At 58.0% G+C, this 57,671-nt stretch carries 45 protein-coding genes and 2 pseudogenes (2 of these 47 running past the window's edge); 17 read left to right on the top strand and 30 right to left on the bottom strand.

The annotated features are described in order from the left end of the window. The 9 genes and pseudogenes from hybE to YUA_RS0124290 form a co-directional block, all read right to left on the bottom strand. On the bottom strand, positions 1-222 hold the 5' portion of the coding sequence (gene hybE, locus YUA_RS0124330; protein WP_027533024.1) for a [NiFe]-hydrogenase assembly chaperone HybE. It extends 294 nt beyond the left edge of the window; only the first 222 of its 516 coding nucleotides appear in the window; its start codon is at positions 220-222; its stop codon lies off the left edge, out of view. After that, the gene (locus tag YUA_RS0124325) at positions 219-428 is read right to left on the bottom strand and encodes a rubredoxin (RefSeq protein ID WP_027533023.1); all 210 of its coding nucleotides are present in this window, start codon (positions 426-428) and stop codon (positions 219-221) included. Before YUA_RS0124325 ends, hybE begins: the two co-directional genes overlap by 4 nt. Continuing rightward, positions 425-1,288 (bottom strand): hydrogenase expression/formation protein, encoded by an 864-nt coding sequence (locus YUA_RS0124320; RefSeq protein WP_027533022.1) that lies wholly within the window; start codon positions 1,286-1,288, stop codon positions 425-427. The genes YUA_RS0124325 and YUA_RS0124320 overlap by 4 nt, the downstream gene beginning before the upstream one ends. Then, positions 1,285-1,730: pseudogene (locus YUA_RS0124315) on the bottom strand (hydrogenase accessory protein). The gene YUA_RS0124320 and the pseudogene YUA_RS0124315 overlap by 4 nt, the downstream one beginning before the upstream one ends. Before the next feature lie 277 nt (positions 1,731-2,007). Then, positions 2,008-2,295: pseudogene (locus YUA_RS44945) on the bottom strand (HypC/HybG/HupF family hydrogenase formation chaperone); the annotation flags it as partial. A gap of 26 nt (positions 2,296-2,321) precedes the next feature. Further along, positions 2,322-2,903 (bottom strand): HyaD/HybD family hydrogenase maturation endopeptidase, encoded by a 582-nt coding sequence (locus tag YUA_RS0124305; protein ID WP_027533020.1) that lies wholly within the window; start codon positions 2,901-2,903, stop codon positions 2,322-2,324. A gap of 17 nt (positions 2,904-2,920) precedes the next feature. Then, positions 2,921-3,664, bottom strand: a complete 744-nt coding sequence (cybH, locus tag YUA_RS0124300) for a Ni/Fe-hydrogenase, b-type cytochrome subunit (protein ID WP_027533019.1) — start codon at positions 3,662-3,664, stop codon at positions 2,921-2,923. 6 nt (positions 3,665-3,670) lie between these two features. After that, a complete protein-coding gene (locus YUA_RS0124295; RefSeq protein WP_027533018.1) occupies positions 3,671-5,461 on the bottom strand; it encodes a nickel-dependent hydrogenase large subunit in 1,791 nt (596 codons plus the stop codon). Between the two features lie 21 nt (positions 5,462-5,482). After that, the gene (locus YUA_RS0124290) at positions 5,483-6,574 is read right to left on the bottom strand and encodes a hydrogenase small subunit (protein ID WP_027533017.1); all 1,092 of its coding nucleotides are present in this window, start codon (positions 6,572-6,574) and stop codon (positions 5,483-5,485) included. 424 nt (positions 6,575-6,998) lie between these two features. Here YUA_RS0124290 and YUA_RS52690 point away from each other — a divergent pair, with 424 nt between their 5' ends. The 3 genes from YUA_RS52690 to YUA_RS0124270 all read left to right on the top strand — a co-directional run bounded on the left by YUA_RS52690 (position 6,999) and on the right by YUA_RS0124270 (position 8,934). Beyond that, the gene (locus YUA_RS52690) at positions 6,999-7,100 is read left to right on the top strand and encodes a hypothetical protein (protein ID WP_371259908.1); all 102 of its coding nucleotides are present in this window, start codon (positions 6,999-7,001) and stop codon (positions 7,098-7,100) included. A 272-nt stretch (positions 7,101-7,372) separates the two neighbouring features. Beyond that, positions 7,373-7,627 (top strand): helix-turn-helix domain-containing protein, encoded by a 255-nt coding sequence (locus YUA_RS0124275; protein ID WP_027533015.1) that lies wholly within the window; start codon positions 7,373-7,375, stop codon positions 7,625-7,627. Continuing rightward, a complete protein-coding gene (locus YUA_RS0124270; RefSeq protein ID WP_027533014.1) occupies positions 7,627-8,934 on the top strand; it encodes a type II toxin-antitoxin system HipA family toxin in 1,308 nt (435 codons plus the stop codon). Before YUA_RS0124275 ends, YUA_RS0124270 begins: the two co-directional genes overlap by 1 nt. 321 nt (positions 8,935-9,255) lie before the next feature. Here YUA_RS0124270 and YUA_RS50175 read toward each other — a convergent pair whose 3' ends face one another. The 5 genes from YUA_RS50175 to YUA_RS0124245 all read right to left on the bottom strand — a co-directional run bounded on the left by YUA_RS50175 (position 9,256) and on the right by YUA_RS0124245 (position 13,967). Continuing rightward, positions 9,256-10,437, bottom strand: coding sequence for an SGNH/GDSL hydrolase family protein (locus YUA_RS50175; protein ID WP_027533013.1), 1,182 nt, complete (start codon positions 10,435-10,437; stop codon positions 9,256-9,258). Between the two features lie 26 nt (positions 10,438-10,463). After that, positions 10,464-11,471 carry a GDSL-type esterase/lipase family protein gene (locus YUA_RS0124260; protein ID WP_027533012.1) on the bottom strand — a complete coding sequence of 336 codons (1,008 nt, stop codon included), beginning with the start codon at positions 11,469-11,471 and terminating at the stop codon, positions 10,464-10,466. Positions 11,472-11,566: 95 nt separating this feature from the next. Further along, complete coding sequence (locus tag YUA_RS0124255) at positions 11,567-13,402, bottom strand: carbamoyltransferase (protein WP_027533011.1); 1,836 nt, start codon at positions 13,400-13,402, stop codon at positions 11,567-11,569. Positions 13,403-13,405: 3 nt separating this feature from the next. Then, complete coding sequence (locus YUA_RS51185) at positions 13,406-13,558, bottom strand: DUF5989 family protein (RefSeq protein ID WP_197965731.1); 153 nt, start codon at positions 13,556-13,558, stop codon at positions 13,406-13,408. 7 nt (positions 13,559-13,565) lie between these two features. After that, the gene (locus tag YUA_RS0124245; protein WP_027533010.1) at positions 13,566-13,967 is read right to left on the bottom strand and encodes an SxtJ family membrane protein; all 402 of its coding nucleotides are present in this window, start codon (positions 13,965-13,967) and stop codon (positions 13,566-13,568) included. 887 nt (positions 13,968-14,854) lie between these two features. Here YUA_RS0124245 and YUA_RS0124240 point away from each other — a divergent pair. From YUA_RS0124240 to YUA_RS44940, 4 genes are all read left to right on the top strand, one after another. Further along, positions 14,855-15,283, top strand: coding sequence for a hypothetical protein (locus YUA_RS0124240; RefSeq protein WP_156947216.1), 429 nt, complete (start codon positions 14,855-14,857; stop codon positions 15,281-15,283). A gap of 103 nt (positions 15,284-15,386) precedes the next feature. Further along, positions 15,387-16,739 (top strand): coproporphyrinogen-III oxidase family protein, encoded by a 1,353-nt coding sequence (locus YUA_RS0124235; protein WP_027533008.1) that lies wholly within the window; start codon positions 15,387-15,389, stop codon positions 16,737-16,739. 17 nt (positions 16,740-16,756) lie between these two features. Further along, positions 16,757-17,701 carry a methyltransferase domain-containing protein gene (locus YUA_RS0124230; RefSeq protein WP_198029500.1) on the top strand — a complete coding sequence of 315 codons (945 nt, stop codon included), beginning with the start codon at positions 16,757-16,759 and terminating at the stop codon, positions 17,699-17,701. 375 nt (positions 17,702-18,076) lie between these two features. Beyond that, the gene (locus YUA_RS44940) at positions 18,077-19,789 is read left to right on the top strand and encodes an outer membrane beta-barrel protein (protein ID WP_035971746.1); all 1,713 of its coding nucleotides are present in this window, start codon (positions 18,077-18,079) and stop codon (positions 19,787-19,789) included. A 787-nt stretch (positions 19,790-20,576) separates the two neighbouring features. Here the strand turns inward: YUA_RS44940 and YUA_RS0124215 are convergent. Together YUA_RS0124215 and YUA_RS44935 are read right to left on the bottom strand one after the other, a co-directional pair. Further along, positions 20,577-21,977, bottom strand: a complete 1,401-nt coding sequence (locus tag YUA_RS0124215; protein ID WP_027533006.1) for an MATE family efflux transporter — start codon at positions 21,975-21,977, stop codon at positions 20,577-20,579. Then, positions 21,970-28,401 (bottom strand): non-ribosomal peptide synthetase, encoded by a 6,432-nt coding sequence (locus tag YUA_RS44935; RefSeq protein ID WP_245285248.1) that lies wholly within the window; start codon positions 28,399-28,401, stop codon positions 21,970-21,972. Before YUA_RS44935 ends, YUA_RS0124215 begins: the two co-directional genes overlap by 8 nt. 518 nt (positions 28,402-28,919) lie before the next feature. Here YUA_RS44935 and speD point away from each other — a divergent pair. After that, positions 28,920-29,312 (top strand): adenosylmethionine decarboxylase, encoded by a 393-nt coding sequence (gene speD, locus YUA_RS0124205; protein ID WP_027533005.1) that lies wholly within the window; start codon positions 28,920-28,922, stop codon positions 29,310-29,312. Positions 29,313-29,493: 181 nt separating this feature from the next. On the opposite strand, the gene YUA_RS0124200 is transcribed toward speD, so the two are convergent. Beyond that, positions 29,494-32,589, bottom strand: a complete 3,096-nt coding sequence (locus tag YUA_RS0124200) for a MexW/MexI family multidrug efflux RND transporter permease subunit (RefSeq protein WP_027533004.1) — start codon at positions 32,587-32,589, stop codon at positions 29,494-29,496. A gap of 466 nt (positions 32,590-33,055) precedes the next feature. After that, positions 33,056-34,882: a glutamine--fructose-6-phosphate transaminase (isomerizing) gene (gene glmS, locus YUA_RS0124190; protein ID WP_027533002.1), complete on the bottom strand. Its 1,827-nt coding sequence runs from the start codon at positions 34,880-34,882 to the stop codon at positions 33,056-33,058. A gap of 395 nt (positions 34,883-35,277) precedes the next feature. Between glmS and YUA_RS50170 the strand changes: the two genes are divergently transcribed. Continuing rightward, positions 35,278-35,571 (top strand): hypothetical protein, encoded by a 294-nt coding sequence (locus YUA_RS50170; RefSeq protein ID WP_156947215.1) that lies wholly within the window; start codon positions 35,278-35,280, stop codon positions 35,569-35,571. A gap of 117 nt (positions 35,572-35,688) precedes the next feature. Here YUA_RS50170 and YUA_RS48620 read toward each other — a convergent pair whose 3' ends face one another. Continuing rightward, positions 35,689-36,144 carry an SDR family NAD(P)-dependent oxidoreductase gene (locus YUA_RS48620; RefSeq protein WP_084292828.1) on the bottom strand — a complete coding sequence of 152 codons (456 nt, stop codon included), beginning with the start codon at positions 36,142-36,144 and terminating at the stop codon, positions 35,689-35,691. A gap of 16 nt (positions 36,145-36,160) precedes the next feature. Further along, on the bottom strand, positions 36,161-36,886 hold the full coding sequence (locus YUA_RS44930; protein WP_051383363.1) for a TetR/AcrR family transcriptional regulator: 726 nt from the start codon (positions 36,884-36,886) through the stop codon (positions 36,161-36,163). A gap of 406 nt (positions 36,887-37,292) precedes the next feature. Between YUA_RS44930 and YUA_RS44925 the strand changes: the two genes are divergently transcribed. Both YUA_RS44925 and YUA_RS0124165 read left to right on the top strand, forming a co-directional pair. After that, entirely contained in the window at positions 37,293-38,480 is a 1,188-nt protein-coding gene (locus YUA_RS44925) for a diaminopropionate ammonia-lyase (RefSeq protein ID WP_035971744.1), read from the top strand. Positions 38,481-39,070: 590 nt separating this feature from the next. Beyond that, on the top strand, positions 39,071-39,979 hold the full coding sequence (locus tag YUA_RS0124165; RefSeq protein ID WP_027532999.1) for a LysR family transcriptional regulator: 909 nt from the start codon (positions 39,071-39,073) through the stop codon (positions 39,977-39,979). A gap of 245 nt (positions 39,980-40,224) precedes the next feature. Here the strand turns inward: YUA_RS0124165 and YUA_RS0124160 are convergent, their stop codons facing one another. From YUA_RS0124160 to YUA_RS44920, 4 genes are all read right to left on the bottom strand, one after another. After that, complete coding sequence (locus YUA_RS0124160) at positions 40,225-40,749, bottom strand: hypothetical protein (protein WP_027532998.1); 525 nt, start codon at positions 40,747-40,749, stop codon at positions 40,225-40,227. 259 nt (positions 40,750-41,008) lie between these two features. After that, positions 41,009-41,260: a hypothetical protein gene (locus tag YUA_RS50165; RefSeq protein WP_156947214.1), complete on the bottom strand. Its 252-nt coding sequence runs from the start codon at positions 41,258-41,260 to the stop codon at positions 41,009-41,011. Positions 41,261-42,022: 762 nt separating this feature from the next. Continuing rightward, positions 42,023-42,460, bottom strand: coding sequence for a GNAT family N-acetyltransferase (locus tag YUA_RS48615; RefSeq protein WP_256375383.1), 438 nt, complete (start codon positions 42,458-42,460; stop codon positions 42,023-42,025). Positions 42,461-43,392: 932 nt separating this feature from the next. Further along, positions 43,393-45,489 carry a prolyl oligopeptidase family protein gene (locus tag YUA_RS44920; RefSeq protein WP_051383362.1) on the bottom strand — a complete coding sequence of 699 codons (2,097 nt, stop codon included), beginning with the start codon at positions 45,487-45,489 and terminating at the stop codon, positions 43,393-43,395. 1,067 nt (positions 45,490-46,556) lie between these two features. Between YUA_RS44920 and YUA_RS0124145 the strand changes: the two genes are divergently transcribed. Both YUA_RS0124145 and YUA_RS0124140 read left to right on the top strand, forming a co-directional pair. Beyond that, positions 46,557-47,972: a pitrilysin family protein gene (locus tag YUA_RS0124145; protein ID WP_027532997.1), complete on the top strand. Its 1,416-nt coding sequence runs from the start codon at positions 46,557-46,559 to the stop codon at positions 47,970-47,972. Next, entirely contained in the window at positions 47,972-49,339 is a 1,368-nt protein-coding gene (locus tag YUA_RS0124140; protein WP_035971813.1) for a pitrilysin family protein, read from the top strand. Before YUA_RS0124145 ends, YUA_RS0124140 begins: the two co-directional genes overlap by 1 nt. A gap of 398 nt (positions 49,340-49,737) precedes the next feature. Here YUA_RS0124140 and YUA_RS0124130 read toward each other — a convergent pair whose 3' ends face one another. Further along, entirely contained in the window at positions 49,738-49,944 is a 207-nt protein-coding gene (locus YUA_RS0124130) for a cold-shock protein (protein ID WP_027532995.1), read from the bottom strand. 611 nt (positions 49,945-50,555) lie between these two features. On the opposite strand from YUA_RS0124130, the gene YUA_RS44915 reads away from it, so the two are divergent. The 3 genes from YUA_RS44915 (at position 50,556) to YUA_RS51180 (ending at position 53,411) form a co-directional block, all read left to right on the top strand. Then, the gene (locus YUA_RS44915) at positions 50,556-51,812 is read left to right on the top strand and encodes a polysaccharide lyase family 1 protein (protein WP_051383361.1); all 1,257 of its coding nucleotides are present in this window, start codon (positions 50,556-50,558) and stop codon (positions 51,810-51,812) included. A 583-nt stretch (positions 51,813-52,395) separates the two neighbouring features. After that, complete coding sequence (locus YUA_RS48610; protein ID WP_084292825.1) at positions 52,396-52,614, top strand: hypothetical protein; 219 nt, start codon at positions 52,396-52,398, stop codon at positions 52,612-52,614. Further along, positions 52,611-53,411 carry a hypothetical protein gene (locus YUA_RS51180; RefSeq protein WP_198029499.1) on the top strand — a complete coding sequence of 267 codons (801 nt, stop codon included), beginning with the start codon at positions 52,611-52,613 and terminating at the stop codon, positions 53,409-53,411. Before YUA_RS48610 ends, YUA_RS51180 begins: the two co-directional genes overlap by 4 nt. A 705-nt stretch (positions 53,412-54,116) precedes the next feature. Here the strand turns inward: YUA_RS51180 and YUA_RS50160 are convergent. The 3 genes from YUA_RS50160 to YUA_RS0124095 all read right to left on the bottom strand — a co-directional run bounded on the left by YUA_RS50160 (position 54,117) and on the right by YUA_RS0124095 (position 55,959). Beyond that, positions 54,117-54,509, bottom strand: a complete 393-nt coding sequence (locus tag YUA_RS50160) for a hypothetical protein (protein ID WP_027532992.1) — start codon at positions 54,507-54,509, stop codon at positions 54,117-54,119. 17 nt (positions 54,510-54,526) lie between these two features. After that, positions 54,527-54,718 carry a hypothetical protein gene (locus YUA_RS0124105; protein ID WP_245285246.1) on the bottom strand — a complete coding sequence of 64 codons (192 nt, stop codon included), beginning with the start codon at positions 54,716-54,718 and terminating at the stop codon, positions 54,527-54,529. A gap of 938 nt (positions 54,719-55,656) precedes the next feature. Beyond that, positions 55,657-55,959 (bottom strand): HU family DNA-binding protein, encoded by a 303-nt coding sequence (locus tag YUA_RS0124095; protein WP_027532990.1) that lies wholly within the window; start codon positions 55,957-55,959, stop codon positions 55,657-55,659. 35 nt (positions 55,960-55,994) lie between these two features. Between YUA_RS0124095 and YUA_RS50155 the strand changes: the two genes are divergently transcribed. After that, positions 55,995-56,264: a hypothetical protein gene (locus YUA_RS50155; protein WP_156947212.1), complete on the top strand. Its 270-nt coding sequence runs from the start codon at positions 55,995-55,997 to the stop codon at positions 56,262-56,264. 145 nt (positions 56,265-56,409) lie between these two features. On the opposite strand, the gene YUA_RS0124085 is transcribed toward YUA_RS50155, so the two are convergent. Beyond that, positions 56,410-56,592 (bottom strand): hypothetical protein, encoded by a 183-nt coding sequence (locus YUA_RS0124085; protein WP_027532989.1) that lies wholly within the window; start codon positions 56,590-56,592, stop codon positions 56,410-56,412. A gap of 319 nt (positions 56,593-56,911) precedes the next feature. Further along, positions 56,912-57,671, bottom strand: the final stretch of a protein-coding gene (locus YUA_RS0124080) for a Fic family protein (protein ID WP_027532988.1). It continues 782 nt past the right edge of the window; the window shows 760 of its 1,542 coding nt (coding positions 783-1,542); its start codon lies off the right edge, out of view — the gene reads right to left on this strand; its stop codon occupies positions 56,912-56,914.

The following is a 57,671-nucleotide window of genomic DNA, read 5'->3' as shown; positions in this document are numbered from 1 at the left end:
GCCGGCCGGCATCACCAAGTTCATGAACCATGGCGTGACCATGATACCGATCATTGTGCCGTTGAATACGCGGAAGCCGACTGCCTCGACGTCGAGGGCGTCGTGGTAGATCGGCAGGTCGCGCATCGCGCGCTCGCCGATGTCTCGGTAGACGTGAGCCAGCCGCTGCCCCCAAGCTGCCGCGTCGGCGTCAGTGGCAGGCGCGTGCGCATGAGATTTCATGACGCGATGGCCATGAATTTGGACTTCGGCGCGTCACAGTTCGGGCAGCGCCAATCGTCAGGAAGCAGCGCGAAGGGCGTGCCGGATGCGATCTGCGCGACATCGTCGCCATCGGCGGGATCGTACACCGTCCAGCAGACGCCGCATTCAAGTCGCGTGCCTTCGGTGACATCCTGGCGAACGCCAGAATTCTCGAATGCGCTCATTTGAAATAGGCCTCGATGATTTCCTGGAGGCGCTCAGCGGAGTCTTCGAAGTCCTCGTCAGCCGCGATTGCCACGGTCGGCACACCGCCAACCTCCAGCGTGTCAAGGATGATGGCATCCATCGCGTTGAAGAACTGCACCGACCAGACGTTGCGGATACCCGTCGAGAGCACCCGGCAAGTGCCGTAGCCGCGCGAAACGAGCTGGATCGGCCCATTCCTGATGGTGTCCTGGAGGAAGCTCATGTCGACGGGGCTCATCGGCAGCAGCGTGAAATTGATAATTTGCGAGCGAATGCTTGGCCGCCAGGCCAGCGCGCGCTCGCGGATTTCCGCGAGCACCGGCAGCGCGTTCATTGCGCCTTCCGGCGCCTGCCCGATCTCGAAATCCGCAGTGGTAAGATCAGCAGCGGCGCGCTTGACGATTTCCGGGATTGCGCCGACCTCGAGGTACTCATGATTGGCGTCGGTCTCGAGCCGCACGTGCCAGATTCCGCTCAGCACTGATTCCTGGATCTGCGCCAGTGATCCGTCCGGCAGCGCGACGAAACCGGCAACCTCACCTTCGCCGAGCACGTCCGCAATCAGCTTGCGCTCGAGATCGTCGAGATTGCCGAGCCGGAACAATCGTGTCGGCGCGTCGGTCTTCTGGCTTGCGATGGCCGCTACCACTTTCGACAACAGATCGATTGCATTCGGACAGCGCTTGGCCAGCTCCGCGCTGTCGAGCGTGGCAAGCTTCGCCAACGCGCCCGCGGCCGTCAGGCTGCCGCTCGATGCATTCAGGCATTCCTGGCCGATCGGAAGCACGTTGATCGGCTGTTCGGCGCCTCCAGGCGCGGTCCAGAAACCCGCATTCATGGTTCGACACCCTGTGAGCGATGCTGGGGAATGATGAGTGTCACGACAACGCGCTCGCGCCGCGCGGACGGTCGATCAGCTTGGCGATGCGGTCGACATAGACCGACCAGTCCTGGATCTTGGCGATCAATCCGAGCGTTTCGCCCTTGGCGATAAAGATCAGCGTCGGCTGCACCCGCACGCCAAAGCGCTGGCCGAGCTCGCTCTCGGCCCGGCCCGCGATCACGGCCCCCCGCAGCCGCCCCCGAAAGGCGTCAATCAGTTCCGGCAACACGACCGCGACGTCGATCGCCTCCATAAAACGCGCGGTATCGCCCGTCGACAACAGCACGGCCACCGCACCGGCCTCATTGGCCGCGCCAAGGAACCGATCGACACTCGCGGCATCGACCTCGGGCAGGCCGCGCCGCGTCAGATCATGCTTTCCCTGCTGGAATTCCATCAGCCCCCTGGCAGCCTATTTCTCTGACGTGAGAGGTTAGCAAGGCACGTGTCAGGATCAGTTATCGCCTTTCCTGACTGATCTCATTGATATAGATCATTCGTTTTCGCGTTCGCGAAGAGGGATGGTCTCGAATGATGACTGTCTTTCCGCATCCAACGGAAAAGCTCGTCATCTGGAAGCTTGTCTTTCAGCCGCCGCGGACCAATCCGAGCTGCTCGATATGCGGGTTACATCGAGGATCGGATTTGGAAGGTCGGCCACTGGCCTGGTCGAGCCGGAGATGCTCGGGCAGTTGCGGCTCTCGCTCGATGAGATCGGCGAAGAAACGGTCGCAATCCTCGCCACCGAGCACCGCGGTCAGCCCCTCGATCGCATCAGCGATCAGTCGCGCCTCTGCCTCATCGAGCAGACGGATCGCGATGTTGATATGGACGAGCACCTTGGTGCCGACCGGCGGGTTGGAGAGCAAAAGCATCGAGACACGCCGCCGCTCGCCGCGAAACTCGCATAGCGCCGAAATCCCGTCGGTCTCAACAATCGTCATCGGCAGGCCAAGGCACATCCCGCGTCTCCGGTCGCGCACGCCGGTCAGACCGGCCGCATCCTCATCTCGTAGTGCTGATGGTCGATATCGTTGGCGAGCAGCCGTTCGGACTCCGGCAGCGGCTCGCTGCGCGGACTCGCCGTCGCACCCCACTCAGCCAGGATTGCGCAGACCAGCTCGATCGCCGGCCCGATCTGATCGCTCACCGGCTTGGTCAAAGGGCCGCCCCAGGCTTCGAGATCGCGCGGTTGGCAGCCGATCAACGCGAGATGCTTCGGGCAGCGCCCGAGCAGATCCGCCGCGCTGATGACTTCCTGAAATCCGGTCTGATGCAAGCTCATCTTCTTCGCGCCCGTGAAACGCGGAACTTCCTCGTCGCGCACCAGCTTCAGCTCTCCCGGCGCGAGCCCATAGTCGATCGCGTCGAACACGATCAGACGATCGGCCTCTTCCAGATAGCTGACGAGGTAGAGGCCCTGCGTTCCGCCGTCGAGAATGGCGACATTGTCCGATACGACGTAGCGGCGGTGGAATTCCTCCACCGCCCGTACGCCGAACCCCTCATCGGCCCACAGGATATTGCCGATGCCGAGCACCAGAATGCGGTCTGTCGAAGATGTCGGCATAGGCCTCGTTTCCGGCTTCAGTCGCGGAATTGCCGTTCGCCGGAGACCATCGAGGAGATGATCCCCTGGCGCGACATGATGTCTGCGCGGATCGCGGCATAGACGTGCACTATGACGAACGTCACGAGCGCCCACATGCCGAGATGATGCCAGGTGTGCACATCCTGGCTGTTCGGCCAGATCGCGAACACCCAGCCGAACAGCTTGTGCTGCCAGCTATCGATTCCGCTGCCTTCCGAATAGAGCGCAAAGCCGGTGATGATCATGTAGGCCACGAACAGCGTGAAGCCCGTGAACATCCCGGTCCGCGCCAAGGGATTGTGGCCGACATACATTTTCGGCTCGTGTTCCAGGAACGCGTACCAGCGGACTTCATCCAGCATTTCTCGCCAGAACTGCTTGCGATGAGCCGGCAGATAGAAGATCTGCCGGGAATGATGGTTGCCGACGAAAGCCCAGAAGACGCGGGTGATGAAGAACACTGCCAGCACCTGACCAGCCGCAAAGTGGGCGAAGCGGATATAGCCCATTACGAAGTTCGCCGATGCCTCGCCCTCCACCGATGGCAACGGCATTCCGATCAAGTATCCCGTCGTCATCAGCGCGACGGTCGAGAACGCATTGACCCAATGGCAGATTCGCACCGGTGCTTCGTAGACATAGACGGTGGGACGCCCGATCGCATGTCCACCGACCGCGTCCGCTGCGATTGCGGCGAGATCCGGCTTGGATTGCGCGGGACATTCAACCGCATCCATCATGGTACTTCACCTGACCTTGACGGTCGCCAGTTCCTGGCCACCAGCACTCATGACGTGGGTCGAGCACGCCAGGCACGGATCGAAGGAATGAATGGTGCGAAGGATCTCGAGCGGCTGCTCGGGATTCATCATCGGCGTGTCTATCAAGGAGGCCTCGAATGCGCCGATATTTCCCTTGGGATCGCGCGGCGAGCCATTCCAGGTGGTCGGCACTACGCACTGGTAGTTGTCGATCTTGGTTTCCTTGATCTTGATCCAGTGCGCGAGCGCGCCGCGCGGCGCCTCGGTAAAGCCAAAGCCCTTGGCTTCCTTTGGCCAGCTCTCCGGCTTCCACTTGTCGACGTTGGCGGTCGAGCTATCGCCGGCCTTGATATTGGCGACGAGCTTATCCCGGAAATAGCGCATCTGGCGCCCGGCCCAGACCGATTCCAGCGCGCGCGCCGCGGTGCGGCCGAGTGTCGAGAACAGCGCCGACAGCGGCAGGTCGAGGTCCTTCAGGAATTTGTCGACCGGATCCTTGAACTCCGCCTTGTTCTGGGCATAACCGACGACCCAGCGCGCGAGCGGACCGACCTCCATGGCGTGGCCTCGCCAACGCGGCGCCTTGATCCAGGAATATTTGCCGCCCTCATCGAGCTGCTCGATCGCCGTCTTGGTGCCCTTCGCATTGGGCCCGAGCACATAGTTCGGCTCGGTGACCCCATCCCAGGGATGCAGGCCCTTGGTCTCGTCGGGATATTTGTACCAGGAGTGAACGACGAATTCCTGTATCTCGTCGGGGTTGGCATGGTCGACTGGAAACACCTCCGAGAGATTGCCGTTGATGATGGCCCCTCGCGGCAGCTTCAGGTTCTTTGAGGCGTAGTCGTTGGCGTGTTCCGGCACGTCGCCATAGGTGAGCACGCTCTTGCCCGAAAGACCACCGCCATAGAGCCAATCCTTGTAGAATGACCCGATCGCCGCCACGTCAGGCAAGTAAACCTGCTCGTTGAATTCGATCAGACGATCGATGATCGACGAGATCAGGTTCAGCCGCTCCATGTTGATGGCTCCGACCGCGCCGGTACCGTCGACATTGATCGGACAGGGCACCCCGCCGACGAGCCAGTTCGGATGAGGATTCTTGCCGCCGAAGATGGTGTGGATCTTTACGATTTCCTTCTGGAAATCAAGCGCTTCCAGATAATGCGCCACAGCCATCAGATTGGCTTCGGGCGGCAATTTGTAGGCCTTGCTGCCCCAGTAGCCGTTCTTGAAAGGACCCAACTGCCCCGACTCGACGAACTTCTTGAGGCGGGTCTGGAGGTCCTTGAAGTAGCCAGGCGATGACAACGGCCAATTCGAGATCGACTGCGCGAGCGTGGACGTCGCCCGCGGATCGGCCGAGAGCGCCGAGACCACGTCGACCCAATCCAGCGCGTGCAGGTGATAGAAGTGAACGACATGATCGTGCACCTGCAGCGCGAGCTGCATCAGGTTGCGGATCGAGTTGGCATTCTCCGGAATGATGATTCCGAGCGCATTCTCGACAGCGCGCACCGACGTCAGGGCGTGCGTGCCGGTGCACACGCCGCAGATCCGTTCGGTGAAGGCCCAGGCGTCGCGCGGATCGCGATCCTTCAGGATGACTTCGATGCCGCGCCACATCGTGCCTGTGGATACGGCGTTCCGGATGACGTTATTTGCGTCGACATTGACCTCGAGGCGCATGTGACCTTCGATGCGAGTGACCGGATCGACGACAATGCGCTTGCCGGAATTGTCGAGTTTGAATCCGTTCGGTGTCTGGATGCGCATCGTTACATCCCCTGAGATCCACTAATGATCTTGCTTTGGGTCTGCGCGCTTGGAGGCGAGCCGCTTCACGGCGGTCACGGCCGCGTGCACCGCCACGGCGGCACCGACGGCGCCGGCCGCAGCCACGCCGATCTGGTCAGCGTTCTTCTCGATGCCAAACTGCTTGATGTTGGTCAGGCGATCGTAGAACGAGCCCTTGTCCCAGAAGCCGTCCTCGGAGCAGCCGATGCAGCCGTGGCCCGACTGGATCGGGAAAGACACGCCGCCGTTCCAGCGCACGGTCGAGCAGGCGTTGTAGGTGGTCGGGCCCTTGCAGCCCATCTTGTAGAGGCAATAGCCCTTGCGCGCCGACTCGTCGTCCCACTCCTCGACGAACTGCCCGGCATCGAAATGCGATCGCCGATAGCACTTGTCGTGAATGCGCTGTGAGTAGAACATTTTCGGCCGGCCATGGCGGTCGAGCTCGGGCAGCTTGCCGAAGGTCGTGATGAAGGTGATGACGCCGGTCATCACTTCGGCGATCGGGGGGCATCCCGGCACCTTGATGATCGGCTTGTCGGTGATGACCTTGTCGATGGGCGTGGCCTGCGTCGGATTGGGTTTGGCCGCCTGCACGCACCCCCAGGACGCGCATGCGCCCCAGGCCATGATCGCCATAGCGTCGTCGGCCATCATCTTAAGTTTCTCGACGAAGGGCTTGCCGCCGTCGATGCAGAACATGCCGCCCTCGTTCAGCGGCGGATTGCCTTCCACGGCAAGAATGTACTGACCCTTGTATTTGGCGCGAGTCTCTTCGAGGATCGCTTCCGCCTGATGGCCTGCGGCCGCCATGATGGTATCGTCATAGTCGAGCGAGATCATCGACAGCACGGCATCCTTCGCCAATGGGTGCGCGGAGCGGATGAAGCTCTCCGAGCAGCAGGTGCATTCAAGACCATGCATCCAGATCACCGGCACACGCGGTTTGGTTTCGAGCGCGTTGGCGATGCGATCCGCCGCCAACGGCTCAAGCCCGAGGCTCGTCGCCGTCAGGCTGCAGAATTTGTTAAAACTCCGACGCGTGATGCCCTGCCGCCTGATCACGCTGTAAAATGTTTCCATTGCCGCGCCCATGCCCCTCCCGTCGTCGGCTTTGACTTGTCGATGCAACAAGGACAGCAAGAAGCAGGCCAACCGCAGCGGCGCGCGGAGACTGGGAAGACCAAGATGTTACGGATTTGAATCGCCCAATTCACAGTGCGCGAAGAGATCGCGACAGTGAGAAACGGAACAATTCGATTTGCAGCTGGCAACGAGGTTTACGGAAAGCATACCTAGCGATTCAGAAATATCTTGCAGATATCGTTGGCGAACTCACTTCTCCCGCAACATGGCGCAAACAGGGAGATGCCAAACAACCGGCTGGAAGTCGTCATTTCCCTGCTCATTCTCCGGCTCTCTGACGCTTTCATCGAACAGCCGTTCTGCCAGAACGCGAAATGCCTGATGAGGCCTATGTCGGCTTGATCGAGGGCCGCGCACGGCAGCCCAGGCATTGGTGGCGGTCGGCGATGGCAGGATCGAGCGCTATCAGATCAATGCGCCGACCACCTGGAATTTCCGGCCGCGCAATTCCTTCGATGCCGACGGGCCGCTATAGGCGGCACGGTCTTTCAGCGTCTAAGTAGTCATCAGACTCACGCCGAAGCTTCTCATGAAATGAGATGGCGAAAGCTTGCTGACGGTTTCGGTCCGAATTGGCTGAGAAAAGTGCTCGGTCATTCCGGAAGAGGGACATTTAAGGAGTGGGCGGAAAATACGCGAGTGCGTATATTTTTATTTTATACGCGCTTGCGCTTACTTTCTCGATATACGCACATGCGTATATTGACCATGTATACGCAACCCCGTATATTGGCGATCGAGGTTCACATGCCGCAGCACATCGCCCGCACCGAAAAACAACTGGGAGCCATTCTACGAAGGGCTCGCAAGCAGGCCGGACTGACGCAATCCGCGCTCGGAAAAAACATCCATCTGCGTCAGGGAACCGTCTCCCGGCTTGAGGCGGGTGCACCTGCCGTTCAACTCCACACCCTCATGGAAGCGCTGGCTGCCCTTGACTTGGAATTGGTGGTTCGCCCGCGAAGTAAAGCGAGTGCGGCCGATATCGAGAGCGCATTCTAATGCCCCGCCCGAAAGCCAACGCTCCGTTAAACGTGTTCGTAAATGGCCGCCTGGTCGGCGTATTCAAGCGCGAGTCCAGCGGCGCCAACGACTTTCGCTACGACCTGCAATGGCTCTCATGGCAGTCGACCTTCCCGATCTCGCTCTCCCTCCCCCTTCGCGAGGACCGCTATATCGGTGCTCCGGTCATCAACGTGTTCGACAATCTGCTGCCGGACAGCGAACCGATACGCAGGCGCGTCGCCGAACGTGTCGGCGCGACCGGTACGGACGCCTACAGCATGCTCTCGGCTCTCGGACATGACTGCGTCGGGGCACTCCAATTTCTACCGGAAGGCATCGATCCGGGACCGGCGGGCAAGATCGAAGGCAAGCTCATCAGTGACGATGAAGTCGCGCATATCATTCAGAATCTGGCGGCGGCTCCGCTCGGTCTCGATGAGGACGAAGATTTTCGAATTTCCATCGCCGGTGCGCAGGAAAAGACCGCCTTGCTGCGCCAGGACGGCAAATGGTACAAGCCGGTGGGGACCACCGCCACCACCCATATCCTGAAGCCGCAAATAGGGCGCTTGCCGAACGGCATCGATCTCTCAAACAGCGTCGAGAACGAATTCTTCTGCCTCAAACTCATTTCAGCTCTTGGTATCCCGGCAGCGAACGTCGAGATGACTGATTTTGGAGGCCGCCGGACGCTCGTTGTCGAGCGTTTTGATCGCCGCTGGACAAGAGACAAGCGATTACTCCGCCTGCCCCAGGAGGATTGCTGCCAAGCGTTGTCGGTGCCGCCGACCAGAAAATACCAGTCGGATGGCGGGCCCGGACTAAAAGACATTCTGGAGCTGCTGAAAGGAAGCGATGCACCAACTCAAGATCTCACGATGTTGCTCCGTGCGAGCATCGTGTTCTGGCTGATTGGAGCAACTGACGGTCACGCCAAGAATTTCAGCATCTTTCTCGGCCCCGGAGGCCGCTTTCGTCTGACACCACTTTATGACGTACTAAGTGCACAACCCAGTCTGGATGCGAAGCAAATTCAACCCAAGGCACTTAAGCTTGCGATGTCGGTCGGCAAGAGCCGACACTACACCGTGAATGAAATCCTACCTCGGCACTTCATACAGACAGCCGAGATCTCTGGCGTCGGGCTTGCGGTCGTACGCTCCATCTTCAAGGATCTCGCAGAAACGTTCGAAACAGCGTTCAACGATGTGCTCAAAGCCCTTCCTAAGGACTTTCCCGAGCAACTAACAAGCTCGATACGGACTGCCGCCCTTCATCGCACCAGCCTGATCGCCGAGGCCTGACATCCCTATAGCGATCGTGGCGCTGTTCGAAATCCGCGCGGGCCAGACAACCGGATCGCCGACATCTCGTCTTCCGCGACAAAGAAGTCATTGCCCTGTAATCGTAGCGAGCGGCGACTCGGTCTGTTCGGTAGCGCGACGGTATGGATTGTCGCCGCACCAGTTGTTCGGCTGGCGACGTCCGTTGCGAGAAGCAGCAGGCGGCTATTACGAAGAAGAAGTACAGGTTGTGCCGGCGGTGGAGGATGCCGTGGTGCCGGCGGCTGCTCTTGGTCATGAGCGCGGAGCGTGCGCTGAAAACTCTGTTCAGACAACCGTTGTTCACTTCGCCGGAGCACATAGTGCCAATATGTCGGCTGTAATTCTCCGCGATATCCGATCATTTCCATCCTCGCCATAATGCCCGCCGTCCATGTAAATTGGGCTGGCAACATCGGCAAAGATAGTACGTAAGTCATGAAACACGTTTTGCTCCAAACTCTCATCTTCTCTCTTGACCAACTTGCTTCTCATCAGAGAGTAAAGATCGTTTTTTCCTGGAAGCCGTTCCTCTGATTTTAAAAGCTGATCCTCTTCATATTTTGTCCTGTGTGTTTTATCGGACAGCTGAGGCTCAAGGTAGAATAATGTTTTAAAGGATAAGCTCCTTGAAATAGCCTCGATAAACCGAACATTCCCTAGATAGACATCTAGAGCTCCGTCAGACAACACGTCCAATTTTTTCGAGCACCCCGCGAGCTGTGTTTTGCCGGTGAGCAGTCTTATCAGCGCGAAGTTTTCTAACCTTATACTTATGCGCGCTTTTGCCTCCTTTTTAGGAGATATTTTTTCGAGGTTTGAGTTGCCAAGCGGAACGCCCGGTTCTCCTTCATAACAAGCAGAGAAAGCCTCAACCGATCCGCCGTAAAAGACCACCAAATCAGGAACATTCCGCTTTCTCAATTCGAGAATGAAGCGAATCAAGCTTTGGGTAGTTACATCCCCAATGACTGCATAATTTGTGACTTCAGCGCTGATTCCATTTTCGGCTAACATTTTGGCGACAAGGGAGGGAATGGTGAAGTCGTCGCTAGATCCAAGCCCCCACAAAGTCGACCCGCCAAAAAAGAATATCTTTAACCTGGTACGCTTATCATCCTTGATTGCCACGGAGTTCCACGTTCTTCTGGTGCCTTCCTGTACGTTAATGAATTTGCCCGCATAGTCCGTTTGTTGTGATTGCGTATATGAAGCCCACACCCGCGCCTTGGCATCGGTGAGTTCTTTGAAGTATTCTTCCGCCAGGTCGGGATTTGCATATACCCCAGAATTGGCTGCAGCCTTGGCTGCGCTTTGACGTTCTCTCTTGTCAGCTCTCTCGTAGTAGGATGTCAGCGATACCTCCAGAGTCGTCAGCAAAAGAAGAGCGACACCAAGGATTGCCCATACCTCGTTCAATAGGGCCGTCAAGCGAACGACCCTCGTCCTCACAGCGGCCGTTCTCAGCAGCGCATCTGCTTCCACACGGTTTTCCGTGGAAGAGGATTCCTTCAATTTACAGACCCTCGAAAGTCTTCGGGAATTTGGGCCACCAGGACTCTCATAATTGAGTCCGCGTAGAGTCCGGCCGCTTTACCGTTTGGGTGGGAGTCTGTCTTCGTGACCCAGAGGGACTGTGGGGCTTGATTTTCCACAGCCGGAAGAAGGTCCAGAAATGGTATACCGAGCGCTTTCACCTTGGAGGCAACGAGACTCGTTATATCCTGAAATGGATATGGGGACAGCTCGTGCAGTTCCGGGTAGTTCACAACAATGAGTTTGATGTTTCGCGCCTTGCAATAGCTCGCAAGTTCTTTCAAGGCAGCCTGTGCAACCAACCAGCCGGGTTCATTCTCTTGGTAGAGACCGCGGTAAAAGTGCTGCCAATCAGCCTTGCCGAAGTATGTTCGCATAAGGGCATCGAAGCGACCCGCGATGAATGCTGCCGAATAGAAATGCTCTAGAAGGAAATTCTCCGTCCTTCGCGGTGTTGGCTCTGCGTCATTGATAAAATAGTTCAGCACGACGATGTCAGGCTTGTATACGTAAGCCTTTTTCATGAAGTACGTCGCTTCCATAGCTGTGTTGGCATTTCCAATCCCAGCATTTATGACCTCGAATGTCTTTTCCCTCGCGTTCAGCAATCTTTCCAATCGGTATGATGTGACGTCTTCAGGTCTTGCGCCCCATCCAAACGTCAAGGAGTCGCCCAGCATCATGATTCGAACTGTGCCATTCTCTTTCTCCACGGAATGTTCGCGATCGCGCCAACCTGCTGAGTTGATTGTCACTGGCACCCCCATGTAAACCCCAGCCTTTCCAGGGCTATGTTCGTGCCCTGCGCCGGGTACGTCACTAACCACTTTCAGGTCTTTCGCGTAACGCCACATTTCGATGTCAAAATTGGTGCCGTCTGCCTGGGTTAGACGCACATAGAATTCCAGTAGGGCGACCGCCGTAATCAGGCTAGTAGCGATTGAAAGCACTCCGAAGATTGCGTTTTTTGTTTTGACATCCATGTGGATGGTTTTCCTCGAAATGCGCGCCGAAATCGTTCGTAAAGGAGGTAGAAATCACGACGGCTGCCGGGCGCACAGCTTGAACGCGTCGCGTTCTAATCGAGTTCATAGCAACGACGATAGTTCTTCATTAAAGTTCTGCTCTGGTCTTCCTTCCGTAAGAGCGAATTGCCGACGGCCAGCATTTCGATGTCCGTCCCCATGAAACAGCGGAACGCATCCTCTGGAGTGCAAACGATCGGTTCTCCTCGAACGTTGAATGAGGTGTTCACGAGAACAGGGCATCCGGTTAGTTCCTTGAACTTCGATATCAGTCTGTGAAACCGCGGATTGGTCGTGCTGTGCACAGTCTGCACGCGCGCGGAGTAGTCCACGTGTGTGACGGCCGGAATTTCCGCGCGCACGACGTTCAATTTATCGATACCGAAGAGCTGCTTTTGCTTTTCCGACATCGGCAACTGCTTGGTGCTCAGCACGTCGGCCACAAGGAGCATATAGGGGCTGTCGGAATGAAGCTGAAACCATTGCGACACGTCCTCTCGCAAAACACTCGGCGCAAATGGGCGGAACGACTCGCGATACTTCACCTTGAGATTTAGCTGCTTCTGGACAGTCGGTGAGCGGGGATCAGCAATGATGGAACGTCCGCCGAGCGCTCGCGGGCCGAACTCCATCCGACCCTGCATCCACCCAACCGACTTACCGTCGACCAGAGCATGTGCGACACTGTCAATCAGTGCTTCATCGAATTCGGCCGTGAATACCGCGCCGGCCTTTCCTAGACGCTCTTCGATTTCGCGCTGACTGAACTCCGGTCCGAGGTACGCGCCGTTCATGCTGTCGCCCGCATGGATGCTCCTCGGCTTTTCAAGCATGAGATGGTAGGCAGCCAGTGCTGCGCCCACTGCGCCGCCGGCGTCGCCAGATGCCGGCTGAATCCAGATGTTGTCGAAGAGCTCTTCCCGCAAGAGCTTTCCGTTCGCCACACAATTAAGCGCCACTCCTCCTGCGAGGCAGAGATTTCTCTGGCCGGTTGTGGTCCGGATTTCTTTTGCAAGCCTTAGGACGACCTCTTCGGTAATGGCCTGAATGGAGGCCGCTAGATCCATCTCCCTCTGCGTCAACCCAGTTTCCGGGCGCCTGGCCGGGCCACCAAATAGCGTCTCGAAGCGACTATTGGTCATTGTCAGTCCGGTACAGTAGTCAAAGAAGCTCATGTCCAGGTGGAATGACCCATCCTCCTTGATGTCGATCAGGTGCTCCTTTATCAGTTGCACATACTTTGGCTCGCCATAGGGCGCCAGTCCCATTACCTTGTACTCACCGGAGTTTACCTTGAAACCGATGTAGTACGTGAAGGCTGAGTACAACAAGCCAAGCGAATGCGGAAAGTGAATCTCCTTGTAGACTGATAGTTCCTTTCCCTTACCGATCGCAAGCGAGGTGGTCGTCCACTCTCCGACACCATCCATCGTTAACACTGCGGCTTCGTGAAATGGCGACGGGAAGAACGCTGACGCTGCGTGACTGAGATGGTGCTCTGAAAAGCGGAGTCGGCTCGACCAATCAACATCATTCCCGAGGTGCTCGTTCAGGGCCTCAGCAATCAACGTTCTTTGAAACAGCTTGTCCTTTAGCCAAACCGGCATCGACGTTGCGAAACTCTTAAATCCCTTTGGCGCGAAAGCTAGATAGGTTTCAAATATCCGCTCGAATTTGCTAAAGGGCTTGTCGTAGAAGACTACATAGTCGACGTCGGCTGGACATAGCCCTGCAGCGCGGAGACAGTAACGAGCCGCACAGGCAGGAAAGCCTGGATCGTGTTTTTTCCGCGTGAAGCGCTCTTCCTGCGCGGCAGCTACCAGTTGGCCGTCTGAGACGAGACAAGCGGCAGAGTCATGGTAGTAAGCTGAGATACCCAGGATATTCACTGGTCAGAACAGCGTGTAAACGAACGGCGCCATGACAGAGCCCTGCGCCAGAACTAGCAGAGCGGCTACGACAACCATGAGAAGAATTGGGGGGGCGAGCCACATCTTTTTGCGAACACGCATGAAAGCCCAGAGTTCCTTGATGAAGAGAAACATATGCGCCTCAGAACTGGTGTGTGAAGGACCGACCTGTCGGGCCTGGCGGGCTACGACTGATCCAGTAACTTGCGACCGGTCGTCGCTTCAAATGAAGCTCATCGCGCCCGAGCAAGCGAGCGATGAAGGCGATCGGTACTAGAAGCCCGAAATACATGATGCCAAGAACCAGCGGGCTGACGATCCGTCCGAGCAATTCGCCGAAGTAGAACCAGAGTAGGTTGGGCGGCGCGAGCATTCGCGGGACGATCAATGCTAGGCCGCCGAATGCGACACCAACCGCAAACAGCGACACGTAAGCGGCAGCGACTTGTCCCTTGATGGCCGCGCCTGCGCCCAGCGCAAGAAATACGGCGCAAAATGTGAGGCCGAAGCGTCGATTGGACGGCAGTTTGGCCGGCACTCTCATGCTATGCCCCCTGCTACGTATCGTGGCTCACAAGAATGGCCGATACTCCGATACTGTGGCGATCTGAGCCAGAAGTCCGGACGACATTATTCCAAGGGCGATTGCTCTCGCGACGGTTGCGTTCGTCTCCGCGACGTCGAGCCAGCTTGTGTTGGATGGCTACAGACTCGCTGTGACGTGGACGGGTAGCGCAGCCCCTGATTTCTGCGACATTGCCAGTGGAGACGGTACTCATGCTCTCCTCGGAGTTCCCGGTTGGCGTTGACAACGCCCGGTCAGGGCTTGGCAATGATCGTGCCAAGACTGCATCCGAGAAAAACTCCGTGCTGTGAAAGCAGATAGTGCGCGCGAGCGGCCTATCAGAACGTTGTTGTGATCCCGACCTGGCCGCAGACCGCTGTTACAAACCCGACAACATCGGGCATCAACAAAGCGTGCGTTTGCTGGTGGTGATGACAGTCACCAGCGTGCGCTCACCAGCACAGCATCGACTTGGCGATTGTAGAATCGATTCGTCCGGATCGAGGTCGTCCGATAAAGGTCGAATGTGAATCGACAGACGGACGCCTCAGCTTCTCATCTGGCAAAGCAGCCGCAGGAGCGTCAGCATCGCGCCGCTCCAGGCGGCGGGACGGGGATCGACTGCCGTCCGTTTAGAGCGATTAACAAGGACGACCGCTTAACCTCAGGCGCCCGGCGCCAATCCCGCCGCCTAGTTCAGCGACGTCTTGACAGGCATCACTAACGGACAGCCAAATCGCGTCGGCGAGCTACACCACTAAAGACCTCAAGGTGGTGGCCTGAGAACGACGGAGATTCTTGGATATCCGAACATGATCCGCTACGTCGGGTGACCGGAGTGCCTAGGTGCTTAGTCCCGAGGTCAAGTGGATCGGATCGCGTCGCATCCGCGACACGTGATGTTCGGCCGACTTGCCGCTGCGCTCGCAGTTAAGCTGTTGAACAAAATGCAGAACGGCTCTTCTGGGACCCGTCTTGCGCAGTTGGCACGACTCTTGAGTTTCTCTCATTACGGGGCGGCAGGAGCTGCCAACCGGCCTCACTTACTGATCTTCGCATTTGAGAAGGAGCCGACAACGAAGACCGATATGTCACCCTTTGGTCTCATCGAATTAACTCCTGAAAAAGGCGACCGCAACCTCGAAAAGGTGGACTTGACCGTTTATGGGAGCAGTTGGCGGAATGGCGGCGCAGCAGTCGCTGTAGCCATGCGCGCATTTGGTTTCTTGCACATAAGCCGCACGATTCGATCGAAGGACATAAGTGGCGCAAACGCAGTCCTGGATACGGTTTAGCAGCTTCCAGGGAAACTGCTGATTGTCATAAGTAATGAACTTGTGGCGCTCGGGAAGACGGCGTTCGGGCATTCATCTGCTTCGGCAATCAACGGGTTAAGCCATGGATCGTCTGGACTTTCTTCGGACAAATATAGCGAACAAGGAGCTGCCAACCTATGTCTACGGCTATCCTTCGAAGCGAGTATACCGGGCTTTTTCCCAGCCCCTCCGCATGACTGATGTCGTTGGGCAGGCCAATCGCTCAAAGCAAATCAACATCTATATCCATATTCCGTTCTGTCGCTATCGCTGCACCTACTGCACGCTTTTTCTTACAACGCGCCATAGACGGGAGACCCGGGCGTTTTACGTCAACCGACTGGTGGAGCACATCGCTCGATATGGAGAATATTTCGGAGATCGAGAGGTTGTAAGTCTCTATTTCGGCGGCGGCACTCCAACCCTTCTGACGCAGCATCAATTCGGTGAGCTTTTCGCCGCCCTCGATGTAGCCTTTCCAAAACGAAGCTCGCGATGTGAGACTACGATCGAGAGCACGCCAGACTCTGTCGACAACAACCTCCTGGATTGCCTGAAGGCACTTGGCGTCGACAGAATGAGCATGGGCATCCAAAGCATGGAACCCGGCGAGCTTGCGCACTCTGGCAGGCCATACTCGCTCCAGACTGCAGAAGCGGCAATCAAAGCCCTCATCGCGCGTTTTTCTCACGTCAATCTTGATCTGATCTTCGGCTTGCGTGGTCAAACCCGTGACTCTTTGATCTCTTCGCTTGGCCGGGTGCTCGACTATGAGCCGCAGACTCTCTCTCTGTATCCCGCTGTTGTTCGTCCGATGACGAGCATCACTATCTCGAAGGCGCACAATCCCGAACTATTCCTCTCTGAGGCGGAAAAGTATGAGGTCTACGATCAGAACGTCGCCCTGATGGCGTCCAAAGGTTACCGCCAGGAATCCTTCACACGTTTCACCAGGATCGCTGGCGATCATGCCTACCGGCAGGAGGTGTCGGATTTCAAGGGAACGCCCCTGCTAGGACTGGGGGCCGGCGCCAGGAGTTATTTTGGCCAATATCATTGTAGCACGGACTATGCCGTAGCCTCGAGTGCGGCTTCGCCCATCATCAACGCCTTCTCGGCTCGCCCCTTCGATCCCGACGCGATAGCATCGCACGGAATCAGGCTGACGCAGGATGATCTTCGGCGTCGTTACGTCCTGCTTGGCCTCACGTTGTCAGCTTTGAGCAGAAGTAATTACGCTGCAGTATTCGGACGAGCGCTCGCGGCTGATTTTGGCGACGAACTCAAGGCCCTTGAATCTCTGCAACTCGTGAATTTGGCAGATGGTGACGCTTATCAACTGACTCGAACGGGGTTTAAGTACTCCAGCATCATAGCTCGGATGTTTTACTCGGGCAGGATGGCAGCCCTCGAGGAACAATATCAGGCAGCGTAAGGTCAGGCATGCAACAGATGGCGAAGGATTCACACTTTTGGTGGGACTCGGGCTACGCCGACCACGACGTCTCGTGTATGGGGGGTCCGAGTCCCGAAATCTTCGAGATAACCCCAGCTCTGCGCGCCAAGAGTGTGATTGTCGAGCTGGGTTGCGGCGAGGGGCGCAACGTCCTCTATTTGGCTCAGCTTGGTCATCAGGTCATCGCAAGCGATATATCTGAAGCCGCTGTCTCCAAACTGAATCGGCTCGCAGGCGCTCTTGGCGTGAATATAGCGAGCGGTGTCGCTGCTGTTGAAGCGTTCCAGTCGCCTGCTTACCTCGACGTCTTTATAGCGCACTGCGTGTTGCATTTCACGGAGCGGGCCGTCTGGAAACCGCTCGTGTCGGTCTTATTGGATCGGACACGGCCTGGAGGGTTCCACTGCTTCACCAACACGCTCGATCAAGCAGACCATCCTATCCCTGAGGAGAGTTTGGCCTGCGGTCACAAGAAGTCATTCTCGCGTGGAGAGCTTGAGGCTATCTATGCGAAAGCCGGCTGGGAGATCTTACGGTCCGATCATTACATTAAATGGGACTCGCACCCCGGCATTCCAATTCATTCTCACTGCATCGAGAAGGTTGTGGCTCGTAAGCCAGTTGGATCTGAAAATCTCCCGCGAATGAGAGCTGAGCCCATCAAGGCAGCCGGAGTGATTCCGGCCAAACAGTTTGATGCCTTGAAACTTGGCACACGACGCGCTGCCGCAATTGACATGTTCGGGCCGCCGTCAGGCGGGCAGATGATGACAATCGCTCAGAAGACAGTTGGAGGCAACAATCAAGAAGCCCTAGCCGATGGCTACGTTCGTGAGGATATGATCTATGGCGATCACGGCCTTCAGTTTGTTAACGGTACGCTTGCCGGCAAATATCGATACTTTACGCCCCCAAAGCGCTTAATCATTTTGGATGCGTGATCCTCGAATGGAAGCTCTCATTGGTGGCCTCTGGCCGTTGAGCATTGGCTATGCCGTCACGTAGGTAAACGCAATCGCATTGTGCGGTTTCGGCGAGCCTGGAGCAACGAACCACTTCGAAAACGAGCGGTGACGTATTCGCTCTGGACTGGCCGAACATGGGGCACACGCGCTTTGTGTCGGTCTGCATACGCATCGCGTTTCGAATCCGCCATCCTTGAGAGGAAAGGACGACATCGCCAACCAAACCGCAGGCAATGCGCGTCGTGTGCATTGGCGTAGATCCTGCACACCTAGGCGGCGTGGAAGCGGTGCCAACAACATCGGCCATTCGGGCTTGGAAGATGGCGCGCGCGTTGTGTTTCGTGAGGTGAGATGCGATCTGGAATTCTTTCTTGGGGTGCAGCAACAGCTGCGCTCGTTGCAAGCGGTGCGGTCAATTCGGCGGATATTAAGCCCGCAGTAAAAGTCTCATCGGTGCTGTGGAGCTGGACCGGAGGATATTTCGGCGCGCACGTTGGCGGCGGCTACGGCCGGACATCATTCAGTGATCCTTATGGTCCGTCAATCTATGGGGATGTCGTCGATACCCCTGTGTTCTCGCTGGGAGGTCAGATCGGCTACAATTGGCAGATGGACCGCTGGGTTTTTGGTGTTGAAGTGGATGCCAGTGGGGCCGCGTCGGATGGCACGAACACCTGCCTTGCCGTCTCCGGATCGGTTGTAAGCGCAAACTGCAATGCGAGTCCAAACGTCTTTGTCACCGGGACCGGTCGCCTGGGTTATGCGTTTGGCGCGCAGGGCCACACGCTGGTTTATCTCAAGGGAGGCGTGGCCTGGCAACACAATCAGGGCGATGTCGCCAACAACAACGAATTTCATCACAAAGGCCGCCCGAATGGCTGGGCGCCGCAGAATGCCACCCATTTCGAATATGGTCGGGCCGGTGGCACAATCGGCGCCGGCGTCGAGCGAGCGCTCACGCCTGCATGGTCCGTTGGACTTGAGTACGATTATCTGTGGTTCGGCGGACCGAGTGTGGCAACCCCTTCGACTGTACAGCTTCCGTTGGCAACGGTGCCAGCCAACATCACCAGCCTGTCCAGCAGCTATCACGTCGGCAAAATTGCTCTGAACTACCACTTTGATGCCGACTCACGGACGCCGGGATGGTCCGACGCGCCGCTATACGGGGCAACGCCGCCCGTCAGCGCGCCGCCGATTGCCTTCGCGCAGGGTTGGTCGCTGGAAAGCGGCACACGGTTATGGCTGAGTCGAGGAAGGTTTCAATGGGACGTCGGGAGCGAGCTCGTATCAAGGCTCACCTATCACAAGCTGGATGCGATCTCCGGTGAGTTGTTCGAACGCGTGGATAGCCCTTGGGGGATATTTCTGAAGGGCAATATCGGCCTCGGGCGCTTCAACAACGGAACTTTGAATGATGAAGATTGGGGCATTGCTGACAACATCGCCTATTCTAACACGACATCGGGCCAGGCGAACGGAAGGTTCATGTACTACACGGCCGATGCGGGTTACGATTTCTTGCGCGGTCCCGCCTTCAGGGTCGGCGGGTTTATGGGCTGGACCTATTACGGCCAGAACTCTGACGCGACCGGATGCACGCAGATCGCGTCGTCTTCAGCGCCATGCCGTCAAGCAGTCGGCGGCAAAACGGTCATCGGCAGCCAGGACACCAATTGGAATGCGCTGCGCGTCGGCCTCAGCGCCGAGACCACGTTGCTCGACCGTTGGCGCGTCAGCGCTGATGTTGCTTACCTGCCTTGGACAGACTTCCAGGGCCGCGACAACCATTTGTTGCGAGACTTGACGTATTTCAGCGATCAACGCGGGAGCGGTGGCGGTGGTGTGCAGGTCGAGGGAGTCCTGTCTTATTTCATCACCAATAATTTCAGCGTCGGCGTCGGCGCCCGCTATTGGGCCATGTGGACTCCAAAACATAGCGAGGTACTCCCCAATCAAGCCCAAAAGGAAGACAGCCCTCCTGTTGCCGCGGGGACCTTTCCTGCGAACTATCGCATGGAGCGATGGGGCACGTTCCTGCAGGCCTCCTACAAGTTTGACTGAATTGTTCGCTCGCCAATCTAGGCTTCGGAAGCGGCGACTATAGGTGACGAAGTCGCGAATCCTGGTGCGCGAGTCGGGCGGAGACCGAGAATAGAATTGCAAGCTTTCGGGCCGTTCGAGCCCGAAAGCTCGCATCGATTTGCTGAAGCTGACGGCGAGGCGCCATGGGGTGGGTGCAGCGCTCCCAATTCTTTTTGATGTCGGAGCGCCGTCCGCACTTCGGAGTCACTAACTCTCTGCATGGGGGGACGTCTAACGCAGTCTACCATTTTCAGGTTTGATCCGTCCGCCACAGCCCGCCATTCTTAGCGGTTGGGAGGGCTCATCTCGCGGCATTGGCTGGAGTATCGGTCCCCACAAGCGTTGCCGTCAACCACGGCGTGTATCCATTCGGCGCGCAGGCCGCAGTGTCACCGAGCGAGCAGTCCACGGTTTTCTTTGTAGAACCTGATAAGCTCGATCAGTTTTCTGGTCGGTGAACGCCTTGACGCCGTCCGTCGACGCCACAGACTCAGATCACTCCGTGCTCGGTCCCCATTTCTATCGAGATGTAGCCAATCTTCGTCTTCACGGAGATCCGAAGAGCGCGTCCCGAAGCAGCCCTCGCGAAGCTCAGCCGCACGAGCACCGCAAGTGAACAGGCAGATGGGTACCACTATAGCTGCATGGCTCTCGCACATCACGTGCGTCACTTCTTGGAGAGCAACACCCGCGCGGCTATGTAGGCTCAATGCTCTAGACCGCGATGATGTCCGCTGTCAGGTCAACATGCGACCTCGATCGGGCTTCAAGTAGTGTGCCGGCGCGCTCGTCTGAGCTCAGCAAACTGGTGGAACATGACAAACAGTGCAATCATTCCAGCACCCAGCTCAGCGATTGCTTGACTGGCCAACAGTCCGTTGAACCCCGATATGACTGGCAACAACAGTACGGCCGGTATGAAGAAATAGCCGTGCCTCGCCAAGGACACAATCACACTAAGGCGGGCTCTCCCGAACGACTGAAGCATCACCGTCACGAAACTCTCAATACCAAAAAGCCAAAAGAAGAGATGGAAGATGATACATGTCGAGACGGCAATTTCCGTGACGTTCTCGCTATCGCTGAACAGCTTGACCAACGGTCTGGCAAAACTCACAACGGCCGCAGAATATGCAACCGAGAGTGCGACACTCATGGAAAGCATGAGCTTTGCGGCCTTCAATACGCGAGAAAGATCGCGTGCGCCCCAACCGAAACCCAGAACAGCTTGAGAGCCCATACAAAAGCCGGTGACAGGCAATGCGCCGATCGTCAGCAATCGCACAGCTATTCCGATAGCTGCAATGCAATCGTCCCCGAACGGCGCAGCAGCTCCGTACAAGAGCATAGACGCAATGGCAGATAAAATGCCTGTCATGGTCGCTGGCGCTCCTATAAGCGCGAGCTGTCTGATGCGACTTATTCGCAACGAGATGTAAGATATTTTGACGAGGACTATCCCGCGCAGCCTCGAAAAATGCGCGATATAGAGGCCAATGGCAGCGATCTGAGATACCAATGTTGCGAGGGCTGCGCCTCGCACACCGAGGCCCAGTAAGAAGATGAAGGCCGGATCGAGCACGGCGTTCAGGATGAAGGCGGTAATCATCGTCCACATGCTGAAGCGTGTGTTGCCCTCGGCTCTAACGATGAAGCCGTTGACGATGTTTAGAAGCATCAAGGTGTAGCCGAACAAGAGCGTCGCCGCATAGTCGAGCGCCACGGGCATGATGGTTGGAGTTGCCCCGAGCGTTACGAAGATCTGTCGCAAGTTTAGCAGTAGAAAAGCCGTAAGCATGATGCCGATTGGAGCGGCCAGGGCCAGTGCAGTACTCGCGCCTCTACTCGCCTCCAGGTACTCACCAGCACCAAGATGACGAGATATGAACGAGGCTGTTCCGACACCGATTCCCTGACCGACTGCCGTCAGCAGAACCACGACAGGCAAGGTCATGCTGACAGCTGCGATCGCTTGCGCGCCAAGTGCGCCAACAAAGATCGCATTGACGGCCTGCTGTACCGCGTTGATCGATAGGCCAACAATAGACGGAATTGCGAGCCGCAGGATAAGTCGCGACAGATTGGCATCCGATAGATCGATGTTCTTCTTCTTTGCCATCACATCTCGAACGCTTTCGACGACCACTTCCGCAGCCAGCTCATTCATGGATGACAGTGTCGCCGGCTCTTCCGAATTCGCTGATCGTCAGCAATAGCTCCTGTTGCAACACGGTGCAAAAATTGTGGGTCACCTCATAGTTTGTCTGGATTGGGTCATACCTTGTTTCGATCTGTAGACGGCCGGCTTGATATCCGACATCGAACCAGAAGAGGTGACTCGCGGCCGCTTCATCCATGTCTTCGCCGATCCAGATTGGAGACGGTTCCTGGGTTAGGAGGCGGCGCGGAAAATGACGCTGCAAACCCGCTCGATAGTTCAGTCCAATTTTGGGTAAGGGCAGACGATCGATCCGGCTCCGCACGGCTGGATCTCGGTTTAGGAATTTCAAGGCCCGAAACCCTATTCCCCTGCGCGGTAGGACATTGCGCTGGCGGTTTATTGAATGGGCACGATCGGGACGGGGCTCCGTTCCGGCAAGACTCAAGGAAAGCGGAACGAGTTCGCTGATATGACCAATGATCTGCGATGGATCAATATCTTCAAACAGCCGACCTCGGGTCGAGGTAAGGCTATCAATCCAGAGCGAATAGTTGCCGAAAACACGTCCACAGGCGCCGGATATGGCGGCAAGAAATACGTCGATGTCCTTACAATGCGCCGATCTGGCTGCAATATTGAGGAGATCAGCTGTCGCTTCGTTGCCAATCTCCAGATGATGCTTGGCCTTGTCTTCCCAAAGGGATCGGCAATTCGCGTCATTCTTGCGGCCTTCAAGGTGTGCATAATGAAGCTCTCTCGCGGTCACGTCCGAAAAACTCGCGCCGCCCGATGAGGCGTCGCTGACGTCCAAATTGAACTGATCGTGGTCGATCCCCTCCCAGTATTCGAGTTCGGCTGGCGCTTCGCTGTTCGCGTAGTGCTCAAGGCGCTTCAACCATGAAGAGAGCATTTGCATGTTCTCGGGACTACTCACGGCGTGGCCCGAGCTAAGGGCGTCGTAAGCCGAATCCAATGCTTCCAGGAACAGTCGATAGCCTATGCCGTCTGCTACGAAATGATGCATCAGGACCAGCAGATAGTAATCGCCTCTTTCCGAGGTGCGGAACACCGTGACATTAATAAGAGGCGTCTGGCCGTCAAAACGAAATATATGTTGACGTCTTGCTGAGATGCTCTCGATTGCCTTCCGCTGCCGCAGGCTGGTCATTCCGACGAGATTGATCTCCTCCACGAGGCGTTCGGCCACCGAAGCTGCAATCGTCAGACCTAGTCCATCGTCGGTTCGGGCGATACGGATCCTGAGGCCTTCGTGCCTATCCATGACATGGGCAAGGGCGCGCTCCAGCAGCCGAATGTCCAGGATCCCGCCGGGCAGGAAGAACAGATCGCCTATGTTGTAGTGCTCATCGAAGCCCACAAGAGGCTTCCAAGATGCGATTGCGGGGGTCACTGGCAACGAGCCATCCGCGGAAGGGGCGGTATGGAGTGTAACCGTCGCTCCATCTACCGCCAATTCCCTAATGGTCGGCGTTCGATAGAGTTGGTCAACAGTAAGATTCAGCCCGGCTGTGCGCGCTAGCGTGACGCAGCGCACGCTCAGAAGAGAGTCTCCGCCGATATCAAAGAAGTTGTGATCAATTCCAACCCGCTTAGCGCCTAATAACTCCTGCCAGATCCCGGCAAGAAGACGCTCCTTCCTCGTGCGGGGCTCAGCAGATAGACCAAGCCCGACGTCGCAGTAAGGAACGGACAACAGGTGAGCACGATCAATCTTTCCGTTCGCCGTAAGGGGGATATTGTCAACCAAACGAAAGGCGGCGGGAATCATGTAGGACGGCAATGTGTGGCGCAGGTGGGCGACAATATCTTCAGAGCATAGCCTGTCGCGCGCGGGAACCACGCTGGCGGTCAAGTGACGATGGTCATCGATGCCATCTGCGACGACCGCGGCCTTTGCGATTGCCGGATGAGATTCAAGGGCCTTTTCGACCTCCTCCAGCTCAATGCGATAGCCCCGTACCTTGATCTGGTTGTCCGACCGGCCGCAAATCTCGAGAAGGCCGCTGGTTGAGATCCGTGCGATATCGCCACTTCGATAAAGAACGCTGTTTTGTCCGTCATCATAAGGATTCGGCACGAAACAACGGTTTGTCCGTTCCTGATCCCTCCAGTAGCCGGCGCTTACGCAGCGTCCCGCGATGCAGAGTTCGCCGACGGCTCCGACAGGGACTCTCTTCAACCTGTCATCGAGCACGTAGAGCTTGACGTTATCGATTGGGCGCCCAACGGGGACGAGCGACGAGCCGTCGTCGGCATCCGATGTTTTGTAGACTGAGGCGTTGGATGCACATTCCGTTGCGCCATAGAAGTTCCACAACGGCACGTCCGGGAAAGACGCACGCCAGCGAACGGGGAGCGAGGACGGCATCGGTTCCGCGCTGCTGGTGACCAACCGCAAGGAAGTGGCGCGCCGCTGCCGTTCTTGGGAAGCAATGAGGCCTGTCAGGAGTGACGGCGAGGCAAATAAGTGTGTCGCGCGACGTCTCGCCAACGTGCTCAACAACAGATCTGGATCCAGCAACTGCTCCTGGGTCAGAATCAGCGTGGATATGCCTCTCAGAAGCCCCCCGAAATATTCCCAAGCGGACGCAACAAGTGATGCGGACTTCTGGACAACCATCACGTCGGTATTGTCGAAGGGAGCGCTTCGCCACATCCAGTTCAGTCGATTGAGAATTGCCGATTCCGGTATAAGGACCCCCTTCGCCTTCCCGGTTGAGGATGACGTGTAAATGAGGCTCGCAATTCCCTGATCTGATGGTTTGGCGCTACGCTCAGAATGGCGCGCGGGCGTGCCGCACCCTTCCAGGGTCAACAGGGAAATCGACGGCATCTCAAAACCAAGGTCAATGGCACTTGCGTGAACCAGAAGCTTTGGCTGACTATCTCGCAGGACGTGTTCGATCCGTTCACGCGGATAATCCGGCGATATGGGGACAACGATGGACCGCAAGGCTCGTACCGCAAGTATAACAGCGGCCACGTCAGGCGACCGGTCGACCAGCAAGGCGACCCTGTCGCCAGCCCGCACGTCAGACGCCTCCAGTAACGACCTGATTGCTGTCACGCGCTCACGCAGATCGCCGAATGTAATCTCACCGGAATCACCAAAATATGCAACCTGGCTGCGATGAGAGGCGCTGATTTGCTCGAACGCTTCGACAAGTGGACATTCAGTCGCGTATGACTGCGCCGAGCCATCCAGCGAGTCCAGCATAACGACATCGGTCGCGCTGAGGCAGCTCAGATCCTGAACGGGCGCAAGCGGATTATCAACGCACGCTGCAATCAGGCAGCGGAGATTATCAGCCATACGGCCGATGAGATCGCTGGACAATATGTCTTCGGCATATGCTAGCTGGAGGGCAATTTCATCACCCTGATCTTGTGCGTATAAGGTCAGATCGAATTTTACATAGCCGGTGTCGTATTCGCGGAATGTCAGATCCAACTCTTGTTGGCCAGGTGGCTCCGCAGCCTCGGAGTACATGTTGAACATGACCTGGAAGATCGGCGATCGTCCCGCTTCGCGATATAATCGGGAATCCCTTACCATCCAGCCGAACGGATATGCCGAATTTGCGATAGCATCGCTGACCAGGCCCTGGGTGCGCAAGGCATGAACCGCAAAGGACTGACCGACATCGATCGCGGAACGGATTGGCAGCATATTCAGGAAGAAGCCGACGATGTCGGCACTACCCGGTTGATCCCGTACGACGTGCGGTATGCCGACGATGACATCGTCTTGACCGCTATACATCCTCAGCAGCAGCTGGAAGCACGCGAGAAGGGTTGTCGACGTGGTGCACCCATGTCGACGCGCAAACTCCCGTACCTGATTGGAGAGCTCGCTGCCAAGCAGCACCGCATGCGAGGCGCCGCGGTGGGAATTAGTCTGCGGCCGCGCTTGTCCTGTTCCAAGCGAAAGCACCGGCGGATCATCACCAATCTGACCGCGCCAATAGCTACGTTGGTTGGCCAGCGCCTCTGGAGCCGCGTGCTGTTTTTCCCAGACCGCGTAGGTCGAAAGTGAGGCCCGGTTCTTTGGCAAAGACGTCGCGGCAGGTAGGTACGTTTGCCGAAGGTCTCTGAGCAGAACAGAGATCGACCAGGCATCGACAATAATTTCGTGAGCGGTGATCAGGATCAGATGGTGGTCGGGGCCAAAACGGATCATGCGCCCGCGAAACAGATTGCCCTGGCTGAGATCAAAGCTGCCGTTCAGCTCTGTTCGCCGCAATTCTGCGATCAACTCCAAAGCTTCCTGCGCCGACAGATGAGATGCGTCAGCCAATTCAAGATTTGCACATTGCGGAGCATCAAAGAGCTGAACCGGACCATCCTCATCGATAAAGCGTGCAGAAAGTGCCTGATGGGAACGAACGACATCGGTCCAGGCGCGATTGAACGCGGCCAGATCGATGATGCCTCTTATTCGCAGGCCGCCTTGAATGATGTAGTTCTTGGCAGACGGATCGAGCTGGGAGAGAAACCATAGGTGTTCCTGAACTCGCGTCAGAGGCGATCGCGTAAGCTTTCCGTACGCGGGGCCTATGCACGGTTCGGACTCGCCTCGGGGCGAGATCGAAGCCGCAAGAGATCGTATCGTTCCATTCAGGACTAGCCTGAAATCCGTTCTCACTCCGAGTTCGGTCTGCAATTGGCCCAATATGAGCATTGCCCGTAGCGAGTCTCCGCCGAGGCTTATGAACTGATCATTCACGCCAATGTTCTCAATGCCCAGAACACCTGACCAGATTTGACACAGCTTGGCTTCAACCTCTGTTCGCGGCCCCTCGAATGGCGTCGGCATTGGAGGGCGAACACTGGTCGGGTCCGGCAATGCTCCAAAGTCGACCTTTCCGTTTCTGGTCCGTGGAATACCGTCGACGTGGATGATCCTTTCTGGGAGCATGTAGGTGGGAAGCGCTTCGGCAAGAAAGTCCAAAAGCTCGCATTCCGTCACTTCAGCCGGAGCTGACACATACGCGACGATTCGTCTCGATCCAGTTTCCCCCGCGGCGCCGGTTATGTCTCGCGCCGTAAGCTTTGCGCCTGCGCAGACGGATGCCACCGCGACCGCGCCACGTACCAAGTGATGAGCGGAGAGACGGGCCTCGATTTCTCCCAGCTCAATTCTGTGCCCGCGGATTTTGACCTGACGGTCCCGTCGACCAAGACATTCCAAAAGGCCATCGGAACGAACGCGCCCAAGATCACCTGTCCTGTAGAGGCGCCGGAACGACGGGTCGTTCGAGAACGGGTTTGGCCCAAAGGCATCCTTGGTGCGGACGTGGTCATTGACGTAACCAGTAGCCACACCAACACCGCTAACGCAGATTTCGCCGACATCTCCCGTGTCGCACAGACGAGATCCATCCGTGATGTAGACCTCAAGATTCGCAATCGGCTTACCAATCGGGACATAAGTATCAGCCACCGCGGGCGGTACGGAAACCAGGTTGTGCGTAACGCCGTCGGCGCACTCGGTAGGCCCGTAGTGGTTTAGAATGGAGACATTTGGATATAAGGCAAGCCATGCGCGCGCCAGCCCGGGTGTTAGGGGTTCTCCAACCGTGGAAATAATCCGCAAACTGTCCAGAGCTCGCTCAGCCGCCGCAAGGCGCTGCAGATACTCAACAAATACTGCGAGCATTGACGGGACGAATTGAGCAACCGTCACGCCGTACCCTTGAATTGCTTTGAGAAGAGATACTGGTGACTTCAGTGTCGCATCATCGACGATCGCGATATTGGCTCCGACGCAAAGCCCTGCCAGAAGCTGCCACAGCGAGATGTCAAAACAATGCGATGCCGTCTCGGCAATGCAATCCGTTCGAGTGAGCGTCAGGGCATCAATTTTTGCCGCCAAATGATTGTTGAGGGCTGCACGCGCAATCATTGCGCCCTTAGGCTGGCCCGTCGAACCAGACGTGAACAGAATGTAGGCGTGTCCATCCGCGCTCGATGATGGCACGAAAGACGAAGGCTGGCGCTCACGCAGCTCCGCCTCTATCGGCATGAATGGGATGGTGCCTTTGTTGCTCGACTGGAACAGGCTGAGCGAATGCTGCTGGTCGGGACCGATAATCAAGGCACAGCGGCTCTGCTCAATTATGAACGATGTACGTGAAGCGGGTAACGATGGATCGAGCGGTAGGTACGTTGATCCCGCCTTCAAAATTGCGACCACCGCCGTCGCCCAGTCGAAGCCCCGCTCACCCCAATATCCTACGACAGCGCCCCGAGCGCCATGCTTTCGTAGCCTCCTTGCGAGGGCATCGGATCTTAGTCGCAGCGCCTCGTAAGTGAGCTCGTCTGCGCCGCTCCTCAGCGCAATTCTCTCCGGATCCGATCTTGCAATGCGATCGATCGCCGTGATCGCCTCGATCGATTGACGTTCCACATACGGATTTTTTTCGGGTATATCCCGGCTAGGCAAACGCGCCCCCCTTCATCCCTTCTGGCCGCCCTTAAATCAGAACACCGATGATCCTGATTGAGGGTATGCAATTGTGTAGCCCCCGGTATCGGCGAGCCACGATGTACCGTTTGTCCGTTTCTTGGCTTCCCGTCCTTTGCGTTCACCACTGTTTCCTCGATGAGGTCAGGGGAACACGGCCCGACGCTAGGACCTCAAATTTACGTTGGCACCTACCGGATCTTGTAGTCGACACGCGTCAGTCTGCATGGCACCCGCAACCAACGGGTGCCTGGATCATGGTTTGGTGCTCTCCTCACGAAAGCGGGCTTGGCGCTCGCCGGGCTGCGGATCCCTACGGCGCCCAAGCGGTAACACCGATTGCGAGCAACTGACTTGTGCCTTTGAGACGCCAAGTCCTTGATGCGGCATTGAGGTCATGAACCTACCGGCAAAACACGCCGCTCATGTTATCGAGTCGTCAATTCAATGGAGATTTCTTAATGATTATTGATAACGAACAAGAAGTACCACCGGGTCTGGCCACCGGTGCGACGCATATGCTCATCGAGCTATGGGGAGCGAAGAACCTCGATGATCCGGACCTTGCGGAAGACGCAATCCGAAAAGCCATCCATGCGGCGAGTGCGACATTGCTCCACCTTCATGTTCATAAATTTTGTCCAGGCCACGGCGTCTCGGCAATAGCCTTGTTGGCTGAATCGCACATGACTTTGCATACTTGGCCTGAGAGGTCCTACGCGGCCGTTGATGTTTTCGTATGTGGCGACAGCAATCCTGCGAGCGCCGTGCCAGTTCTAGTTGAGGCCTTTCAGCCCGAACGGTCGGACGTTCGCAGCTTCCGGAGAGGCGTGTCAATCGAGCCAACCGGTTGAAGCATGTAGTCGACCCCTTGGGTGAGTCGTCGAGGTCGCTGCCTCAATCGAACAACTATCTCGTGGCGCAGCGCCTGCCCAGTAGCAGCGGCCTCATCTCCGCTATAAACTGACGCTTGCGTCCGCGCGAATGCGCCCTGGCAATGACCATTGTCGCTTTGCATCTTCAATCGAGCGGACCTCAGGTCAGCCGCAGCGCCTTGGCGCCGAGGTCGAGATCGTTGACCTCTTTGTTCCGCTCGCAATCGGCCGCAGCGCGATGGTCCGTCGCCAGCACGACGTAGACGGCCGGCAGCACGAACAGCGTGAACAGCGTGCCGATCGACATGCCGGCCACGACCACGAGACCAATCGAGAAGCGGCTGGCCGCACCCGCACCGGTCGCGGTCAGGAGCGGGATCAGACCGGTCACCATTGCCGCCGTGGTCATCAGGATCGGCCGCAGGCGGATGCGGGCGGACATTTCGATGGCGGAGCGGCGGTCCAGCCGCTCATTGATCTGAAGCTCGTTGGCGAACTCCACCATCAGGATGCCGTGCTTGGTGATCAGGCCCACCAGGGTCAGCAGACCGACCTGGGTGTAGATGTTCATGGTCGCCACGCCGAAGAACAGCGGGATCAGCGCGCCCACGATCGCCATCGGCACCGAGATCATGATCACCAGCGGGTCACGCAAGCTCTCGAACTGCGCCGCCAACACCAGGAATATGATGACCAGCGCGAAGCCAAAGGTGATCGCGAGCTGATTGCCTTCCTGAACGTACTGCCGGCTATCGGCCAGATAGTCGTGGCTGAAGCCCTGCGGCAGCTTCTTGGCCTCGCCTTCAAGGAAGTCAACGGCCTGGCCGACGGTCACGCCAGGCATCGGCACGGCCGAGAACGTCGCCGAGTTGAGCTGGTTGTAGTGCGTCAGCGAATTCGGAGCGGTCGAGGTTTCGATTGACACCACCGTCGATAGCGGCACTTGCTGGCCGGTGTTGGTCGACACGTAGTAGCCGCCGAGCGATTCCGGCGAGAGCCGCTGAGCGCGTGGTACCTGGGGGATCACCTGATAGGAACGACCCTCCAGGTTGAAGCGATTGATGTAATTGCCGCCGCCCAGGAGCGCGAGCGCGCTGCCGATGTTCTGCATGTTGATGCCGAGGTCCTGCGCCTTGGCGCGGTCGACGTTCACCTTCACGGTCGGCTGGTTGAAGGCGAGGTCGCTGTCGGAGACGATGAACATGCCGCTCTTGCGCGCGGCGTCCTTCAGTCTCTCCATCTGCTCATAGACGGCCTGGAAGCCGGCGGTCGAGTTGATCACCATCTGCACCGGCAGGCCGCCCGGCCCGCCCGGCAGCGGCGGCAGGTTGAAGGCGAACGCCTGGACCCCCTCGATCTTGCTGAGCTCGGCCTGCACCAGCGACTTCAGCTGAATCGAGGAGCGCTGCCGTTCATCCCATGGCTTCAGCAGCATGCCGGCGATACCGTTCTGAGGGCCGCTGATGCCGTTCAGCACGAAGCGCAGATCGGTCTCGGGGAAGCTTTGAAATTTCTTGTCGAGCTTGTCGCCATAGAAATCGACATAGTCGATGTTGGCGTATTTCGGCGCCTTGATCACCGCGAACACGATGCCCTGGTCTTCTTCGGGCGCGAGCTCATTCGAGGTATGAATGTAGAGGAAACCGACGAGCCCGAGGATCGTCACCGCGAACAGCCCGGTGACGGCCTTGTAGTCGAGCGAGCGGTCGAGCCTGTGGCCATACCAACGCGTGATGGCGCCGAACACCCTGTTCACCAGTTTTGCGAACCGGCCTTCTTCGGTATTCTTCAGCAGCACCGAGCACATCATCGGTGACAGCGTCAGCGCGATGACGCCCGACACGACCACCGAACCTGCCAGCGTGAAGGCGAATTCACGGAACAGCGAGCCAGACAAGCCGCCGAGGAAGCCGATCGGAGCGTACACGGCAGCGAGCGTAATGGTCATGGAGATGACGGGCCCGACGATCTCGCGTGCACCTTCCAGCGCCGCTTGCACCGGTGGCTGGCCCTCCTCCAGATGGCGATGAATGTTCTCCACCACCACGATGGCGTCGTCGACCACGAGGCCGATCGCGAGCACCATGGCGAGCAGCGTCAGCAGGTTGAAGCTGAAGCCCAGCGCCAGCATCAGTGTGCAGACACCGATCATCGACAGGGGAATGGTGACGACCGGGATGATCACCGAACGGAACGAGCCAAGGAACAGGAAGATCACGACAATAACGATGACCACGGCCTCGCCCAGCGTCTTCTCGACCTCGTCGATCGACGACTGAATGAACTTGGTCGAATCGTAGGCGACTTTCATCTTCATCGACGGCGGCAGATTACGCTCGAGCTCCGGGAACAGCGCGCGCACGCCCTTCACCAGCGTCAGCGGGTTGCCCTGCGGCGTCGCGTTCACGCCGATGAAGATCGCGTGCTCGCCGTTGAAGGCGACGCTCGCATCCGTACTCTGGGCAGCAAGCTCGACGGAGGCGATGTCCTCCATCCGCACGAAGCCGCCATCCTTGGCTTTGACGATCATCTTCTTGAACTGCTCGACGTTACCGAGGTCGGTATTCGTCGAGATGTTCGAGACGATCAGATAGCCCTTGGTCTGGCCCGCCGCGGACTGGAAGTTGTTGGCAGCAATTGCCGAGGCGACGTCGGCCGGCGACACGTTGTGGCCGGCCATCTTCACCGGGTCAAGCCACAACCGCATCGCGAAAGTCTGGCCACCCAGGATATCGGCGGACGCGACGCCATCGATGGTCGACAGCACCGGCTGCACCACGCGCGTCAGGTAGTCGGAGATCGCCGAGCCGGAGAGTTCCTCAGAGGAGAAGCCGATATACATCGCCGCTGTGGTCTGGCCGGTGGTCTTGGTGACGACCGGATCGTTGGATTCCTTCGGGATCAGATATTTGACCGAATTCACCTTGGCGAGCACCTCGGTGAGCCCCTGGTTCGGATCGAAGTTCAGCTTGATGTAGACCTGGATCGTCGAGGAGCCGAGCACCGAGGACGAGGTGATATAGTCGACGCCCTCGGCGGAACCGACCGCCTGTTCGATCGGCGTGGTGATGAAGCCCTGGACCAGGTCCGCAGACGCTCCGGGGTAGACCGTCGTGATGTTGATGACCGTGTTCGAAAGCTTCGGATATTGCCGTATCGGCAGTACCATCGCCGCGCGTAGGCCGATCAGCAGGATCAGCAGGCTGACGACGACCGACAGGACCGGGCGCTTGATGAAAATGTCGGTAAAGGCCATCTCGGCGATCTCGAATTCGTCTGCTTGAGTGGGTGTGACCCGGCGTCAGGCCGGATCACGCGAGCGCGTTATCAGCAGCGCGGGGGCTGGAATGGCCGGTGCCGCTTTGGACGAAGTCGCTACGGCCGCACCCGAGTGCAGGGAGCGGGCCGACGGCGACGATCTCGTCGCCCGCTTCAGGCCCTTGCGTCTCCTGCTTCACAGTCCTTTGTTATCCGGTAACTTGGCGGGGGCGTCGACTTTCTGGGCGGACTTTCAAGCAGGGTGCAAGCGAAGCCACCATGTCGTCGGCCTCCTGAAGGCGCGTGTCGCGGACCTATTCCACATCGCCCCAGCTTCCAACGCGAGAGCGGCAGAAGCTGGCGCCTTTAACAGCCTCGGCTTGGCGGCGCCGGCCAGTCGTGAATGCTCAGACATAATTCTCTAGACCAGTAAGACCAGAAGCGATCGACGGCTCCTGTCCTCCCTATTCGACCGTCACGGATTTGGCGAGATTCCGCGGCTGGTCGACATCAGTGCCCATCACGACGGCCGTGTGGTAGGCTAGCAGCTGCACGGGGATCGCGTAGACCATCGGCGTGAAGACGGCCGGCATGTCCGGCAGGACGATGGTGGTGGACGTCTCCAGTGTCGCCTCTTCAGCGCCCTTGGCATCGGTCATGAGGACAATGTTGCCGCCGCGCGCTGCCACCTCCTGCATGTTCGAGACCGTTTTCTCGAATAAGCGGTCATGCGGTGCGATCACCACGACTGGCACGGTCTCGTCGATCAGCGCAATCGGCCCATGCTTGAGCTCGCCCGCAGCATACCCCTCTGCATGGATGTAGGAGATTTCCTTCAGCTTCAGTGCGCCCTCTAGCGCAATCGGGAAGCTCGTGCCGCGACCGAGATAGAGTACGTCGCGCGCTTTTGCGATGTCCCGCGCAAGCCTCTCGATCTGCGGTTCGGTGGTGAGCGCTGCCGCCATCAGGCGAGGAATGTCCACCAGGGCACGCACCAAGTCGATCTCCTCATCCTCGGACAGTTCGCCGCGCGCCCTGGCGGCCGCGACTCCAAGCACCGCGAGCACTATCAGTTGGCAGGTAAAGGCTTTGGTCGAGGCAACGCCGATCTCCGGGCCGGCCAGTGTCGGCAGCACGGTTTCGCTCTCGCGAGCGATGGTCGATGTTGGTACATTGACGACGGCAAGTGTGTGTGCGCCTTCCGCCTTGGCGTAGCGGAGCGCAGCAAGCGTATCCGCGGTCTCGCCCGACTGCGACACGAAGATCGCGAGATCACCTCTGCCCATGGCAGATTCGCGGTAGCGGAACTCGGAGGCGACGTCGACCTCGACCGGCACGCGGACAAAGCGCTCAAGCCAGTATTTCGCGACGCTGCCAGCATAGCTCGCTGTACCGCAAGCGATGATCGTGATGCGGCGGACGTCTCTGAAGTCGAACGGCAGCTCGACCGGCAGAGCAACGCGTTCGCAGGCTGGGTCGATATAGCGCGCCAGAGTCTGCCGGACCACCTCCGGCTGCTCATGGATCTCCTTGGCCATAAAGTGTCGATAATTCGCCTTATCAACCAGGAGCGACGACGCACCCGATTTCAGCGTCTCGCGGCGCGCGACTGCCCCTTCGGAATCGTAGATGACGTGGATCTTGCGGGTAAGCACGGCGCAATCCCCATCTTCAAGATAAGTGACGGCGTCGGTGAACGGCGCGAGCGCAATGGCATCGGAACCGACATACACCTCGTTATTGCCATAGCCGATCGCGAGCGGGGACCCCTTCCGTGCAGCGATCATGAGATCGTCGTGCCCCTTGAACAGGAATACCAGGGCAAACATCCCGCGCAGTCGCGGTAAGGAGGCTTTCACCGCCTTTTGGGGCGAGTAGCACTCCCGCAGATAGGATTCGACCAGGTGCGCCACCACCTCACTGTCAGTGTCGGAAACAAATCTAGCCCCATTCTGCTCAAGCTCGGCGCGCAACTCACGAAAATTCTCGATGATCCCGTTATGGACGACCGCGACATTGTCCGTCGTATGCGGATGCGCGTTGTACTCCGTGGGCTTGCCATGAGTGGCCCAGCGGGTATGACCAATACCGGTGTGACCCGCTAGCGGATTGCCGCGCAGGCTGGTCTCAAGATTCTTCAGCTTGCCCTCGGCACGCCGGCGCTCAAGATGATTGCCGTCGAGCGTTGCGACTCCCGCTGAATCGTATCCGCGATATTCCAGCCGAGTGAGCGCTTCGATCAGCCGCTCCGCAACGGGTTCGCGCCCCAGAATGCCTACAATCCCACACATACAGATCAACATCCCCCGGTTTGAAGAATAATGCTCTTAGAGCAGCTACGCTTTTCTTGAGACCTACGATTGAAGGTGCTCAACGATTGTTGCCGATTTGGGTGCTTTGGATTCTGCTGGCCAATCCAAGCTCCCCCGGCCGAAGCGCGGTTCGGGCGGGCAGGATCGAATACAAGCATGTGCCGGCAGCAGGCGGTAAGGCGCGAGCGCGTGATGAACAGGGAGCCTTGGTGTGTGCAGACCCTTCGGATGACTACAGTGTTGTCGCGGTAGGAGCGCCGCCTGGACACATCACGCAAGTTGCCTCTCCAAGATCGATGACACTCGATGCAGATCGGCGACCAGCGAGGCGCATTATCTGCCGGCATCATTTGATGCGTTGAGAGCCAAGCGCCATGGCCCAGCCTCCTTCTCAAGAGATTGGCAAAGCGGATAGCTGGATAGAGGATTTCCATCTCGAAGCTGTCGCTCGTACATGGCACACAAAGGAAGCCCGGCCGCTTTCGGCGAACGGGCAGAAGTCAGTCTTGGCGGAACGCGGGTATTCCGCCAGCTTCCGTCGACAGTGGCAGCCTCTACCGGCCGATGTAACCGCCGAAGCACGTGGCCGGACTGAAAACGCGCTGGATTTGATGCTCGACATGCACCGAAAATATTCCCCAGCTCTAAAAGTTCGAACACCGTTCTGATTGGCCGAAGGCTCTTCTCCAAGCCGACGTCTTTCTTATCCGGGATCTTATAGGATTGGTAAAATCGATTGTGTTGATGGACCGCATCTACAGAATGGATAGCTATCAAAATGCTTCTTACGGTCCGTTGTCATTGGCGACTTCGCGGTTTCGACATCGCCGGCTCCAATATTGTACGAGCCGGGTAAGGCGTGGATTGGTCAAAGAGGTTTTTGGGTTCGGTATCACCCGAATGCCGTAGCGCACGAACTCACGGGCAAGCGGTAGCGTTATTCCCACAATTCCGCCCTTGGATACTGCATAAGTGGCCTGCCCAATCAGGCCATCGAATGCGGCAACGCTGGCTGTGTTGATAATCACGCGCCGTTCCTCACCAGCGGCTCGGCCGTATGAAAGGCGGGCGGCAAACTTCGATAGCATGTTGAAGCTGCCGATCAGATTGATGTTGATTGTCCTGGCGAAGTCTCGCAGCGGGAGCACCCTGCCGTCTCGACCGATAGGCTTACCGGGCGGGCCGAGGCTAGCGCAGTTGACCAGGATACGGTCTTTTGGCTGCGACACACGCGCTCGCATCAATGGCAGACGGATGCTAGCCGGGAGCGGCGAGGTCGTCTTTGGCGGTACCAAACACGCCTCGATACCAGACCTTTGCGCAGTGTGACCCTATGTGCTTGATCTCCGCCTCGCTTGGATCTTCCGACGCGAGATCAAATTTCATATAGGCAACCTGCTCCATGGTGGCGCCAAGCACTTCAGCAGCCATCTCAGGATCGAGTTCACGGCTGAGTTCGCCCAAGCCCTGAAGCCGTGTCAGCCAGGTCGCGGTGCGCCTTACGAAGCGGCTACGTTCCGTGACATAGAGCGACAGAAACGTGGCTTTCTCGCCGCGAGCCGCCGCCTCACGCATGACACGCAACAGCTTGCGATGCTGGGCATAGATCTTGAGATACGCGATCGTATTCTCAACGAACTCGGCTTCGGTTGCCTTCAATGAGCGGCCCGACGTTCGCTTACTCGCAACGTAGATCTCGTCGACCAATGGCCGCAATACGGCCAGCAGGATCTCGTCCTTATTTCGGAAGTGCCGGTAGAAGTTGCCGTAAGACGTTCGAGCGAGCTTGACGATGTCCTGGACCCGGGTGGCCTCGTATCCTTTGCGCGCGAATACGCGTGCCGAGGCGTTCAGCAGGCGCTGACGCATCGCCGCGCCCTTCGCCGTGGCAGGGGCTAACGGCTCCAACGCAGAATCGGTCTCCAGCATTTGCCACCCATAGCGCCGCGGCTGCTTGACCACCAGCTCGGAATCCAGTAACATGACGTCAATGTCAGTTTAAGACTAGGCTCGAATCGCAGTCAGTTCAAGGCCGAGAGCTGAAGAGAGCTCGCTTGGCCTATCGATGCAGCCAGTAGCCCCCGAGCAGGGGTGGGCGCCCTCGGTGCTCGGTCGCGGCAATTCCGTTCGAATTCAATATTTCGCCTCTCCGTTGGAAAGGCGACATCCAGGGATGTGTTGATGTATCCGGGCTCCCACGCGCTGACAAATCCGGACCGCCCTGCCCTCATCATGACGGCGACCGGTGAGATCGTGACGTACGCCGAATTGGAGAATCGGTCTCGACGGGCTGCAAGCTGGCTCTTTGATGCCGGTGGAATGAACCGCTCGCCTCGCCAATGCCCTGTCGTATGTATGCCGCTGAATTTGGTCAACACAACACAACGTCATGCTGCTCCGCAATACGCTCAGTGATTATCGCTCGCCGCTCGATTCTTCCGACGCCGATGCTCTCGGCCTCGAGGCTGCTTTGGCGGTAGGGCGCTTCCTCCAGCATCGAGAGGGGACGGCCCCGACCCCGATGGTTTCACTTCCTGCCGTTGCGCGCCGTCTGGATGTCGGATCCATTTACGTCAAGGACGAAGGGCAACGACTGGGTCTCGGTAGCTTCAAAGCACTGGGGGGAGCCTATGCCGTAATACAGCTTGTCCTTGGGCTCGCGTCGCAACGATGGGGCCGTCCAGTTGGCGTTTCCGAGTGGCGCTCGCCGGAGGTCGCCACCGTCGCCGCGGGTATGACCGTGACGTGCGCCACCGACGGAAACCACGGCCGATCGGTCGCACAAGGCGCCCAACTCGTCGGCGCAAGCTGCGTCGTCTTTGTTCATGCTGGAGTCAGCGATGAGCGCTGCCGAGCTATCGCGCGGTATGGTGCCCGTATCGAACGTGTTCAGGGCAATTACGATGATTCCGTTGCGTCGGCATCGAAAATCGCCAGCGAACGGGGCTGGATTGTGGTCTCCGACACATCTTGGCCGGGTTACGAACGGATCCCTCGCCTCGTCATGCAAGGTTATACAGCATTGCTTCGTGAGGCCCTTGGCGCACTGCCGAAACCTCCGACCCATGTATTTATCCAGGCCGGTGTCGGAGGGATCGCCGCGGCGACTGCCGCTCATTTTTCACTTGTATTCGGAAAGGACAGACCCTTCTTCACGGTGGTCGAGCCGGCTCGAGCCGCCTGCCTTCTCGAGAGTGCCAGGGCCGGCCAGATCGTGAAGGTGCCGCACGACAGACCAACTGTTATGGCAATGCTTGAGTGCTACGAGCCATCACTTGTTGCCTGGCGCATTCTCTCGCGCGTTGCCGATGTCTTTATGACCGTCGAGGACGACGAGGCGGTTGCGATGATGAAGGAGCTTGCTTATCCCGTCGATGGCGATCCGGCGATCGTCGCCGGCGAAAGTGGCGCAGTCGGTCTCGCCGGATTGGCAAAGGTGGCGGGTGATCCAGCGTTGCGCGCGGAGATCGGGCTCGATTCAAATGCCTGTGTCTTCCTAATCAATACCGAGGGCGCGACTGACCCAGCGCTCTATGAGAAGCTCGTGGGCGTTCGCCCCGAGCACGTGACCGGCTGAACCGGCGTAGGATCACACATAAACATGCCCAGTTGTCCGACGTTTATGTGGTTTGCAGTGGCCACGCGTGACCGCCCTGTGTCCAGCGGTCGCGATGAGACAGCGATTTCGGTCTTTCACATGCCTTGCAATCACCGGTCATTGCATGTGGATTTCAAGCACCCTTCTGCATTCTGGAATGGTTCGCGATTCCTTCGCCGGCTTGCAGATACAGTTGATGACTGCAGTCGCCTGCTCGCGTTTCGCGGCAAACCCAAAGCGACGTCGGAGGGCCTCTCGATTCTATGGAAGCAAGTAGCCGATATACGAAGGGTTGGAATAACTATACCAAGGTTTGCCGTACACGCCCCGGCGAACGCCTGTCGCTTCGCATATTGTGCAGTCTCTAGCGACACGGGCCTGCAATGACCCTGTGCTAAACTAGACGCTCGCATACAGTTGGAACTTCTCTCGGAGCAGGTGCAGAAGTTCGTCATCATCCTGCTATGTCTCGACTCTAACTCTCCATCCAAGGTTTGCCGCGACTCCCGTGAGTTGGTAAAATCGATTGTTTAGATGGAGCACATCGACACGAGGGATAACTTCGCGCCATGCGTTTCAACGGCCTTGATCTAAATCTTCTCGTCGCGTTCGACGCTCTCATGACGGAGCCGAACCTCACCGCGGCGGCGCGGCGAATCAACCTGAGTCAGCCGGCCATGAGCGCGGCCGTGGCCAGGTTGCGCACCTATTTTCACGACGAGCTTTTTACGATGATGGGTCGCAAGCTTGTTCCTACGCCGCGAGCCGAAGCGCTTGCTGCCCCCATTCGCGAGGCTCTGTCGCACATCCAACTCTCCATTATTTCGCCCGATGGATTCAAGCCGGCGGAATCGAATCGTCGCTTCAGGATCATCCTTTCCGATTTCATGATGACCGTGTTTCTTCGAAAGGTCGTGGACCGCGTCGCGCAGGAAGCTCCCGCCGTCTCCTTCGACTTGCTGCCGCCCGAAGAAGACCCCGATCAGCTTCTCCGGCGCGGTGAGATTGACTTCCTGGTTTGTCCGGAATTGTTCATGTCGCGTACGCATCCCAAAATGCCGTTGTTTGACGAAAGATACGTGTACGTCGGCTGCCGCAAGAACAAGCAGCTAGCCAAGCCGCTTTCATTGGAGCGATATCTGTCGATTGGACAGGTTGCGGCCAAATTCGGCCGGACGATCAGACCTTCGTTCGACGAATGGCTCTTGCTCGAGCACGATCTCAAGATTCGTATTGAGGTCGCTGTGCCGGGCTTTAGTCTGATCCCTCCTCTGCTATTGGGAACTGAACGTATAGCGACAATGCCATCGAGGATGTTCAAGCATTTCGAGAACACAATGCCGTTGCGAACGATCCAAGCTCCGTTGCCGGTTTTTGCGTTTACCGAGGCAGTCCAATGGCCTGCTCTTCACAACGCTGATCCGGCGAGCATTTGGATGCGGAGCATTTTTTTGCAGGAGGCGTCCCGCATCGCATGAGATCGCCTGAGGCGCAGCCTGATTGGACTATCCTTGCTGCAGTGCTTGAGCCGCGTGGGAAGTTCCTTGTCCATTCGGCCGAACTTGATGAGTAGGCCATACCGAAGTCGGTGAAGGCCTGGACATCCTCGTCTCGGAAGACATGGATCCGATGATCCCGTCCTCGATCTCCATTTCGTTGACCGACGTCGCGCAGCCAGTCTTCGTTTCGGCAAAACCGTCCACCAGAAAAGCAGCGCCTGACATCAGCGCTGGTTCGTGCTCGGTTCGGAGATCAGTGGCGCGCCCCCGACCGAGACCGGCCCTTCTGGTTTAGCGGGTTGGACCGCTCGCTTGGCCGACCTCGAAAGGGGTGCAGCTGGCGGCGGCGGAGAAGGAGCGAGAAGAACGGAGGATGGGACGGTCGGTTTCTGCAACGACTCAATTCTCGATGTCAGCGCCTCGATCTGATCCGCCATGCGTTTCAAATCGTCTTGCTGCGCGCCGATGTTACGGTTGATCTCTCCAATTTGATCACTTGCCTTCTGCTGCTCGGACCGAATCTCCAATAGTGCCTCCCTATCTTCAGGTGACAGGCCTGTCGTTGGGACGACGTCACGAGCCGACGGCTTCTCGAAAATTTCTTCGAGATTGGTCCAAAAATAGGCTGCCCCGGCGCACAGACCGATGGATACGGCCGCGAGCGCGAAAAACGACGCAAACCGTCTTGACGACCTGTGTAAGACGGGCGGTGGTTCCAAGCTGCTCACTTGATCAATCACATTCGTCATCCCTCAGCCTGCCATTCTCATCCGTGTTGGTTTTTCTCGTGACGCGATAAAGGGTGATGGTCAAGAGATCCTGAGGAACGAGAGCGCATCCTTGCGCAACTTTGTCCGATCGCTTGGCATTGCCAGCCGGCGCGGCGAGCCTCGTAGCCCATACTTCCCTGGAACTGAACGATCCGGAGTTGCGACCCGACGAGTGAGCGGTGCCAAAGGGAGTGCCATCTTGCCAAGATCGCGCTCGTCCAGCTCCAGTGATCTCCTTTCAGACAAGCGCTATTAGGAGCGCCTGTCTCCTCGCCGCCCTTCGTCGCCGCAAAAAGCCTTGCAGCGGTTCAACACCAGGGCTCAATCCTCGCTGTTGCATATCTGAGTATCCAATTGGCTTGCGCGGACGGTCCATCGAGTTCAGCCCGTTGTTGGAAATGCCGGCATTTTTGCGCGCAGTCAAATGCTGCTGCTGCTTGCGCTTTAGCCCCCGAATGGTCAGCTTTATGAAGAGATCGTGGGACTGCAACCCAGCGCTCCTCGTCGCCGGCTCGCTCGTTCAACGCTTTCTTGCGCAAAACGCAGACTCACGCACAAAAGCTGCATCGTGAACAGAAAAACGCAGGCTGCAAGTCGTGTCTCGAGCGTAATTTCATCGCCGTAATGGGCGGCTTACGTTGACGAAGCTCGATGGCGCGTGGCGCAATCGTTAACTCGCATCTGATTCATTTTCGGGACGTGCCCCCTCCGCTTTACGCGATTCCGTTCGAGGGATCGGACGCCCGAAGAAGAACGCCATCTGGCAGCATGATTGATCGGTTGAGGGAAATCGAACAACTGTCGATAAGAATGCGAACTATCCGCAATCATTTGCCGACGAGCTTTTCGATCACGGCCCGCGGCCCGCATTGCCGGAATCCACCGGTGCATAGGCTGTCATCGTGAGCTGGGTATTGCATCAGGACACGCCCTGCCGCCACGGGGATATCCTACGCATACGCCAGCGCAGGAATCGATCCGATGCCGATTGATCGTCTAGGCCGGCCAAATCCGAAATAGAGTTGTCAGAACAGAACTCGCCGTCGGAGTTCTGGCTCTTGTGAGGATGGCTCGGCTGAGGCCCCCCACGTTCGCGGGCTTTAACCAAGAACGTCGAAGGGCTTAGCTAGCGCCTATACCTGATCTGGTCGCGCAAGACACCAATGGGCATGTCTGCCTTGCCCGGTGAGAGATCAAGCGCGCCTGACGACGCGATATAGCCGCCACAATCTGCGTAAGTGCTACACACAATTTATGCAAATGTTGGAACGGTTGAATCCGGGATACCGCGTCGCGGTGCGCGGCGCCGCCGAGGCTCCAGCCGGGTTGGAGCCGGAGGGCTAGCCTGCCCTCGTGGGCAAGCTAGGCCGTGCAACGGCAATTTTAGGCGCGGGCCAATCTCTGAGAAGCCGAGCTTCAAGTACAATGCTGACCTGGGACTGCGGTTCCACATCGGCTGCCTTGGCGCCCCTACTTCGAGTTGGCCCCACCCTTTTGTTGTCCCAAGGGTAACGGCTGCATCGATGAGCGCCATCGCAACACCAGATGATCGTTGATCCGGCACCACGTAGAGCTCAGTGATAATGCCATAGGTTCCGCGGGCAAAGAGGGCGGCGCTTTCCGATAGCATGATGAGGCCGACGGGGCGTTCCTCCGCAAAAGCAAGAAACCCCGAGATGCGCTCTTTCATGGCAAGCAGTTCGGCAACCAGTTGAGTATCTACTCCGGCCTCCACGTGACCGGCCCCAAGTTCGGCAAGCAGAGCACTAGCCATCCGAGTCACCGTTGCGGCATCATCGACCGACACCTCACAAGTCGTCACCATGTCACATCCTCCACTATGTAGCTCAGCGGCAGGAACGGAGCTGCCGCAGCTAACAACCCAAAGCAGATATGCTGATAACTTGAAGGTCCAATGACGCCTTCGTTCACACCCTTGAGAGGTCGCTATATCCTCGCTTGCTGACGGTGGCTCAAGATTTAATGAAATCCGCCTTCTCGGCGATTGGCCGAGGTTTCGATCGTAGCCGGCCTCACGGCTAAAGCGTTATTCGACCAACGCGACAAGGCTACCAGACACACTCCAGCGACCCTATGTGTCGTTCGTGGTATCCTGCTTTACTTGGCCAGCTAAATGAGCTCGGTCAGACTGGCGACCGATTGACGCAGGTCGCATTTCGCTCGATGCGAGCAGGCCCGCGGCTGTTTGATGCGACGCGCGATCGGCGGAGTCAGCATGTGGACGCAATGTCAGTTAGGTCAACAATACGACGCGCACGTCGGATGGTGCCGTGTGGGTCGGAGTTGTCGAACTCGTCGAAGGCGTCCCTCCATCTCATCAGATGCGCCACGATGAACGAACCATTGGCCGATAGTCTCAGAGAATGAACTACGGCGCGAGTCGAATACGCACTCTTTTTTGTGTTGGTTGGAAAACCAGCTTTCTTATATTTGCGACGAACGGATCGTTTGTTGCTGCGTGAAAACATCACCGCCTGCCACTACCGACATGTCTGACCAGTGCCAGAGCCTGGAGCAGTGACGGTACTGCTTCTCTTGTCTGCTCCCAACATTTCAATCCCGCACGATCAGCACTCGCCATAGGTTAAGGGTGAAGCTCGCTTAGACCTCATCGTCCAACCAGCCGATTTTCCTCTTCAGGAACTGAAAACCAAGCACCTGAAAACTGGCATGCTCCTTGTGGTCCCTGCCATAGCCGTGGCCGCCCGCGGCTGCTTCGTAGAAATAGGCCTCGTAGCCCATCACCTGCAGTTTCGCTACCATCTTGCGGGCGTGCCCCGGATGAACCCGATCGTCCCGCCGCGTGGTCGCAATCAGAATCGACGGATAGCTTTGGCCCGGTTTGGCCGCATGATAAGCGGAATAGGTTTTGAGCCATTCCCACTCCTCAGGCTTGTCGGGATCACCAAATTCCGCGATCCAGCTCGCACCCGCAAGCAGCTTTGTGTAGCGACGCATGTCGATCAGAGGAATCGTGCAAAACAATGCGCCAAACCGCGCAGGATAGCGCGTGAGCATATTGCTGATGAGGATGCCGCCGTTCGACCCACTTTCGGCGGCTATCCGCCTCGGCTCAGTCACGCCGCGGCGCACCAGATCGGCGGCCACGGCCGCGAAGTCATCATGCGATAGTGTCTTGCCGGCAAGCCGTCCGGCGTCGTGCCAACGTGTGCCGAACTCGCCCCCACCGCGCAGGTTCGCCTGTACGGTAGTGCCACCACGCTCCAACCAAAGCTTGCCAAGGGCCGGATTGTAGTACGGCCTCACTGAGAGCCCAAAGCCGCCATAGCCGCTCATATGGACCGGCGCGTTGCCGCTGTCCGCGGCTGGACCGGTCTGTACATAGGGAATCCGCTCGCCATCGATCGAGGTCGCCTCGTGCTGCGTGACCACAAAGCCCTCGGCGCTAAACATCTTTGGCGCCTGTTTCAGCACGGTCGGGCTGGAGATGCCGCGTTCGATCAACATCAGCGAAGGTGACGTGAGCGGATCCTGCACGGTGGCGAGAAGGTCGCCGTTGCTTTCGGATGGATGGTTATCGAAGGGCCACACGTCGACCACGCCGATGCCGGGCAGCCCGCGCAAATTCTCGTGGCTCCAGCCGGCGGATGAGGGCGTGCAAGTCTCGAATACTGGGCGTAGCTCGTCGAGAATGGAAAGGACGAGTTTGTCGTCGGCCCAGAACAATTCCTGCAGTGCCCGGCGCGGACCCGACGCGAACACGATCGTGAAGTTGCGATCGCCGGCCAAAAAGGCAGACAACGACATCCCAAGCACAGTATCGGGCCCGTGGGTAACGCCGGCAATGCTCCATGCTGAGCGCAGCTTGACCACAAACCAGTCCCGGTGCACTCGCAGCCAGATGTCGGAGGGAAGGTCGAGCTTCACACTCCCCTCGGTTTCGGTTCCGAGCCAGACGTCGACGTTGAAGAAGTCTAGGTGATCGAAGAACCAGACACGCGGCCATTGTCCGGTCCAATCGACTTCGCAACAGGCCCACATGCGATCTGGTGTGGTCTCGAACACCACGGCGGCGCGCTCCACAGGCTCGCCACGGCGCCACAATCGCACGGTCCTCGAAAAGCCCGCTGTCGTTGCCATGCCGCTGCCATGTGCGCTGGACAACAGCAGCGTGTCGGGATCGACCCAAGTGACGCCACTCTTGGCTTCCGGCAACGTGAAGCCGTCGACCACAAAGTCTTTCGCATTAAGGTCGAATTCGCGCAGAGTGACAGCATCGCTTCCGCCGCGCGACAGGCTCACAATGATTCGTGGATGATCTCCTGGCAGCGAGGCAATTGAGTTCAAAAGCCAGTCCTCGCCTTCCTTTGCCGCGAGCTGGTCGATATCGAGCAAGGTTTCCCAGGAAGGATTCGGCTTACGAAATTCGTCCAATGTGGTCACTCGCCACAGGCCGCGTAGCTTGCTGGCGTCCCTCCAGATATTGTAGAGATGGTCGCCACGCCGCCCGACATAGGGAATATTGTCCGGTCGAGCATAGATCGAAGCCAGTGCATCGCGATCCCGCTTGAAGGCCGCTCCGCCGAAGGCCCGCAACGTCCTGCCGTTCTGCCGCTCGACAAAGTTCAGCGCGCGTCCGCCTTCTATCTCTTCCAGCCAGAGATAGGGATCATCATCGGGAGCGGAGAGCGTTGGCCTTCCGGCTTGCGCCCTTGTCGTCGATCTTGCTTTCGACACCGTTCACTCCCAGGGCTGGCATTGGTGCGCACTTTTCGATGCGCCATCGAGACTTGCATCAATTGGTTTGATCGCCACACCGAGCCTACAACCTAACGCGGCATGCGATTCAAGTCCTTCTTTCGAAGTGACCGCTGCTCCGCAGATTGGGTCATTGACGTTGGCACCGCGCCTTCAGCTCGTCGACGAGCAGCAGTTGGTCCTTGGCGCTTTCATCCTAGCTTTCATTCGCCGACGCATGCATTGGAGAGATTTTCGGCAAGGCGCCGCAAGGATAGTCGGCCCAAGCAGATACGCTGCAAAATGGATGTAGGCATAAACTAGCGACGCGCGCGGCATTCTGCACCGCCGTCAACTACCAACGTTAGTAATTGACGCCGACGACAGCGCGTCGTTGCTGGTTCATGATCTTCTGCGGTGCGACCGCGGGGGGTCCATTGCGCGGTTTACCAGGATGCGTGGTTTACCAAGTCACTTTAGTGATGAGCAATCTTTATCCGTCCGGTGCCGTGACCCTGAGTGGGCGCCGTATGCAATGGGAGCATCGACTTGGGTCAGAACGCCGGCGGTTCAGCACAATCTTCGCATCACGTCTGTCAAAGGGTTGCGCTGCGCATCTCCGCCTATTCAAGACCAGAAGTGAGCGCGCATCATACAAGGATAGAGGGCGACACATCCAGAACGCAAATGAACAACATTTGGCGTTGTCCGATACATGACCATGTTGGAGACGCAACATCGCTTGTTCGAACTGCCCTTTAGTATTTGCGAAGTTTCCTCTTTGGCACGGCTAATGCTTTGGAAGATTCGCATCGCGTTGGACCGACATGGTCCTGCGGAAGCGCGCAGGCTCTCGATTGGAACATCCGGGAGTATAGAGCAGCCGAGAGATGACAATCGCCCATCACTCATTCCTCTTTCCTGACGAACTGCAATGGAGCTTTTGAACAGCCATGCCGATCCAGCAACTGACGAACTATGTCGATGGCAATATTGGAGCCAAAAGCCGGGCGCTCTACCGCGTTTTCTCCTGGGATCTTTGGGTTCGGATGTTTACACGAATCTCGATGTCCTCGGACCGATCGGCGGCATACCTTCTTGCTGCACTGCTCACGAGTTGCAGTCTTTCTACCGGCAGCGCACTTGCCCAGACGACGCTCACGTCGGCGCCGCCCGCCAGCTTCACGCTCAGCAACGGGCTTCAGATCGTGGTGATCCCGGACCATCGCACGCCCGTGGTCACGGAGATGATCTGGTACAAGGTCGGCTCCGCCGACGAGACGCCCGGCAAATCCGGGCTTGCCCACTTTCTCGAGCATCTGATGTTCAAGGGCACGGAAAAGCACCCGATCGGCGAATTTTCCAAGACCGTGTTTCGCGTCGGCGGCAACGAAAACGCTTTCACCTCACTTGATTACACCAGCTACTTTCAGCACGTCCCGCGCGAGCAACTGCCGACGGTGATGGAGTTCGAGGCCGACCGTATGAACGGCCTCATCCTCAAGGACGAGAACGTACTGTCCGAGCGCGACGTCGTGCTCGAAGAGTACAACATGCGCGTCGCCAACAGTCCCAATGAGCGCTTGAGCGAACAGATCATGGCCGCGCTCTATCTCAATCATCCCTATGGCCGGCCCGTGATCGGCTGGCATCGGGAGATTGAGAAGCTCGGCCGCGAGGACGCGCTCGCCTTCTATCGCCGCTTTTATTCGCCGAACAACGCGATCGTCGTGATTGCCGGCGACGTCGAACTCCCCGAAGTCCGCGCGCTGGTCGAACGCAATTTCGGTCCCATCCCGGCCCAGCCCGCGATCCCGGCGCAGCGCGTCCGCCCGCAAGAGCCGGAACCGGCAGCCCCGCGCACGGTCACGCTGTCCGACCCGCGCGTCGAGCAGCCCGTCCTGCACCGCTACTACCTGGTGCCCTCGGCGACGACGGCCGCGGCCGGCGAGAACGCCGCGCTCGACGTGCTCGCGCAGTTGATGGGCAGCGGCAGCAACTCCTATCTCTACCGCGCGCTCGTCGTCGACAAGCCGCTCGCGGTCTCCGCCAGCGCCAGCTATTCCAGCATCTCGCTCGACTCGACCCAGTTTGCGATCTCGGCCTCGCCGAAGTCCGGTGTCAGCTTCGCAGATATCGAGCAGGTCATCGACGGTGTCATCGCCGACATCGTTGCGAGCCCAATCCGCGCCGAGGACCTCGAGCGGGTCAAGACGCAGCTCATTGCAGGAGCGATCTACGCCCAGGACGACCAGGCGGCGCTAGCGGGCTGGTATGGCGGCGCGCTGAGCACCGGGCTCTCGATCAAGGACATTCGAAGCTGGCCGGACCGAATCCGCGGCGTGACCGACGAACAGGTCCGTTCGGCTGCGCAAAGTTGGCTCGATAAGAAGCGCTCGGTCACCGGCTATCTGATCAAGGACACCGCTACCGCCAAGACTAACGCCAAGACTACCACCAAGCGCGAGGAGAAACGTTTGTGATCAATCCCATCCTTTACGCCCGACGCATCGTCCTGTCGTTGGCCGCCGGCGCAGCGCTCGCTTTGGCTCCGGTTTCGCCCTCCAAGGCCGCCGCAAAGGTCCAGCGCCTGGTCTCGCCGGGCGGCATAGAAGCCTGGTTCGTACAGGACGCGACCGTGCCGCTGATCGCCATTGAATATTCCTTCGCCGGCGGCTCGGCGCAGGGTCCCAAGGACAAGCCGGGCGTCGCTTTCCTGGTCAGCGGCCTCCTCGGCGAAGGTTCCGGCGATTTCGACTCCAAGACCTTTCATGAGCGTCTTGATCGCCGCGCCATCGAGCTGCGCTTCCGTGCCACCCAAGACAGGTTCCAGGGCAGCCTGCGCATGCTGCGCGACAATAAGGACGAGGCCTTTCACCTATTGCGGATGGCGCTGACAGCGCCGCATTTCGACACCGCCGATGTCGACCGCGTTCGCTCGCAGGTGATCGCCGGTCTGCGCCACCAGACCACCGACCCGTCGTCGCTGGCAACCCGCAAATTCCTGGAGATCGCCTTCGGCGATCATCCCTACGGCCGGCAGACCAACGGCACGCTGGAGAGCGTGCCGACCGTCACGGTCGCCGACATGAAGGATTATGTCGGCCGCGTGCTGGCCAAGGACACGCTGAAGGTCGCGGTCGTCGGCGACGTCGATCCAGATACTCTCGGCAAGTTGCTCGACAACACCTTCGGCGCCCTGCCAGCCAAGGCCAATCTGGTGCCGGTTCCGGAGATCGAGGCCGCAAAGCCGCCGCAGCGCGCCTTCGTGCCGCTCGACGTGCCGCAGACCGTGATCACCTTCGGTGGTCCCGGCGTGAAGCGCAGCGATCCGGACTTCATGGCGGCCTATGTCGTCAACCACATCCTCGGCGGCGGAATGTCCTCGCGACTCGTTCGCGAAGTCCGCGAGAAGCGGGGTCTGGCCTATTCGGTATCGGAATCGCTGCACTGGATGGAGCATTCGGCGCTGTTCATCGGTAATACTGGCACGCGCGCCGACCGCACCGGCGACACCTTCGACGCCATCGAGAAGGAGGTACACCGCATCGCCGAGGAAGGCCCGACGCAAAAGGAGCTCGAAGACGCCAAGTCCTACCTCAAGGGCTCGCAGATGCTGGCGCTCGACACCTCCTCCAAGCTGGCCCATGAGCTGCTGCTATATCAGCATGATCAGCTCCCGATCGACTATATCGAGAAGCGCAACGCCATTGTCGATACGGTCACGCTGGACGACGCCAAGGCGGCTGCCAAGCGGCTGTGGGGCCAGGGCCTCCTCACTGTCATTGTCGGCCGCGCACCGCAAGCCGCGGCGCCGTCTGCCGCCGTTCCGGCGCCGAAGTCAGACTGATTGGGCGCACATCGATGGCTGGGCTTGTCCCGGCCATCGACGTCATGACCCGCGCCGTTCTTGGTGATTCCCGGCGCCCATGCTGGTACAACCCTGCTGCGGTAGTCCCGCGACACGGCCATCGCCGACCCGATATGCTGACCCGGCTTCGCCTGCGCCTCACGCGCGGCCCGGCAAAGAACAAAGACGTCGAGCGACATCTGCTGGCGAAGCTTCCCAACTGGCAACTGTGTTGACGCCGGCTCGGAGCCGGCCCTTCAGTTTGAAAGCGATGATCGATATCCCTGTGGGACAAGGGTCGCCAGAGACTTACCTTGAAAACGTGAGGCAAGTCATGAAAGCATAAGGCGCACCCCATTATGGCCCCTGGCCTCAGCCCGCTTGCCAAAGCAAAAATGCTAGATGAGGCGCAGGTTTTCGGCTGATATTTTTCCCGAGCGGCCGATCTTTGGTTCGTAGCTGATCTTGTCTCCTTGTGGGAGTAAGACCAAGCCAGCCTTCTGCACCGCAGAGATATGAACATACACGTCGCGGCCGCCGTCGTCCGGTGCGATGTAGCCGTAGCCTTTACTCGGGTTGAACCATCTCACGATTCCAATCGCCACTGTCTTTGCTCCCAAGAACGACACTGAATCACGCGCTGCGATCGAGCAGCCGCGTTGCTCACCTCAGCAACTCGCGTGCCGCTCCCAATGCGCTGTAGATAAGTGTAGAAGGCCGGGGTGTTTCGCGCGAATTCGCGGAATTCTTTGTCTGTCGTTCTTGAGTGCCACGTACGGATGTCTTCAACCCGACAGCACTGATACGACAAGATACGAGGGCGATGACTTCGACCCCTCTCTCCTGTACTCATTTGTCCTGTGCAGATGACATCACGAGACTCGCTGGACCGCTTTATCCAAGTGATGTTGATTGCAACTGACGTTTGGCAGCGGTCCATTGACCAGGAGATCTCTAGGGCCTCGGGCGAGCCGATCGATCATCGGTACTTGAGTTTCGATGGGAATGGGCCATCCACCGCCAAACCACGGAAAGTTGTGCGCTACTTTCCAGATTCTTCTTGTGACATGCTAGGCACGTGCATTTAGACGGCTCACAGGATCGGTACCGTCGAGCCGGGTGCAAACAATGCCACAAAGCCTCGATCCGCGTGGCTGGCTGTTGGATCAGGCGATGGGTCGTTTCAACGTTTCTTTCATTTGCCGATGGAGAGTCGATGTCTAAGAGGCAAGCGGTGTGCCAGCTAAAACTGTCATTGGGAATGCTCGCTGGACTCGCCGGCATTGCTGGGATCTCCTGTGCTATCGCAGCGAGCAATCCGCGATGGGACAGCGCACAGGGCTTTGGTGCTCGAACGACGGGCGGCCTGGGAGGCGAAGTGGTTCAGGTCAGCTCACTCAAAGACCTGACTTATCAATTGTGTCGTTCGTATAGCTCTGGAATCTGCAATGACGATAGTCCGCGCGTTGTTCAGATCATCGGGACCATAGATTTCACAGGAACGGAAGGGCGAGGCGAGGGTCCGGGTTGCCAATACAGCAACGCCTGTCAGACGCCCTACAAGAGTGAATCGCTTCTCCTCCTAGATGGGCTCGATACGCACTGTGACGGCAAGCTCAAAATGGAGGTCAACTTCGATAAAGCGGGCAAGCGTCCCTTGGAGGTCGGAGCAAACAAGACCGTGATTGGCGTCGGATCAAACGCTACAATTAGGGGCAAGGGACTGCGACTGAATGGTGTGAGCAACGTCATTGTCCGCAACCTGACCATCAGTGACATTAATCCCGGCATTGTCTTCGCGGGCGATGCGATTGCAATTTCGCGAGCGAACCAGGTCTGGATCGATCATAACCGTTTTCATAACATTGGGCGCCAGATGATTGCCGGCGGCCTTGGGGCGACGACGAATATCACGGTCTCGTGGAACGATTTTGATGGCAGGGATAACTACTCCTCTTATTGCAACGGAGCGCATTACTGGAACCTCCTTTTCCTTGGCAGTCCTCAGTCGATCACGGTTGCCAACAACTACTTCCATGAGGTCTCCGGACGGGCTCCGCACATTGACGGTCTACAGTCGGTCATTCACCTGGTGAACAACTACTTCCACAACACCGAGCTGCTGCAGCACAATGGTTTCTTCCACGCCCTGGATGCCGGACCGTCTGTTCAAGGCCTGATTGAGGGCAACTATTTCGATAACATTGAAACCCCGATCAGGGCCGAGACTGGGCATGTCTTTGGCGCGCTGGGAGGCGTAAATCGGGAAATGCAAGACCTCTGCCTAGCCATGCTTGGACGCATGTGTGTGGGCAATATCGCAAGGCCCGCGCCGCGCATCAATGGATTCCGGCTGGATGAAAGCGTCATTAGATCTTTTGGCGCTCTTCCGAAGGCGACTATTCATCGTCCTTTCCAGGCGGATGATATCCCGGCATTGGTCATCGCCAACGCAGGTCCCGGACACATTTGATTTTTCCGATAGGATCCAGCGAAGCCGCAGCCGCACGCACGCATCTGGGCCGATGGTCCGGCGGGAATTCCTCCCTTTTCCGGCAGACCAATTGCCGGTCGTGACAGCTGCGCTTCAAAGAGCGCCTTAAGCATTCAGGCCAATCGATCCTCACTCCGGACGCATGGATTTTTTGCAAGAGCGCAACCGCCTCGAAGCTTTCGGCGGGTCTAGTTCGGCCTCCTGCTCGCCCAAGTCTCGGTCCACGAAACACGGTCTGTCTGAACTGATTGAGACCTCATCGGCAGCTGCCGTCGGTTCAAAAACAAATGCCCGGCTTGTGTCGACGAAAGCAGCTCTTGCTGCGCCGGCTGCTTTAATGGGCTAACACAAAAAAGACCTCCGGATGCGGCGCCCTATTCCTGCTGTTGCAGCCAAAGAACGCATTTTTCCATCGTGATTGCGGGACATTTAGCGGCCTTGCGGCGAAGACAAAGCCATATCTCAGGTTTGAGAGAGCTGGCTTGGGTATGGATTAACAGTCTTTCGAAGCGAAGGCTTGACGTCATGCCCATGGATCCGGGGCGGCCAGTGAGAGTGCGTTATGGGGCATGAATTCTACAGAGAACTGGCGCAGCAGGCGCGTGATCTCGCAGAGCGGGCCGATCCGTTCACCAGGCAGCGGTTGCTGAAGCTGGCCGGCAGCTACGACGTGAAGGGCGGAAATTTGGCACGGTCGCCACGGCCGACGGAGCGTCCGCTGCCGATTCCGCGTACCACGCCGCCCGCATCGATCTTTTCAGGCCCGGGCGAGGCTGGATGAAGTTCGGTGCAGGCCACCCGTTCGCTGATCCGGAAGCCGAGGCACGCAAGCGATCGCTGGCGGCATCGAGCCCAATCAATGGCCCGTTCCTTTGCGATGCCAGCCGCACCAGCAGCGGTTTCCGAACGGGCCTGACATTCGCGGTCGAACGCGATTGGATCAAGCGGCATGAGTCCGGAACGCATGTGAAACCGGCTGAGCGCGGAATTGAGTTTCAACCAGTTGTCGAGCACGAAACTAAGCGCTCCCGCTCTCGGTTGCTTTCGCTGGAGCCGACCGACGTCCTTGAATTGATCGGAAGGTTCAGGCCGATCAGGCAAGCGAAAAGCATCATCGACGAGCATTGGAAGGATGACGACCATGATGGAAGACAATTTGGCTCGCATGCGCACACATCGGAACGCCATCCAGCGCCACCGAAGACTGCTGAAAACCAAGCTCACCGAACACGACCGGCAGTACGTCTGCAGACGCCTGTCGGAGGAAGAGTCGGCCCTCGAAAGCTTGCGAGCGGCGAGTTTTCCAATGGTGTTCACCGAAAGCCGCAGGCCGATGACGTCAGCCTCCTAGCCGGTACGGTCGTGTCGATAGCGACGCACTACGCGCACAGGAGCGCCGCTATGGCACCCACGGCAGCGAGTTCATATATCGGCTACAAATATTGGAGTCTTTTTTGGATGCGTGGCCTAGTGATTCTCTTTGTGGCCTTTGTGGTTATGCTGGCGGCGCGCGGCCAGCATAAGATTGGTTTCGTGCCGCGTCCAACCGCATCCATGCCACCGGTCAATGTGCCCTAAAGCCGAAGGTTTGGCCCAAATAGCGCGGATTGCGCTACAATTTGCTTCCGTCTCTCCGGGAGCTCGGACCGGTTTGATTAGGCGGAGCCTCGCTTTCCAAGTTGTCTGAGGACCTGCAGGAAGTGGGTAAGCCATGCCTCAAGCCATGCGTCAGTCGAGGCCATTTGTGCTGCCGCGATCGTGCGCGCGCTCGTCTCATCACCAAGGAAGATTTGAGGACGGCTGTTTTGATTTCTGACTGGATCTTGCACTTCTTCCACCCTTTCGCGAGGAGCGTGGCAGGGAGGTGTCCGGACCTCCCAAGCCACGCAGCCGCGACAGCTCGGTCGGCGAGCGGTTTTGGCATGTGCTAAACTGTATCGCTTCCCGGGCAGGTTGAAATTGATCTAGCGCAAACACGAGAGCCGTTCGTCTCTGACCCAGCAGATTTGTGGATTGTCCCGGTTGTGTAATCCGAGAACACCAGCTGCGTTTTTCTAGGCGCATTTTCAGGGCCGCGCTTCAATCCAGTGCAAATCGCGCAAGTTTCCTGTCGTAATCGTCTTTTGCTCGCTCTGCGATGGAGTGTTGCCCCATCAAGTCTCTGGAGCACGCCCGCAAAACGAGCGGGACCCGGCGAGTAGACTGGATTATCGGCGCGGGCTGACGCCAGCCTTGATCCTCTGAGGCTGCGGTCCGGCCGAATGTCCCGTTTGTGCGAGCGGGTCAGGAAGCGTTTGCGCTTCTTCGCACGTGGTCGGTGCGGCGGCGCTGCCGCCGCCCGCGCCGACCTGAGTGCGCGAGCACCGGCAGCGGGGCCGCGGGGATGGGGTATTCGGGTGGATCTTTTGCGGGCTCCGGACGGCTGGGGCGCGCTTCCATGAACTCCAAGACGGCGCGTCCCTTTTCCGTTATGCGCCAGCCGCCGTTCATACGTTCGATCAGGGCTTGCGAGAAGATGTCAAGGTCGGGCACGAGCGAACCCAGTCGTCGAGTGCGTTCGGCCCAATCGCTACCGCTGGTCGCCAGGATTGCCATGTCGCGCTTCAAGTCCGCCATCACGGCAAACCCGTCCGGATAGCTCACCAGGATCTTAAGAACTGTGACCTGGAAGTTCACCGCCCGCCCTCTTGTAACTATCGCCACATCGTCAGCGGCTTCGACAGCGCGTCGCGGCGAACCTGCGGTACACAGTCGGACGACGTCTCTCCCTGAGTGGCTGCTTTCAGGATTTTTGAGACGACGTTGGTCCGGCCGTCGGTGTCGTACGGGGACACATACTCGCAGATATCGTCAACAACCATGCGCATCAGAGCAAGTATGACCACCTGAATGTCCATAAACTAGAACTGATACAAATAGAATAAGCCGGAACCCAAGCTACGCCTCGGAATTGCAAGCTGCAACAGCCCCTCGAGGATACTGGCCATGATCCGAGGAGCCACACCGCAACAACATGGCGGCTGGGTGTAGACCACGTCCGGGGCGACATCGGGTTCTAACGCCGTATGGGCCACCATCTCGTTCCACGCATTGCCGAGTCCTCCCACGGCATTGCCGCCGATGACAGGCCGTTGGCCCGGACGTCAGGAACCGCCGGCCGATCGGCACCGATCATCAACGTCGGCATGAGTTCGCGGGATCCAGGCAGCTGCCGGTTGCCGCCGATTACCCCAAATGACGACGCTGCTGCCGACCCGACGCCGACGGCACCATCGTGACAACCATCATCATCGACATGTCGTTAGGCAGCACAGCATCACAATAGCTCCGAGGCGCCATCCGCCACACCAAGGCTGTTGCCGTTTGCGGCCTGGTTTCAGCTTCGGCGCCGTTCTATGACCGGATGCGCCACGGTCGTCACATCGCGGGACTAAATGGGCGTCTTCCCGCCCTCGGTGAAAGCAACGTTCGGATCGCACCAATTCACGCGCTGCGGCGTCGATCAGAGCTTCCTTTTAATTTTGGCGTTACCGATCGCGACGATTTTGATGTCTGCCACCGACGGCCATGCCTCGCCAGTGCCTTGACTAACGGCAAGACGACCGAGATCGCTTGCCAGGTCCGTTTCGTCCTCGCCAACGATCCGAAAGGTCTGATCGTGGCCTCGTCCCGGACCGCGTTTCCGAACTGGCGGCGCCCTGCCAGGCGTCTCAGCATTTATCACTCGGTTGGCCGATGAGGCATCCCTACGCCGGCAGTGGCAACTGAGGTGCGCCATCCGTCCTCGCACCAACCGCCACTTAGCGCGATCCAGCGGACTTCATCATGTCGCGACTGCGTCCTTAGCAACCTTGAGCGGTGACGCCTTGACCGACTTGCTGGCTGGCTTGGCTGCGAATTCCATCGGCTCCTTCGTGAAAGGATTAAGTCCGCTGCGGGCTTCAGTAGCAGGCTTGTTCACGACCGACATCTTGACGAAGCCGGGGATAACGAACTCGCCAGCCTCGTTCAACTCCTTGTAGCCGACGATCGCCAACTGCTCGATGACGGCCTTTACGTCACCTTTGGAAACCTGCGTTCCTTGAGCAATTGCTTCGATGAGCTGGTTCTTGGTCATCTTGGTCACGATGAATTCCTTTGTAGCGCGGAACGATACGATGGGTGAAGTACACCGGCTCTGTTGCTTTTGTTCGAGCACGGCAAAACTACACGAAATTGCCTTCGTTCACTGAGGTGATGACGTCGACCAGCTTAAAACCTAAGGGAAGCGAAAACACAACGACCAGTTCGATCTCTGTTTCCAGCATTCGCTCACTCGTCACAGGTGGACGGCGCATGCCTATCCGGTATGCAGCTCAATGTTTGAAATCGGCCGATGCAGGAGTCAGTGCGGCAATCAGCCAATCCATCTCGGTTCTCGCAGACGAGTGATGATCGCATAACTTCATTCGCGATGACAGAGCGAGCCCCATTCTGTTTCAAACTTCGTAACGCTCGCGCTGACAAGGTCACCTGCGAAGGAAACTCAGGGACCGCGAGTACTGGTGAGAGACGCACCAAGCTATTCCACTCTATCTTACCGGCGATGCCCTAGAGAGATGCCGAGCTTGATTGCCTTTTGACGGAGAGAACCTTCCGTCCTTTTCATAGACTTCGCGATCCTCGCTACGGGCACCTTCGCCTTGGAGTGCGCGCGAAGTTCTTTGACGTCCGCCTTCGTGTACTCGCGGCGGACTACTTTCTTCACTTTCTTCGCCATTGGAAATCTCCACTCGTTGTAGAGCGGGGCTTCTATCACGAAAGATCAAATTAGCAATGTTGCGACGCGTCGAATTTCGTGCGATTTATAGAGCGCTATGGCGAATTAACTTCCGGCCCGATACTTGCAAAAGTGCTGCCTTATTCAGCCAACCACATTGAGACGCTGAAGGGTTTCCGGACGTGATAGCGGCGCGATGTTTGTGCGCGCGTCATAGTACCACCGCCGGGTGTGCCTCGCGTGCGATAGGAGTGATGCGGCCACAGGAAGTCTGTCGCGGCGCTGAATCATCTGTGTGTGCGCCTGCACTAGGATGCAGTTACTCAGGAAACGCATTCCTGTAACTCGCCTCGACTTTGGCGATTTCATCGTCGGTCAGTTTGGCGAATTCTTTTTCCCGGCCACGTTTCGACAGAACACCCGTGTTCTGGCGCAGGAAGCGAAACAATAGGTCGACGGTGCCGTCCGGCATGTCGACGATCTCCGTCACGCTACGCCTGAAGGTGTCGTAAGCTTCCAGATATCTGGCTTCCGTCGGCAAATCGATATCGATCGTCCTTGCTACGCATTCATAGAGGAATTCGGCGTGAGGCGTGGCGTCGAAAAAGCGATAGAAATCGGCCGTCTCGTTGAGGACGCGAACATTCCCTTTGTCTGTCGGCTCCCATTTGATGAAGGGCAGCAGGCGGGCCGAATAGCTTTCAAGAGTGCGCCGGTAATCGTTGATGTGATCCAGGATAGCGGCGGACACTGGAAACACCATACCGGGCGGGTTGAACCCGCGTTCCGCCAGAACATGATGGATCAGATAGCGGTGCAGGCGGCCGTTGCCGTCCACAAATGGGTGAATATAGATAAACCCGAAGGCGAGGATGGCGGCAGCAAGGACCGCGTCCAGATCCGGCGCTGTCTTGCGGTCGAACGCGACCAGCCCCTCGATCAAGGACGGCAGGTCCTCGTGCCTTGCGCTGACATGGTCCGGCAAGGGCGTGCCCGAGTCGCGGTCCCGGTCGCCCACAAAGCCCCCCTCGTTGCGCAGGCCCAGCTGCACAAAGCGATCGTCGCCGATGACGATGCGT

This window comes from Bradyrhizobium sp. WSM3983 (assembly GCF_000473045.1).
Lineage (GTDB): Bacteria > Pseudomonadota > Alphaproteobacteria > Rhizobiales > Xanthobacteraceae > Bradyrhizobium.
Note: the sequence above shows the minus strand (reverse complement) of the source record. Positions and strands in the feature narration are given on the sequence as shown.

What these genes read in the sequence shown, in the direction of transcription:
- YUA_RS50170 (WP_156947215.1), top strand. Translation starts at nt 35,278, where the DNA reads ATGGCCCAGCCTCCTTCTCAAGAGATTGGCAAAGCGGATAGCTGGATA.
- YUA_RS0124270 (WP_027533014.1), top strand. Translation starts at nt 7,627, where the DNA reads ATGCCCCGCCCGAAAGCCAACGCTCCGTTAAACGTGTTCGTAAATGGC.
- YUA_RS0124320 (WP_027533022.1), bottom strand. Translation starts at nt 1,288, where the DNA reads ATGAATGCGGGTTTCTGGACCGCGCCTGGAGGCGCCGAACAGCCGATC.
- YUA_RS48615 (WP_256375383.1), bottom strand. Translation starts at nt 42,460, where the DNA reads ATGAAAGAGCGCATCTCGGGGTTTCTTGCTTTTGCGGAGGAACGCCCC.
- YUA_RS0124085 (WP_027532989.1), bottom strand. Translation starts at nt 56,592, where the DNA reads ATGGCGAAGAAAGTGAAGAAAGTAGTCCGCCGCGAGTACACGAAGGCG.
- YUA_RS51185 (WP_197965731.1), bottom strand. Translation starts at nt 13,558, where the DNA reads ATGTTTCTCTTCATCAAGGAACTCTGGGCTTTCATGCGTGTTCGCAAA.
- YUA_RS48620 (WP_084292828.1), bottom strand. Translation starts at nt 36,144, where the DNA reads ATGCGAGCGCGTGTGTCGCAGCCAAAAGACCGTATCCTGGTCAACTGC.
- speD (WP_027533005.1), top strand. Translation starts at nt 28,920, where the DNA reads ATGATTATTGATAACGAACAAGAAGTACCACCGGGTCTGGCCACCGGT.
- YUA_RS0124245 (WP_027533010.1), bottom strand. Translation starts at nt 13,967, where the DNA reads ATGAGAGTGCCGGCCAAACTGCCGTCCAATCGACGCTTCGGCCTCACA.
- YUA_RS51180 (WP_198029499.1), top strand. Translation starts at nt 52,611, where the DNA reads ATGAAGTTCGGTGCAGGCCACCCGTTCGCTGATCCGGAAGCCGAGGCA.
- cybH (WP_027533019.1), bottom strand. Translation starts at nt 3,664, where the DNA reads ATGATGGATGCGGTTGAATGTCCCGCGCAATCCAAGCCGGATCTCGCC.
- YUA_RS0124200 (WP_027533004.1), bottom strand. Translation starts at nt 32,589, where the DNA reads ATGGCCTTTACCGACATTTTCATCAAGCGCCCGGTCCTGTCGGTCGTC.
- YUA_RS0124260 (WP_027533012.1), bottom strand. Translation starts at nt 11,471, where the DNA reads ATGGATGTCAAAACAAAAAACGCAATCTTCGGAGTGCTTTCAATCGCT.
- YUA_RS0124160 (WP_027532998.1), bottom strand. Translation starts at nt 40,749, where the DNA reads ATGACGAATGTGATTGATCAAGTGAGCAGCTTGGAACCACCGCCCGTC.
- YUA_RS0124230 (WP_198029500.1), top strand. Translation starts at nt 16,757, where the DNA reads ATGGCGAAGGATTCACACTTTTGGTGGGACTCGGGCTACGCCGACCAC.
- YUA_RS0124165 (WP_027532999.1), top strand. Translation starts at nt 39,071, where the DNA reads ATGCGTTTCAACGGCCTTGATCTAAATCTTCTCGTCGCGTTCGACGCT.
- YUA_RS0124145 (WP_027532997.1), top strand. Translation starts at nt 46,557, where the DNA reads ATGTCCTCGGACCGATCGGCGGCATACCTTCTTGCTGCACTGCTCACG.
- YUA_RS0124290 (WP_027533017.1), bottom strand. Translation starts at nt 6,574, where the DNA reads ATGGGCGCGGCAATGGAAACATTTTACAGCGTGATCAGGCGGCAGGGC.
- YUA_RS0124295 (WP_027533018.1), bottom strand. Translation starts at nt 5,461, where the DNA reads ATGCGCATCCAGACACCGAACGGATTCAAACTCGACAATTCCGGCAAG.
- YUA_RS0124325 (WP_027533023.1), bottom strand. Translation starts at nt 428, where the DNA reads ATGAGCGCATTCGAGAATTCTGGCGTTCGCCAGGATGTCACCGAAGGC.
- YUA_RS0124235 (WP_027533008.1), top strand. Translation starts at nt 15,387, where the DNA reads ATGGATCGTCTGGACTTTCTTCGGACAAATATAGCGAACAAGGAGCTG.
- glmS (WP_027533002.1), bottom strand. Translation starts at nt 34,882, where the DNA reads ATGTGTGGGATTGTAGGCATTCTGGGGCGCGAACCCGTTGCGGAGCGG.
- YUA_RS44925 (WP_035971744.1), top strand. Translation starts at nt 37,293, where the DNA reads ATGCTGCTCCGCAATACGCTCAGTGATTATCGCTCGCCGCTCGATTCT.
- YUA_RS44915 (WP_051383361.1), top strand. Translation starts at nt 50,556, where the DNA reads ATGTCTAAGAGGCAAGCGGTGTGCCAGCTAAAACTGTCATTGGGAATG.
- YUA_RS0124215 (WP_027533006.1), bottom strand. Translation starts at nt 21,977, where the DNA reads ATGAATGAGCTGGCTGCGGAAGTGGTCGTCGAAAGCGTTCGAGATGTG.
- YUA_RS48610 (WP_084292825.1), top strand. Translation starts at nt 52,396, where the DNA reads ATGGGGCATGAATTCTACAGAGAACTGGCGCAGCAGGCGCGTGATCTC.
- YUA_RS0124305 (WP_027533020.1), bottom strand. Translation starts at nt 2,903, where the DNA reads ATGCCGACATCTTCGACAGACCGCATTCTGGTGCTCGGCATCGGCAAT.
- YUA_RS44940 (WP_035971746.1), top strand. Translation starts at nt 18,077, where the DNA reads ATGCGATCTGGAATTCTTTCTTGGGGTGCAGCAACAGCTGCGCTCGTT.
- YUA_RS0124275 (WP_027533015.1), top strand. Translation starts at nt 7,373, where the DNA reads ATGCCGCAGCACATCGCCCGCACCGAAAAACAACTGGGAGCCATTCTA.
- YUA_RS44930 (WP_051383363.1), bottom strand. Translation starts at nt 36,886, where the DNA reads ATGTTACTGGATTCCGAGCTGGTGGTCAAGCAGCCGCGGCGCTATGGG.